The following is a 57671-nucleotide window of genomic DNA, read 5'->3' as shown; positions in this document are numbered from 1 at the left end:
TATTAGGGGTTAATTATATTAATGGCAAACCGATAATTAACTAAAATAAGAGCGTGAAATGCCTCAAACGAATGAAGCCATCTTTGTTACTGCCGAACTTAAGATTAAAACCAACATTGATCGTGAGGCTGCGATTGAAGCCATCGAACAGTTTTGCCTAGATATGCAGAGTGAGCCGGGCTGCTTACAAGCGATTGCAACTTATGATCAAAACCAAAGCGATCGTGTGATTTTGCTTGAGCAATACGCAAACCGTGAAGCAATCAATCAGCATTTTGTGATGCCGCATACTCAAGCGTTTATTGAGCGTGATATAACGGAATTAGTACAAGCATTTGAAACTCATAAGAAGGAGATCTAAGCCATGAAATGGGGAATCCTAGGAACCAGCTTTATCTCAGGCGTAATGGCGGATGCGATCAAAGGCGATGCACAAAGCGAGCTGTATGCCGTCGCAGGGCGCACAGAGAAAACACTGAACGAGTTTGTAGCCCAATACCAACCAACACTGATCTTCAACAACTATGAAGCCTTGATTGAAGACGAGTCAGTCGACATTATCTACATCGCGTTACCTAACCACGTTCACCACGAATACGTGATTAAAGCCGCTCAAAAAGGCAAAGCGATCTTGTGTGAAAAATCGTTATCGGTTGATATGGAAAAAACTGAGCAAGCTCTGCAAGCGGTGGAAGCATCTGGCGTGTTCTTCGCAGAAGGTTTGATGTATCTAAACCATCCACTTATCGCTAAGCTTCATCAAGAGTTGGCGACAGGTGAGATTGGCGAAGTGCGCTCGATCCAAGGTTCCTACGTTGCGGCGATTGACCAGTTCGTTAACCCTGCGAGCAAAGGCGCGTTGTACAACTTAGGTTGTTACCCAATGTCGCTGATTCATTCTGTTGCGCAGCAGCAATTTGGCGAGAGCGTGTTCGATGATGTGCAGATCTCAGCAATCGGTCGACGAGGCCAAGATGGCAATATCTGTGAATCATCGGCGATGATACGCTTCAACGACCACTTCACTGCTCAAATCCATACTGCAGAGGACCACGGCTTAAAGCATGGTTTTACGATTCTAGGTAGTAAAGGCTGTATCACTCTCGACACAAATCCATGGCTACCGACTGCAGAAAACACGTTTACGGTTGAGATCTATGAAACGTCGACCCGTGAAGTGAAAGTCGAAGCGCAAGGCGATGGCTTCCATTATCAAGTGCGTAATATTCGCCAAGCGGTTGAGCGAGGTGACACACAACTTGCTGCGCCAATGGCGACTCATCAAGACTCTCGGGTAATCATGAAGTTACTGACGGATTGGGAACAAGCGGCAAGCTGAGATCTTCGTAAATTCTATATTCGTCTCATGTTTGATTGCCTCATCAGTGATCAAGCATGAGGTGTTTCTCTAATCCCTCTAGCCCATGCTCCTCAATAAATACTTTGCATTTGAAACAGCCACAGTGTCCAATGTCGCTTAAGACAATATTGACCGAAAAACCTTATTTTTTAAGGTGTTAAATAGGAACTTTGCTTCATGCGCAAATCAGATAAGAAGATCGAAAATCAAATCAGAGACGTGTTAACGGACGTGTGTGAAGATACGTTGAAAAGCTACGATGGTTTTCTTTGGGTGACTCATACGGTCAATTTCTCTTCATTCCCGCAAAGTTTGAAAATCGTCTGCGTATTCGATACCAATCAGGATAGAACGAACTTCTTAGACGGAGGAGGTCAGCAGGAGGTCTCTGTTGCTATCCAAAAGGCGTTTAGTCAGGTTGGGATTACATTGAAGAATATCGATAAGCACGTCAGTTACGATACACAAGAAAATTGCGACCGCGACCATCAAGGGAAGTGGAACCATAGACTTTAAGAAGCTTTCGTAAGAGTCCTTATTGGTTCGTTAACTAAAGAACGAAAGCCTACGCGAGGCAGGCTTTGTTACTGAATTTTTTTTTGTTATTTAATTGCGGTGCAGAAGCTAACGTCTGAATGCTGAGTTTGTTGATCGTAGCTGTGGTAAAGCTCAAAGCAAGGTCGGTCTTCGGTTTCGATGCCGGACTCTATGACCTTACTCATCAGGTCGTCCCACGCTTTAGCGTATTGGCTTGGCTCGGTGATGGTTTGGCGCATCACTGCATATTGTCCGCCGGGAAAATCTTTCAATTCGATCCCATTTGGTACTTCAGTGTCGTCTGAAACCATCAAGCAGATGTCAGTACGGCATTTATCGTTCGGCGTGATTTCTGGATTGTCATGATAGATAAAGATGCAGCTGTTACCCGCTAACCCTTTCATTTCGGCCCATTGATAAAGACGACCACTTGGTTCTTCATAACCCTGTCCATAGGGGCCTGTCACTCGTACATACGCTAGTTTTGACGGTTCGAATTGTTGCGTTTTCATTGTCCTACTCCATGTTGTTGGTTCGGAGTCAGTATATGAATTGCCTGCGGTTGCTGCGTTTCCATTCTTGCGCAACGTGTGTCCAATCTTGCTACTTCGTGTCAACTCAGAAAACGCTTGGTAATCTTCACAATCACGAAATGCCGTAGGAGTTACTCCAAAGTGCTGTTTGAATGCTTTGGCCAAGCTTTGCGAGGACGAGAAACCATATTCCAGTGCGATATTCAGGACTGGTTGCTTGGATTTGAAAAGATCATCAGCTGCGGATTCAAGCCTCAGTCGCCTGATGAAATCAGCAAGCGTCTCGCCTTGAACGGCTTTAAAGGTGCGATGAAAATGGTAGGGTGAAAAGTTGGCTAACGCCGCGACTTCGATTAGGTTGAGTGGCTCGTTAAAGTGTTTCTCTAAATAGCGGACAACGGGAATCAGCCGCTTATGATAGTCAACGTACATTGCTTTATTTACCACTCTCTATCGTCATCGTTCCTATATAGCTTCCGAGACTAACCTATCCCAATTGAGTTTCAATAGAGTGGCATTGAAATTGAGATTAGATGCAGTAAATCCAGTTCCCGCGTTCCGTTTTCCTTCGACCAACAAGATTAACCTATCCCAAACTGAGTTGCCTTTTTGGTTATCGTGCGTTCACTGTTCGTTCGACTTAATTCTCATAATGAGAAAAAGTGAAGCAGAGAATCGTGACAATCGAATACTTGGCTTGTCAGCAAAATTAAGATTATAAGTTTTTAGCTTTCTTTCTAACATACTGACTTAAATCGGGTATTCCAAGTCGTTTTTGGATAGCAAGTTAACAAGACACCTTGACGCTTGATCAATACACATTTCTAACCGATACTTTTTTCGTATTTTGATTCCTAAATTGACACGTAAGTTGGCTGACTTTTCGTCTCGTATTTCGAGTAACGGCTGTATCGATTAGGACAATTTAATAATGAAAACCTACATTTTATGGTTACTAGCTCTCATTCCTTCATACCTAACCGCTAGTTACTCTTTTGCTGCTGGCACTGCGATTGTTTTACCTGGATTACATCAGCAGGCTGTTGATTTAGACAACTCTCCAATGTCTGAACGTGAAATTATTGATTGGGAAATTACCAATAACGACATCGTGTTTGGCTCTTATGCAGACAAATCTGACAATGAACGAGTTACTGCGATTGGTTACATGTACAACCAAAAGTTGGAACTCAACTCTGGTTGGCTAGAAGACGATCTTCGTAATAACGCAGCGCTAAATGGCGTTAATTTTGAAGATTTCTTCCTGCACTTCTCTGAAGATACTGTGATTGCTGAAGTCGACAAAACTCACGGTGAAAACACTCTCCTAAATCGCAAGCCCATGATCGTCGGTTATACCGCAAGTGAAGACCATGCGGGCTTTTGGCTCTATCAACAACCGCCTTGGGATGTTGATGTGTTTGAAAATTTCGAACAAGGCGGTGCGCTTTATGTGTATCACGCCGAGCAGTTCGACAGGTTGACGCTGAAGTTCTCTCAATTTGCCTCGGGTGGTCAGTTTTGGCTTGAGTATCCAACTGAAGTTGATGCCCATGGGCAGGTTTCACAATGGTCTGTGTTGGATTTAAAGAAAGACAAAACCATTAATATGACTAAGAACCAATCAGTGCTATGGGATCTTCCATCTGATTGGGTTAGGGCAACCACACACGATGGTAGCGGCGCCAGCTATGGCAGCGGTCAGTATTTTGGCTCGACTTTTGTACGCGATGGCGGACGTTTGTATGTGGTGAGAATCCGTTGGCAAGGTGATAACGCAGATGAGAGGCCGCACCTTAAAGATGTGAAGTTGAGAAACAGTTTTCCGGTGGTGAAGGTAACCAATGCACCGGAAGTCACACTAGATGGAAGTGCAATCAGCCAGTGGCGTAAGATCCGTGGTTTTGATGTCTCGGCCGACATTAATCAAGACAATTACTTGTCACAAAGTGAATATAAAAATCGCACCAATAAAAAAGCCACCGCTCGATTTCGTTGGGAGTCTCGTGTGGTGCCATTCGGGCGAATGTGGAGCCAGAACTCTTCATGGGCACTGACTAACGTTGCTAATCCTGACTACTTATCGGCGGTTCACGCTTACTATCAGCAAAGCTGGGCTGAGCAGGGGCTAAATGGCGCTTACAATGATGACACCAACAAGTTGCTTGGCGAAAACCAGTTCTATGTTCATTCGGGCGGCACTGTTCAAGAGCTTGGGTTGATTGCTGGCTCGCCAGAAGCGGATCAGCTTTATAAAACACAATTTGCTCACTTCCTAAAAAGCCTCGCTTCACTCAATAGTGATGCTCTCATTGCTTTGAATATTGGAACGGCCAATTTGTTTGGTCGTAATGGTCAATCTCATCTTGTTGAGGCTGGTTCCTTGTACCTCAGAGAGCATTATTTGTTCCCGTCTACAGGCTTTAGTGGCTATTCAGGTATCTCTAAATCTTGGGATAACTCCGCATTGGCGTATGCCGATCAAAGTGTGATTTTCCAAGCGACGACTCGTTTTGGTAGGGTTCAGTTCTTTGGAAGCAGTGAACAGAACTGGAAACAGGACCAATATTCAGCGTTGGCTATTTATTATCTTAATCATCACGCGCAACACAGCTATTTTAATCAATGGAACAATGGCTATGTCTATGGGAGTGACAACACGACTCAAGACAATTTCTGGAAGAGTGGGGTACCCAAAAACGTCGCCTATCAACCCAGTTCGTTATTGGCTGTCGATTTAGGTGAGCCTAACGCACGAATACCTGACGGTTTTAATGCCATTCCTTTGATGATGTCGACCAGTACACCAGAGTCTGCGGATTACACCATCGTTGGTGATTCGTCGATGAATGAAGTCGTGCACGCCGACCTACCCAATGGACTGACTCACCTGTCTCCCACGCACACCTATTTCTTGTATCAGTCTGCACGTTCAGTCGTGGCTGGTGGCCCTGAGGATATGGTATTGGCAAGAGAGTTTAGCAGTGGACGAGTGCTATATCGCACTGATTTCCACGGTAAGAATATGAGCTTTTATGAAACGCCAAAGCTGACGATTACATTGGATGTGCCAATGAAGCCCGTCGATGAAAATGGCAACATCGGTGAGTATGTGACTGAGATTCAAATTGGCGGTTATGAGGGGCTGTTTTTGCTCTATTAGAGTTTAGTTAGAGAGTATTAGAGAGTATTAGAGAGTATTAGAGAGTACTTGAGCTAGGGTGAATACGAATTAGCGTTATTTTGAACTCACGCTAATTCGAGCTTAAGTTCGTGAAATCAGCTTGTTGCTTTTACACTGTTTGAACTCTTTGGCGATCCAAGATTGTTCGTTTAAACCGTTGTCGATCAATGCAAATAAATAACCATCGACTTTGCTTGAGGCTGCCGGATATTCTTGAAAAACATGCTTTGGATAACCGGGGTAATCGGTCTCATATTTCTTGTCTAGTTGCTTGCCAAGTTTACGCCATTTGACGAACAACTCGGAAGAGGATGTCTCAACTTGGTATTGACCTAAAATGCGTTGGTGGTGAGTTAATGCCACCTTAGCGCAGTGGTTGGTTTGCACTACTTTTTGTATCAATTTAACCTGCGTGTCAGTCATGGTTTTCGCAAGCGCATTTTCTTGTCTGATACGTTCCATTCGCTTATTAAATGTTTCGGCCTGTGCAGGAAGCACAAAAGTAAGTGGTAAAGCCAATGGCAAAAGGTACTTGTAGAACATAACCAGACTCGCTGAAGGGATTTGTGACCATTATGCCGTCTGATGACAATATTATTAATGAATATAAACGCTTAATTGTAAGAATTATTTTTGTCGAGTGGATAAGGGAATGTTTCGGAGCGGGTAATCAAGTCTGGAACGCTTGATATCAAGTCTCTAGATACGAGATTACAAATGTTGAATATCAATGGAGTGATAAGGGAAGCCGATTGCTTTTGCCGCGTTCAACAACGCCTGTTGAGTCTTAAACACTCTAGGTTGCATCTTTCTGTCGGACTCGAGAAAACTGTTCACGCCCCATTTGTTACTCTTCACCATTAAGTAATAACCATTGGCTCCTGGTGAAACGACACCAATTGCGGCTTTAAGGTCGCCACGACTAAAGTGGCTTTTGAACTCACGCAAGACCATATCAATATCCTTATTCGATGATTAAAAAAGGGAGCGAATCGCTCCCTAGATAATGTTGATCTTAATGATTACAAGAATGCGCGGTATGGCAGTTCTGGGTCATTTTTAAAGATATCTGCAAAACCACGGAAGTGTTGGTAGTGCATGCGACCTTTATCTGTTGGGTAAGTGTATCGACCACCGACTTGCCAGAAGAAAGGTGCGAAGCCGTATTGCAGACGTTCTTTCTTCATGTTCCACAGCATTTCAATTTCACGTGGGTCATTTTGGAAGTTAGCCCAGATATCGTGGTGGAAAGGAACCACGACTTCACAATCCAACGATTCAGCGGCACGTAAAATGTCTGAAGATGTCATTTTGTCAGTCACGCCACGTGGGTTCTCACCGTAAGAAAGCAGTGCAACGTCGATCTTGTGGTCATTACCGTGCTTAGCGTAGTAGTTTGAGTAGTGAGAATCACCAGAGTGGTAAACTGAACCGCCTGTCGTTTCTACTAGGTAGTTCACTGCACGATCGTCCATGCCACCTAAGATATCAGTGTCTAAAGAAGAAGTGCCTTCAGGAAGTGTCACAAGTGCAGTACGGTCGAATGCATCAAGAACCTTAATATTGACGTCTTTGATCTTAATCTCGTCGCCAACTTTCGCGATAACACAACGATCTTCTGGCACACCCCATTTCATCCATAAATCAACACACGCTTTAGGACCAATGAATTTAACGTGCTCACCACAGTTTTGTAGAACGGCTGCAGCAACGTTGATGTCAATGTGGTCGCCGTGATCATGAGATGCCATAACCGCATCGATCTCTTTAATAGCGAAAGGGTCCAATGGGAAGATTGCAGTACGTAGGTTTGGCTGAAGTGCTTCAACACCGCCCATACGCATCATTTGGTGCTGGTTTTTCATTTTTTGAACAGCTTGTGTTTTTTTACCAGTACCACACCAGAAGTCCATTGATAGGTTTGCACCACCTTCCGATTTTAGCCAAATACCTGTACAGCCAAGCCACCACATAGAAAATGTATTCGGTTGCACGACAGTTTGCTCGATCTCTTCATTTAACCATGTGCCCCACTCAGGGAATGTATTTAGAATCCAAGACTCGCGAGTGATTTCGTTTACGTTGCTCATGATAATACCTTTTATTTCAATAATTTGATTAATTTTGGATGTAGGGAGCCGAGCGCCTTAATTTTGATTAAGGCACTGAGCTAAATTTATTATTATTGGTGGGCTAGTTAGCCCTTCGATTTAAACTAGGATGACTTGCGTCCCTTGAGCTTCAATCCGCTTAACGACTTCGGGGTTGGCATCTTTACCAGTGATGACGATGTCTATTTGCTTGGTGCTGCAAAAGAGCATTCCGGTACGTTGTCCAACCTTTGAACTGTCGACAACAACAACGAGTTTATCGACTTGTTCAAGCATTTGTTGCTCGGCGACTGCGGTTAACATGTCGGCTTTGTAGAGCCCTGCATCGGTTAAGCCTTTACCAGAGGTAAACATCCAGTTTCCGGCATAACCACCTAATGAATTCGGTGCTGGGTTTAAAAAGATGTTCTGTGCTTTGTTGTATTGACCGCCAATGATGATGACATCGTCATGATCTTCGTTGATCAAGTAGCTTGCGAGTGGGAAGTAGTTCGTTACGATCTGTACATCTTCCCCACATAACTGTTGTCCAAGTAGGAACGCAGTAGAACCACAGTTGATCACAACGGTATCTCCAGCCTCGCAAAGTCCAGCTGCTGCTTGCGCAATCTCAGCTTTCTCTTCATAAAACTCAGTGCTGTTAATATTGAGTGGTGACCACTTTCTCTTCTGATTCTCTATTCGTTCAGCGCCATTTCGAACTTTTCTAAGTCGGCCAACTTCATCTAATTTAGCGATGTCACGTCTTGCAGTAGCAGGTGAAACACTAAATTTATCAATAATATGTGAGACGTTTATTGTCTGCATATCTTCTAATAGCGACACGATGCCGTTATGTCTTTGTACTTCATTCATATTTATCACTCTTTATGTCGTTGTGACAATTTGATGATTACTTTTGATTTGTTTTGATTCTAATAATCACCATCATGATTGTCAAACCACATTGCTATAAAAACTAGATCTTAATCACAATGATTTATAAGTCATTGATTTTATTTGATTTGTTGTTTTTTGGTGTGATCCGAAGCTCAATTAGGCACATTCTGGGTGTGGTTAATTGATATAAATCAAAGTAATCACAAGTGAGCATTGAATGATTACTTTTGATTGGTAAAGTCTAGTTCGTGAGCAAAACTAGACATCATCACATCCTACATACCATTAAAATTAAAAATTAATCAGGGGTAAAGATATGGAATTCTTATATGATATTTTCTATATTTTTTACAGTCAGGTAATGACCAAAGCACCGTTGCTACTCGGTCTTGTTACTTGTCTGGGTTACATTCTACTCAAGCGTGACGCAACAACTATTATCTCCGGCTCTATTAAAACCATCGTTGGTTTCATGATAGTGCAGGTAGGTGCAGGAACATTGGTAGCGGGTTTTAAACCGGTTATCGAGAAAATGAGTGAAATACATGGATTGACAGGGTCGGTGATTGACCCGTACACATCCATGATGTCCACCATGGAAACTATGGGCGACAATTACTCTTGGGTTGGTTATGCCGTATTAATGGCACTTGGGCTCAACATTCTACTTGTTGCCTTCCGCCGTATTACTGGTATCAGAACCATCATGCTGACGGGACATATCATGTTCCAGCAAGCTGGCCTCATTGCTGTTTTCTACTTCGTGCTTGGCGCAGGTATGTGGGAAACCATCATCTATTCTGCAATATTGATGGCGTTGTACTGGGGTATCTCGTCAAACATCATGTTCAAGCCGACTCAAGAAGTGACTGGCGGAGCGGGGTTCTCTATAGGTCACCAACAACAGTTTGCATCTTGGATAGCAACCAAGGTTGCTCCTAAGCTTGGCGACAAGAATGACAGCGTCGACCACATTAAACTGCCTAAATGGCTACATATTTTCCACGATAGCATTGCAGCGACAACACTCGTAATGACGGCTTTCTTTGGCATCATTCTTCTTTCGTTTGGTCTTGATAACCTTCAAGACATGGCAGGTAAAACACACTGGTTTATCTACATTTTCGAAACGGGTTTGAAATTCGCAGTAGCGATTCAAGTTATCGTCACCGGCGTTCGTATGTTCGTAGCGGAATTGTCCGAGGCCTTTAACGGTATTTCTCAACGTCTTATTCCTAACGCTGTGTTAGCAATCGATTGTGCAGCTATCTATGCATACTCTCCAAACGCAATGGTGTTCGGCTTCATGTGGGGTGCGGTTGGTCAATTCACCGCTGTTCTTGCAATGTTAGCGTTTGACGCACCAATCATGATCATCCCTGGCTTTATTCCAATGTTCTTCTCGAACGCAACCATTGGCGTGTTTGCTAACCACTTTGGTGGCTGGAAAGCAGTAATGAAGATTTGTTTCGTGATGGGCATCATCGAAGTGGTTGGTTCTGCTTGGGCAATCCACATCTTTGCTCAATCTGGTACTGAGTTTAATGGCTGGATGGGTATGGCTGACTGGGCTCTGGTATTCCCACCTATCATGCAAGGTATCTCAAGCTCTAGCATGTTCTTCTTTGTGATTTTGGCTCTGGCTGGTGTCTACATGTTCTTCGCTTCTAAGCAACTACGAGCTGAAGAAGACGCAGAAGCTGCCGCTGAAACAATGACCGCAGTAACACCTGAAGGCATTGAGGTTGAAGTTGCGGTTCCACAACAATCGACAGCAACTGCTCAAGCTCCTTCAGCTTCTACAACGGCAGCTGATCAGAAACCGGTTCGTGTCTTAGTGTGCTGTGGTTCAGGGCAAGGTTCTTCAATGATGTGTTCTAAGAAAATCAAAGAGTACTTAGACAAGAAAGGCATCCCAAGCTCGACCTTTAACAGCGCTATCACCGATTACAAATCGCACCTTGGTTCATTCGACATCATCGTTACTTCGGTTGCTCTTGCAGCGAAGATCACGGGCCTGCCGGAAGGTAAGCAACAGTTAGCGGTTAAGAACATGATTATGGTGAAAACTTTCGGTGACGAGCTTGTTTCCATCATCGAGAACAACTTCCATAAATAATGATAAGCGGCTCAGTGGTATCGCACTGCTGAGCCAATAAAAACAATTATATAAGTGAGCAATAACATGAACTTAAAAGAATCTCTTATCAAGAATAACTCTATCCTACTGAACGCAAAAGCCACTGACTGGAAAGCGGCGATCAAGCTAGGTACTGACGCATTGGTTAAAGCCGGTGTTGCTGAAGAGCGTTACTACGACGCGATTACCAAAGCGATTGGTGAAGAAGGCCCTTATATCTGTATTCACGATGCGTTCGCTCTGCCTCATTGCCGCCCTGAAGATGGTGTGATTCGTACCGGGTTTGCGTTAACCGTGCTGGAAACCCCGATTACTTTTGAAGGTGTTGATGAGCCTGTTGACGTACTGATCACGCTAGCGGGTAAAGATTCAGAAGAGCACATCGAAGGTACGATGCAAGTGGCGAACCTAATTGAATTCGATGAAGACTTCTCAAAACTTCGCGCATGCAAAAGCCCAGAAGAAGTGGCGCGTTTAATTGATGCTGCGTTACTGCAAGCGGAAGCAGCGTAAGGAGACAACTATGTCTAAATATAGCCAACTGAAACAACGCGTCTTAGAAGCCAATTTGCAGCTTCCGAAGTATGGTTTGGTGACATTCACTTGGGGTAATGTTTCTGAGTTTGACCGTACTAATGGCGTGATAGCGATTAAGCCATCAGGTGTCGAATACTGCGATATGACAGCTGAAGATATGGTGGTCGTCGATCTAGAAGGCAACATTGTTGAAGGGAAACTTAATCCTTCAAGTGATACCGCAACTCATTTAGAGCTTTACAAAGCTTTCCCTGAGGTCAGTGGCATTGTTCACACGCATTCACGCAGTGCCACAATTTGGGCACAAGCCGGTATCGATATTCCAGCCTTGGGCACTACTCATGCGGACTATTTCTACGGTGACATCCCATGTACACGTCGATTGTCTCACTCTGAAATTGCTGAAGAGTACGAGAAAAATACTGGCTTGGTGATCATTGAAGAGTTCAAGCAGCGTCGAATCGATCCAATGGCTGTTCCCAGCGTGATTGTTGCAGGACATGCGCCTTTCTCTTGGGGCAAAGACGCCAACGATGCGGTTCACAACGCGGTGGTATTAGAAGAAGTGTCTGCAATGGCGTTGGCAACGCGCACCTTGAATAGCGGCATCAAAATTCAGCCAGAACTATCCGACAAACACTACTTACGTAAGCACGGTGAAAATGCTTATTACGGCCAACAGTAAATCGGCTTTTTGTTTAAATAAGCCGTTTAAGTAAGCCGCTTAACGAGCTTCGACTCTAAGTAGTTTCAATATTGATTAGGCCCGACTTCAGGGAATAAGTGAGAGGACTCTATGTATAAAGTGCTGGCGTTAGATCTCGATGGAACCGTGTTAAAGGATGATCACACGATTCATCCAGAACTGAAAAAGGCGATCCAAGAAGCCAAACAAAGTTGTCATGTCGTGATTGTGACTGGTCGACACCACACAGCAGCACGACCTTATTACTACGAATTGGGGTTAGATACGCCAATCATCTGCTGTAACGGCACTTATGTTTATGACTATCAAACTGAAACGGTACTGACTCAAAACGCGATAGATAAAGACAAAGCGCTGACCTTCATCGATATGGCAGACGAGTTTCAGCTCAAAATGGTCATGTACATCACGCATGCCATGACGTACTCACACTACAACCCATTTGCCTACATGTTGGCATTGGAAAGTTGGGCAGAAACGGCACCAGAGCAGCATCGCCCTCAAATTTACCAAGTGGGATCATTCATTGAAACGGCTCAGCAAGCCGAACACGTTTGGAAGTTTGTGGTGGAAGGTAGCCAAGACTCAGTAGACCGTTTAATGCAACACCCATGGATAGAAGAGAACTTCAACGGTGAGCGTTCTTGGTCAAATCGAATCGACTTTGCTGCAAAAGGTAACAGTAAGGGCCTACGCCTTGCTGAATACATCGCAGAACTCGGTTATCAAGCCGATGACGTCATTGCCGTCGGTGATAACCACAATGACATTTCCATGCTCAAGTACGCCGGGTTAGGCGTAGCGATGCTCAATGCTGATGACATCGTCAAGTCACACGTTCAATGCGTGTGCTCAACAGATAACAACCATGATGGCTTAGCCCGTCTAATACGTAAACAAATTAAAGGATAACAACATGACTAAACCAATGATTCAGATCGCCCTAGACCAAACAAATCTTCCTGCTGCCATTGAAGTGGCAAACAACGTTGAAAGCTTCGTTGATGTGATTGAAGTGGGCACTATTTTGGCTTTCGCAGAAGGCATGACGGCGGTTTCTACGCTTCGTAAAAACCACCCAGACCATATCCTTGTATGCGATATGAAAACCACCGATGGCGGTGCTATTTTGGCTCGTATGGCATTCGAAGCGGGCGCTGATTGGATTACCGTTTCTGCTGCTGCACACATCGCAACCATTGGTGCATGTAAGAAAGTCGCTGATGAATTTAACGGTGAAATCCAAATCGAAATTTATGGTAACTGGACAATGGATGACGCTCAATCTTGGGTCGACCTAGGTATCTCTCAAGCTATCTATCACCGTTCTCGTGACGCTGAATTGGCTGGTGTGGGCTGGACTGAAGAAGATCTCGTGAAGATGCGTGCATTGTCTGAAATGGGCATAGAGCTTTCTATCACAGGCGGCATCGTGCCTGAAGACCTATACCTATTTGAAGGCATTAAGGCGAAAACCTTTATCGCAGGTCGCGCACTTGCGGGTGACAAAGGTAAAGAGACAGCAGAAGCACTAAAAGCTCAGATCGATCGCTACTGGAACTAGGAGGCGTTATGTATCAAAACTTGTTACGCCACCGTGTTGGGCTTTATGAGAAGGCTCTACCTAACAAACTCAGCTGGGAAGATAAACTTAAGCAAACCAAAGAACTCGGCTTTGATTTTCTTGAGATATCGGTAGACGAATCAGACGAGCGTCGCAGTCGACTAGATTGGAATGACGAAGAAGTGTATGCCTTGCGTCACCTGTGTGAAAAGCATGGTGTACCGCTGCAATCCATGTGTTTAAGCGCGCATCGCAAGTTCCCATTTGGTTCAGCAGATCCTGCGATTCGAGAACAAGCTATCATCCATATGGAAAAAGCTATCTCACTCGCTTACAAATTGGGTATTCGTACCATCCAATTGGCTGGGTATGACGTTTACTACGAGCCAGCCGATAAAGTGACTCACCACAGGTTCATTGAAGGAATGAAGCTTTCGGCGCGGTTGGCTGAAAGGTCGGGCGTAATGCTTGCTGTGGAAATCATGGATACCGATTACTTGAACTCTTTGAGTAAGTTCGAAGTGCTGAGTCGCGAAGTCAATTCACCGTATTTCACGGCGTATCCGGATGTGGGCAATATCTCTGGTTGGAATTACGACATAGTGACTGAGCTAAAACTGAGTAAGCCTCATATCACTCAGATCCACCTCAAAGACACTTATAAAGTGACTGACGAGTACAAAGGGCAGTTTCGAGACTTAGTGATTGGTGATGGTGAAGTTGACTTCAATGCCATTTTTGAAACGTTGAAAGAGACTGAGTGCGTTGTACCACTCGTGATCGAGATGTGGGCTCAAGATGAACGTTGGAAAGAGAACATTCTCACGGCACAAAAACGTTTGAATGATGTTTGTGTGCAAACGGGTGTTCCGAGATTGTTTGACCACTAGCTCTACTTAGAATGATTAACGGGTTTCTCTTTGCGTTCTCGATGCTCCTAACGAAAAGAGAAAATGCAGCATATTGCCCCCAATATGCTGCATTTTTATATCAACATGTCGCTCAAAACTTTTGAAGCTGAGGTTCTGTCAATTTTCAAATAGTGGCTGTTCTTAAACAGCGATCGTCACATGATCACGACCCACTTCAGCCATCTGAATCAGGTAGTCTGTGTGATACTTCTTTTTGATGACGATTTGGCTACCGATTTCAGCAACAATCTTTACCACTTCCAACGCATCAGAAGGATGCAATGAAGAGTCTTTTGAAATTTCGATATTAACGCCTAAATTTGCCAATTTGATGATGTCACTAGAATGCATGATGATGTCCAAGATGTTTGATTTTCGTGGACTATACCATCTTCAATTTATGCAACTCTACTTGGTTTAAGTAAAAATGGGTGAGATGTGCTCAAAATATGATTTCAATAGTAAAACAACGGCTTTTATTGCATCAATTCGTTTAATTGTCGGATTGTTGAATAAGATCATATTAAGACGATCATGAATAGGTTTTATGTATGGTGATTAGTAGTATGAGTCTCAAAACAATATGAGAGATTGACGATGCCAAAGTTAGATAAATATAAAGGAATTATTTTTGATCTCGATGGGACTCTGGTCAATTCTATGGTGGCACACGCTCATGCATGGGAACAAACTTGTCAGAAGTTTGGTATTCCCTACGACAAAGAGTGGCTCGATCAACTTGGTGGGATGCCATCGCGAAAAGTGACTCAAGAGATCCTTAAGCGTTACGATCTAACTCTTGATGCTCAACAAATTACTTCGGACAAAATTGCCAACTTTGAAGCCATTGAGCACAAAGGGGATGTTATTCCAGAAACCTATGCACTCTTACAGCAACAGTATCAGTTGAAAAAGATAGGCATCGGCACTGGTGCTCAAGCCAAGCATGCAAGGGCGATTTTAAAGACAACCGATATCCCATCAATGATACGTACGATTGTGACTTCCGATGACGTAGAAAATCACAAACCTAACCCGGATACTTTTCTAAAAGTCGCTAGCCAGTTAGAGCTTGAACCGAGCGATTGTGTGGTGTTTGAAGATACGATTATAGGCCAGCAAGCAGCGACATCGGCAGGCATGGATTGCTACATGGTTGAAAACGGGCAGATAACTAAATTTGTTCCAGCGAGCTAAATAGAATTTAACGATACAAAAATAACTAGGAAAAAAATGAAACAATATCTTATCGCACCTTCGATTCTTTCTGCCGATTTGGCGCGTCTTGGTGAGGATGTAGAACGTGTTCTCGCGGCTGGAGCTGATGTTATTCATTTTGATGTTATGGATAACCACTATGTCCCTAACCTGACTTTTGGTGCGCCAGTATTAAAGGCATTACGAGGCTATGGAATTACAGCGCCAATCGATGTGCATTTAATGGCGAAGCCTGTGGATCAACTGGTACCAGAGTTCGCTAAAGCGGGTGCGACTATGATTACTTTTCATGTCGAAGCATCAGAGCACATCGATCGTACTTTGCAGCTAATTAAAGAGCACGGTTGCCAAGCTGGTGTGGTACTAAACCCTGCAACGCCATTGAGTTACCTTGACTACATCATGGATAAAGTTGACCTGATATTGGTTATGTCGGTTAACCCAGGTTTCGGTGGTCAATCTTTTATCCCTGCCACACTCGATAAGCTGCGGTCAATCAGATCGCGCATTAATGAATCAGGTCGAAATATTCGTTTAGAAGTCGACGGTGGTGTGAAAGTTAACAACATAAAAGAGATTGCTGAAGCGGGTGCCGATATGTTCGTTGCGGGCTCTGCTATTTTTGATAGTGAAGATTATCAACAAGCTATCGATTCAATGCGAGCGGAGTTAGCTCAATTGAATTAAGTAGTGTATCGACTGCTGCATAAAGGCTCGAAGTGTTCTGTGTATCAGGCTTCGGGCTTTTTTGTATCTAATAGATGTTGATTTAATGAAAAACCCCGTGGAGTAAGGGAGGTTGCGTTGTTGGAGTTCTCTTCAGTTATAGCTTTTTTATTGTGTAATAAAACTACAGTTATTATTGACTTTGGTCACATAACGGCGCAAAATTGACCTCAGATCACATAACGATGAGAACACAGTATGAACGCTACAGTAATCACGAATGAAAACAACGTATCACTAGCAAAACCTTCAGTAATGAATGAAGTTCTATTTTTTGCTAAGTCTACCGTTATCATGGGTGCAATTATCCTACTTGTTGCTTCTGCTTGGGTTTAATTTCTTAAATAACCCGCGTTAAGTGTGATCAGTGGTGGTGATTAGCCACTCACTGATTCAAACTAACGTCAGAAGCACCAAATTCATTTCCTTATCTTTCTCCAGTTCACTTTCTCTATCTTCTAGGCCAATCAGGCCGACTTTTTAGTCATCGACTTAGTTACTGAATCAAGTGATTGACTAAACCAAGTTACCTATCTAAACCAACGGTTTAAACACGATGCTTTAAACTAGACCAGTACAAAACCATCATTAATACATACGCTAGTGCGGGCGCAATATAACTCGTGCTCAACGAAAGCTCATCAATCAAACTCGCCTGTACGAATGGTAAAACAACACCTCCAATTGAACACATAATGAGAATTGCTGCTCCTTGTGAGTTTTGCTTACCTGATGCATGTAGCGCTTGTGCGTAAATGATAGGGTAGAGCGCAGAATTACATAACCCTACGACAAGCATCAAATAGCCAATCCAAACATAATTTTGATAGACCGAAACGGCACTAATCAAAGCGGCAATAACGCAAGACAGTGAGAAGAGATAGTGCTTGTTTACAGTGTTTCCAAACTTGGCGAATAACACTCTTCCAACAAACATTAATACCCAATAAAGAGCGATGATCTGTGTTGCGAAGACCAAACCAAGGTCGCCATATTGCTGGTCGGCAAGATACGCAATAGTAAAAGTACCAAAACTGACCTCTACACCGATGTACAGCAACAGTACCAACGCTAACTTCATAAACTGCTGATTTTTAATTAGAAGCCTTAACCCTCGCCAAAAGCCAGTCATCTGTTTTGGTTTGATATCTGGAAGCGTCATTTTGCTAAAAAATACCAGTAAGCCGAAAAAGAACAGGGCGATGAATAAGAACAGATACGAAACTTGATGGGCGGTGTTGTCGACGTTAAAACTTGCTGCCACAAGAATGACAGCGGTAAGCACTAGCGGGCCAAGCACAGTGCCAACGGAGTTAGATGCTGTTGCTACACTTTGACGTATAACACTCTTATCGGGTGTCGAGAGAAGTGAAACGTAAGGTGAACTCACTACTTGAATTGCTGACACACCTGAGGCCATCAATAAGATCCCGATGAGTGTTGGAACAAGCTCTTCTCCTCGTACTAAATATGCCATGGCTAGACAGCCCAGAAGGCACCATATCAAGCAGAACTTCAGCGTAGTTCTATAGCCAATTTTTGCCATGACAAATGACGTTGGAAGCGACACCGTAATTCGGGTGATAAAAAAGGCCATGGGAAATAGCATCGCCATTTTATAATCGAGAGAGAAAGCTTCTTTGTAATGTGGAATTAGCGAGTTACTTGAAACGGTAATTAAACCCCAGATAAAAAAGATCAGAGACAGTAAGACCAGTGGGGCATCTTTTAACGGGAATACTCTCATAGTGATTCCTTATTGATAGCGATAAAAAAAGCAGAAGATGATCTTCTGCTTTTCGATTGAGACTTTACGGTGTATTGCCTATTAAGCTGTTAATCACGAACAAAATTGATGTGATGAACATGAATGTTGTATTTCTCAATAATCACTTTGGTCGCATGCATACTTTTGATTCGTTGCTCAGAATCCAAAGCAGCAGCCATTGCTGACTCGTTCTCGTAACTGTGTTGCATCATAAGCAGTAGGTTTTTATGGCTTTCAGCTTCAATCGCTTCAGGCTTATTCAGCGTTAACCCTTGGTTATTCGGGAATGTGCGAATAATAGGCGCGACTTCATTTTCCATGTATTGGTAGAAATCTTGTTTTTGTTCTTCAGTTAAATCAGCTTCAAAAAAAGCGGTGCGAAAAATAGTCATGGTCGTTTCCTTACAGTTCAAAGCCAGATTGGTTTGCGATAGATTTCAATGTTGCTTTCGCTTGTTTGATATCGTCTAACCAGTTGTCATTTTGAGCCCACATTTCAATCACTAATGGTGCGCTGTAATCAATTTCAGCGAGTGTTTTGAAAATAGCAGGGAAGTCGACTTGGCCTTCACCAATCACCAGATCTCTGAACTGACCTTTACAGGTCTCTGAAACTCGTAGTGTGTCTTTAAGGTGAACTTGTACTAGGTGATCGCGGCTCAATTTTAGCTCGGTACACACGTCGTAGTTCCAACCAGAAATATTGCCTACGTCTGGGTAAGCCATGAAGTAAGGTGATGGGATCTCGCGCTTAAGCACTTCAAACTTACTTAATGAGTTTAGGTACGGAGTGTCCATGATCTCTACACCTAACATGATGCCTGCACGCTCCGCCATTTTGGTGGCTTGTTGCATGCCTTCAATGAAGCGAGCGTGAGTTTCAGCCGATTGCGGTTCGTAATACACATCGTAGCCCGCCATTTGAATACAGCGAATACCAAGCTTGTAAGCCAATGAAATCGCTTTTTCCATGATGATCAGCGATTCAGTGCGAATAGCATCATCCATTGAGCCAAACGGAAACTTACGGTGTGCGCTTAGGCACATTGATTGGAAAGGCATTTGGTGCTTTTCACATAGACGGCGAAGCTCATAAATTTCGTCGTCTGACCAATCTAAACGAGCGCGGCGCTCATCGGTTTCATCCACTGAAATTTCTACAAAGTCGAAGCCAGCTTCTTTGGCGTGAATCAAACGCTCTTCCCATGTAAGGGTGGTTGGCATCGCTTTTTCGTAAATACCTAATCTGAATTTGTTTTTAGAATCAAACATTCTTTTTCCTTAAAAGAGTTGTTGTTCTATACGCGTTGTTATGTCTTGAATTCTGTTAGCAATTTCTTCGTAGCCGAGAGCTTTCATTTTTGGCGTAAGCGAAGAGACGCTAACCGCGTATACAGGAGAATTGTTCTTGTCAAAAATAGGGACAGCAACACAAGAAATACCCGCTTCATTCTCTTCATCATCGAGCGCATAACCACGGCTCTTAATTTTATCGAGAACACCAAAAAACTGAGACTTGTCGAGAATCGTGTTTTCAGTTAACGGCTTCATTGTGCTGACATTGCGTTTCCAATAGGTTTCTCGAACGCTGTCAGAGCTAAATGCTAGGTAACATTTACCTGCCGCTGAGCAGTACATTGGAGAATGCAGCCCTACGTAGGTTCGAGTTCTAAAGGAAGAATTAACGGGTTCAAACTTGTCTTTAAAAATGATGTTGTCAGCATCAAAAGAGAGGAAGTTAACCGTTTCATTCACATCGTCGAGTAGCTCAGATAGGTATGGCTTAACGGTGCCAGTGACATCAGAGTTGATAGCAGCGTGTCCAAGCTGAACCAACTTCATTGTTAAGCGATATTCTTTACCTGAACACATTTGAGCAACATAACCAGAGGCTTCAAACGTTGCTAAAATACGGTGGACAGATGACTTGTTGAAGCCAGTCCCTTCAGACACTTTTTGTAGCGAAACGCCATTAGGATAATTCCCAAGGAATTCCAATACGGTCAGTGCTTTAGACAACGATTTAATTTGCTCACTCATATATGTGCTACCAGTGTTTACCTATTTCAGTATGGAAGTTTTCTGCGATGTCACGTCCATTGCTACCAGCTAACGCTCGGCCAGCAATAAACGATTTTGCAGACAGATTCTTAAACAAATGCAGATCGTCAGGAACAATACCACCAGTAATGGATAGTTCAATTCCAATATCCGATAATTTCTGCATTTTTATCAAATCTTCTTCGGTCCAGCTCACACCAGCAAGTTCCGCATCACGAGAACGGTGATAAATTGCTTGTTTAATGCCCATGTCGACCCAAGCTTGCGCATCTTCCATTGTCCAGTGCCCATACAGCTCAATTTGCACTTCGCCGTCGAATTCATCCGTTACTTTCTTCGCTGAACGAATAGTTTCGATGTGTGCTGCTGCACTGACTGTTACCCAGTTAGCGCCTGCGTCCATCGCCAGACGCGTTAAAATGGCGCTGGCATCGGTGATTTTCATGTCACAGACAATGATGTGATTTGGGTATTTCTCTCGCAGAATCCTTACGCTGTTTACGCCATGAGCGAAGGCTAAAATAGTCCCGATTTCAATCACATCTAACTTATCTGCAACATGCTCTATTGAGGCTAATGCTGTGTCGATATCAGTGGCATCAAGTGCCATTTGTAGCAACGGCTTCGGTGATTTGAACAGGGGCTTAGATGATTCTAATAAAGATTTAGATGTTTTTAATACGGTGCTAGGCATCCATTTCATCCTCAAATTGTTTAAACAACTGCACCAGTCTTTGATAGTGCTTATATTTCTTTTGGTATATGTCGTAGTGTTCAGGATTCGGCTCGACACGTGACGTAGAATTAGTGATGGCTTGAGTACATTCTTCTAATGAAGCGAACTCACCTGCGCCGACCATTGCCATCATTGCGGCACCTAATGAGCCGGTTTCATCCACGTCTGATATTTCAACGGTCATGCCGGTAAGGTCAGCCAGCATTTGCATCCATACAGGGCTAGATGCAGGGCCGCCTGTCACTTTTAGTATGTTGGCTTTTGGAAAACGCTGACGCATACGTTCTAGGTGAATGTTGTGACAGAATAAAATGCCTTCCCAAATGGCTTGAATTAGGTGCCCTTTAGTATGGTGCGATTGCAGACCATAGAAGCCTGACTTTAGACCAAGCCCTTGGTTTGAACCGTAAAGGAATGGCACAAAGTAGATACTGCTTGATGCCGGATCTAATGCTTCGACTAACGCTTGATTTTGCTGGTGGTTAATCTGGCCATTTTCACCAAGGTAGTCGGCGAACCATTCATAATTGCCAGCAGAAGTTGGGCTCGCTTCATGAATGATGTATTCGTTATCGACGGCGTAATGGCCGTAAACAAAGTTGTGTGATTCTTGAGTCACTTGCTTTGAGATACCAGACGTGACCGCCCATGTGCCCATTACGTAATTCAGGGTATCTTCTGAAGAGTTGATTCCAGAACAGATCGCGGTAGACACAACATCAAACAAACCGCCGAACACCGGCGTACCTATTGCTAGTCCGGTTTCATTAGCAACGGCCGCAGTGATTTTCCCTGCTTGTTGCTGAGGTTTTACAACGGGTGGTAGCGCATCCCAAATTTCTTCGATGCCAAAGGTTTCCAAAAGTGCTTTGTCATACTCACCAGTGATGGAGTTGAAAAAATTACTTTCTGAAATATTGGTCAGTTCTGCTGCGACTTCGCCCGTTAAGCGATATCGAAGGTAGTCGTGAGACATCATCACTGCGCCAATGTTGTTGTATCGTTTGGCATCGTTTTCTTTGATCCAGCGAATAATCGATACAGGGTGACCTGTCCACAGTGTTTGCAGTGTGGTTGGATAGATCTCTTTTGCTTTACCCTGTTCTAGCCACTCTTTAACGATAGGCAGTGAACGCGAGTCAGAAGACATAATGCCGTGGCCGAGGTTTTGTCCCTCTTTATCAAGAAGGTAAACGCCTTTGCCTTGGGCTGAAATGCTCAAGCCTTTGATAGAGGTCGGTTCTACTTTTGTGGTCTCTAAAAGCTGCTTAATGACATCGACAGCGTTACCCCATAGTGCGTTTAGGTCGCGTTCTACCCAACCTTGTTTTTCGTTGATGACGCTCGCCGATACGCGGGCAAGACCTTGTTGTTCACCTTTTACGTTAAACAACGCGGCTTTCATAAAAGTCCCGCCAGAATCAATTCCAATGTAGTAATTCATTATTTGGCTTCCAGTAAATCGTTGTGAATCTTCACCACCAGTTTTCTTACCGGTTGACTGTCATCATTTTCAATATTGGTGATGTGCACGATATTTGGCGTGAATAAATAAAATTGATTGCGTTTTGCATGAATGAAGCTGAGTTCAATCCCAGGGTATTCGTAAAACTGAAGGTCACGTTCTTGGTTATAAGGTTGTGCGTTGCTGTGTTCGCCAGTGTCTATAGCCCATGCCATCACTTCAGAACCTTCGAGAATGATCTGCAAGTCAGAATGGTATTTATGGACTTCAGGTTGGAAGTTTCCTAGAGGCTCTTTGTCATATTCCAATACAACAAACCATGCCTGTTTTGAATCAAACCCAGGGAGTTCATGGCGACCTAATGCGAGTTTTTCTTGGTCGAGACTGTTCAAGTACTCAAGCACGTTTTGAATAACGACAGGGTACGACTTACTGATCTGCGTAGGTTGAGTATTTCCGACTAACATAAAAAATTCTCTTTAAATATAAACAGCTTAATAAAGCCGATGCTTTAAATTAATGGGCACTAAATAGGTCTTGTAAAAGCGTCGCTAACCCAGTCTTATCGTCATTGTTTTTAGGCGTGATCAGGTTGGCTGAGCTTTTTACGGTGTTATCTGCATTTTGCATTGCGATGCCAAGTCCTGCTGCTTTAAGCATCGAAATGTCATTGTGGTTATCACCAATCGCGACACACTGCTCTAGGCTGATACCGAGCGGCTCAATGTAGCGAGTCAAGGCATTACCTTTGCTATTACCTGTTGCTGCGAAATCGACACGATCAATCCAAGATCGTTCGCCGTTGAAGTTCTCTTTCACAAAAGGAATCTCTGCGAATGTGTTTACTTCACCTTCAACGACAAACTTCCACACATACTCTGAAATTTGTGCTTCATGTTGGAAGTCGTCGACCTTTTGAATGTTTGGTCGCTGGCTTTCTGGAAAGGTTTGAGACCACGTCAGTAGCGCTTCCATGTATTCAATAGGGCGTGCTCTCGAGTAGAGCATTGCATCACGCACATACATCACCATCTTCAGATCATGAGCTTGAGATAGAGTGATAAACTCAGCCGCAATTTCTTTGTCGATGGCGTTTTCTTGAATGACCGTATCGTTCTGGTAATCAAAGATGTAAGTGCCATTGCAACAAATTATTGGAGTCGATAAACCAAGCAGATCGTAATAAGGTTTTGCCGCGACATGATGGCGACCCGTAACGATCACCACATGAGTGTGTTGAGCGACTTGCTTGATGGCTTCGACTAACTCTTGGCTAATCGTGTGCTGCGAGTTGAGCACCGTCCCATCGAGATCTAATGCCAATAGCTTGTGCTTATCCAATGTATGTTTATAGGACTTATGCGGTGATGACTTATGCATGTGCGAGGCCTTACTTCTGTCCGTAGTATGAGTTCTTGCCGTGTTTACGGTTGTAGTGTTTATCTAGCAGCTCAGGTTGAATCGCTACTTCTGGACTGATAGCGCGAGTGGCTGTTGCCATGGCTGCAATCTCTTCCATTACCACTGCATTGTGCACGGCATCTGAACCATCCTTGCCCCATGTAAATGGGGCGTGGCCTGCGATGATGACGCCTGGCATTGCTTGCGGGTCGATATCACGTTGGTTGAATTCTTCGATGATCACTAAGCCTGTGTTTTTCTCATAATCCGACTCAATCTCAGCTTTTGTTAGCAGGCGAGTACAAGGTACATCACCGTAGAAGTAATCGGCGTGTGTGGTTCCAAGTGCTGGAATGTCTCGGCCGGCTTGTGCCCATATTGTTGCGTTACGAGAGTGTGTGTGAACAATGCCACCGATGGTTGGGAAGGCTTTATAAAGCTCAATGTGCGTAGCCGTGTCGCTTGAAGGGTTCAACTTGCCCTCAATGCGGTTGCCTTCTAAATCGAGAACAACGATGTCATCTGCCGTCATTACATCGTATTCAACACCTGACGGTTTTATTGCAATCACGCCACGTTCGCGGTCGATTTCAGAGACATTGCCCCAAGTGAAAGTCACTAAGCCATATTTAGGAAGTTGCAAGTTTGCTGCGAACACGCGTTCTTTTAATTCTTGGTATGTTTTTTGTTCTTGAGACATTGTGTTTGCCCATGTTGTATTTAGTGAATGACGAGCGGATTGCCTAGCTAAATTCCCTAATTAAAAGAGGGCTAGGCAATCGCACTCAATCGCGTTACTTAGCTGCTAGCTTGATCTTGTTGATCATCACATCGCCATTTTTCTCGATGTATGCGCTCCAAACAGGCTGGATAGCTTGTTGGAAAGCAGCACCATCAACGTCACGGTTTACTTGCATGCCGTTCGCTTCTAGTTGAGCAATCATCTTGTCTTCTTTTTCAATGCTTAGCTCACGTTGCATTGCAACCGCTTCAGCAGAGACTTCTTCAATGATTTTTTGCTCGTCTTCCGTTAGCTTGTCGAACTTACGTAGGTTCATTGTTAGAACGAGTGGTGAGTAAGCGTGTTGTGTAAGGCTTAGGTATTTTTGTACTTCGTCAAACTTGAAAGATAGCGTTACAGAAATTGGGTGGTCTTGAGAGTCAACAACGCCGGTTTCAAGTGCTGTGTAGAGTTCTGATACAGGAAGTTGTTGCGGGTTAGCACCTAGCTCGTTGAACATGTCGTTTAGAGCTTTAGAACCATTCACACGCATTTGTAGGCCTTCAACATCAGAAGGAATACGAATAGGTTTTTCGTTGTTGGTCATGTTGCGGTAACCATTTTCTGGGAACCCAAGACCTTTAAGACCGAATTTTTCAAAGTTCGCTAGCACTTCTTTACCCGGTTCGCCGTCAAGTACTTTGTATGCTGTTTGACGGTCTGGGAACATGAACGGCAGAGTAAAGGCTGCTGATTCAGGCATTAGGCCGTTGTAGTTGTTCAAGCCAACCATCGCTATATCAACGATGCCAGCACGTGAACCATCAATCATCTGTTTATCACTGCCCAATTGACCTTGTGGGTAGACGTTTACTTTGATTTCGCCGTTTGAACGAGCTTCTACTTCTTTCTTAAAGAACAAAGATAGGTCTTGTTGCAAATCCGACTCTGGTGCAGCGTGCGCCAGTTTTAGAGTCGTCGCGGCAAAAGCGCTAGAGCTCATTGCGATAGTCGAAGCGAGTAAAGTAAGTTTTAGTAGGGTTTTCATTATTATTTTCTCCGTCGAGGATTAACCAATGACAAACGACATTGGCACAGTGATAATGCTTGGGAAGATGACAAACAGTGTGAGCAGAGCCATGTAAGCAGCGATGAAGGGCAATACACCTTTCACTGCGGTCGACATTGGTACTCTCGCTACACCACACACTACGTTTAGTACGGTGCCTACAGGAGGCGTAATCAAGCCAATTGAACAGTTAATAACGAACAGTAGGCCGAAGTACGTTGGGTCAATTCCAGCCATCTTGATGACAGGCATTAAAAGGGGTACAAGGATTAGAATCGTTGGGCTCAAGTCCATAACCATGCCGACACAAAGTACGAGCAACATAATTACTGCCATTAATAGGCGTGGGCTATCCACCAGTGGACCTAACATTTCTGCGAGTTGTTGAGGAAGCTGAGCAACAGTAATTAGCCACGCTGCAACCATTGCACAACCCACCAAGAACATAACCATTGCGGTCGAGCGACCAGCGTTCAGTACGATGTGGTAGAACTTCTTAATCGAGAGCTCTTTGTACACAAACGTAGAGATGAAGATTGCGTAAGTTGCGGCTACTACAGCGGCTTCTGTTGGTGTAAAGATGCCGAAGCGAATACCAACAATGATGATGACTGGCAGCATTAAGGCCCATACACCATCTTTAAGTGCTGCGCGTTTTTCTGCTTTTGTCGCTTTTTCTGATGTCGCTAGGTTTTCTTTGCGAACTGTCCAGCGCCACACAAACATCAATGTCATACCCATTAACAGGCCAGGAACGATGCCGCCTAGGAATAGGTTTTTGATCGAGATACCGCCAGCAACACCTACAAGGATCAGAGGGATTGAAGGTGGAATAACGGGTGCGATGATACCGCCTGAAGCAAGTAAGCCCATTGAAGGTGCTTCTGGGTATTTCGCTGCTTTCATCATTGGGTAAAGAATACTGACCAAGGCTGCTGCATCTGCTACAGCTGAACCAGAAAGGCCAGCAAGCAGTACCGAAGTCATGATAGCAACGTAACCTAAGCCACCTTGACGGTGTCCCACGTAAGTGGTTGCTAGGCGAACAATACGCTGTGACAAACCACCCGATGCCATTACTTCACCCGCAATGAGGAAGAATGGAATGGCAAGCAGAGTGAAGCTGTCGACACCATTAATTAAAGACTGCGCAAGAATGTCTGCACTAAAGAAGTCCATGTGAAGCATCAGCGCCATTGAAGACAATAACAGTGCAAACGCAACAGGAAGACCAAGTAAGATTGAGACAATCAATACCGATAAGAAAATGGCTAACGTCATTATTCTTTCTCCTCATCTAAGCTATCTAGCTGCCAGTCGGGCTTGAAGATTCGAACAAAGGCAATCACGCCCATTAACAAACCTGACACCACACCGGCTAAGTAAAATAATGCTGAAGGAAGCCCTGTAAGCTGAGAAATATCTGACCAATTAGACATCATTTGACGGTATGAACCGACGTAAAGCATGCCGACAGAAATCAGTACTATTACCCAGCAGATACGTCTTAATACGGGTACTGCTTTTGGGAAGAGTCGTTCAGAAAACTCCGCAACAGCGAGGTGTTCACCTCGGCGCAGCACAACGGCGGCACCGAGCATGACAACCCATACAAGACCAAGGCGAGATAGTTCTACAGAGGGACGAAGACCAGAAGAAAAGCCATAACGTAAAACTACGTTAGTAAATACGAGCGCAACCATACAGGTCAGAATGACCGCCATGATGACATCGATACTTTTCCAAATACTCTTTAATACACTTTGCATAACGCTTTCCCTACCTTTGGCTAATTACAGAGACGTAATTTGTTCCCAAATCCCATCGTTGATTTCAATGCCGCCAGCTGCTTCGTGTTTCTTGATGAAGTTTTCAATTTCAGAACCAGCAATCATCACTGAGCCACTTTCTGCAGGCTCTGACTCAAGCACGTAATCACGGATGCGCTTCATCTCTTGTGCGTAAGTGCTTTGATCCATTGTTTTGCTTAGGTCGATAGCGATAAGGAATTGAGATACACCAAACTCACCACCCATATCTTCAGTCAGCGCTGGTACTGAGTGGCCGCCAGTGATTGCCGTAAGCATCATGTCTAGTACGATGGCCATTGATGAACCTTTCCAGAAACCCATTGGAAGCAGGCGTTTGTTTTCCCAAAGTACATGCGGGTCTTTAGTGAGTTCACCTTCGTTGTCAAAGCCACCAACAACAGGGAGTTCTTTGTCAGCAAGCACGAAGTTTTGTAGCTGGCCGTAAGAAAATTGGCTCATTGAACAGTCAACAACCACCGGTGGATCGCCCGCAACCGCCATGATGAGAGGGTTTGAACCAACACGGTGATCTTTACCACCCCATGCTGGCATCACTGCGATTGAGTTGGTTGATGCAATTCCTGCAAAACCTTCGCGAGCCATTTTCAATACGTAAGCACCGCCACGCATCCAGTGGTTAGAATTACGCATACCGACCATGCCAATGCCGTAGTCACGAGCCAATTCCATGGCACGCTCTGCACAGATAAGACCGTTAAGAACGCCAGGGCCGTAGTTACAATCCCATTGCTCTAGTGCACCCATACTGTTAACGCATTCTGGTTCAGCATTTAATTTGATTTGACCTTTGTCTACTTGGTCAATGAACACTGGAAAACGGTTGATGCCATGCGAGTAAGTACCTTCGTTTGCCATCTCAACAAAACCAGCCGCAAGCTTGGTTGCCATTTCTGGTTTCATGTCGCGAGCCAAAAGGATTCGTTCGTATTCTTGTTGTAGTTTTTCAGTTGATACTAAAGGCATCTGTGTTCTCCGATAAGTTTAATTCCATAATACGGAATGAATTATTGTTTTTATTCCGAAAATATTCTGTGAGCAAAGTTACGAAATATTTCCTTATTAAGTTTTTCTCTAATAACTGTTAACTGGTTAAAAATTGAAACAAAAAGACTGGTAAATTCCGCAATGTGGAACAGGTGGTGTGATCCATATTGGATTTCAATCAAATATCTGTGGTCAATTGATTGTTGTTTCGTCCCAACTTTGCAAAATGTGGAGATATTAAGGAACAGTAACTTTACGGATCTTGCTTTTACCGTCGTCAAAACTAAAAGGGACGTCACAACAAATGGCAGCTTTGGGGCGCACTAATTAGGGAGCTTTTATACTAATTGGTGTCATTTCTCTTTTTTAAGCTCGTCTACAACTCTCAACGGAACGGCATTATGAAAATTGTTATTGCACCAGACTCGTTTAAAGAATCTTTATCTGCTGTATCGGTGGCGACGTGCATTGAAAAGGGCTTTCGTGAAATCTTCCCAGACGCTGACTATGTGACCTTACCTCTGGCTGATGGCGGTGAAGGTACGGTCGATGTGTTACTGCAAGGTTTAGCCGGACAAAAGCGAACACATCAAGTTGAAGGGCCATTGGGTGAGTTGGTTAGTGCAGAATGGGCGATGTTAGAACCGTCAGTTCAGAGCTCCAAGAGAACGGCTTTGATAGAGATAGCTGCCGCGTCTGGTTTGGACTTGCTGACACCAGAACAGCGCGATCCTTTGGTTGCTTCGTCTTTTGGGACAGGACAGCTGATATTAGAAGCGATAGAGCAGGGTGCTCAAACCATCATTCTTGGATTGGGTGGCAGTGCGACCAACGACGGTGGAGCGGGCATTGTGCAAGCGTTAGGTGGAGCACTATTAGATAGCACAGGGCAAGAGCTCAGCCGAGGTGGCGCTGCGTTAGCGCAATTAGCATCTATTGACCTAACAGCTCTAGATCCACGCTGTGCTGATATAGAGTTAATCGTCGCGTGTGATGTTGATAATCCATTGTGTGGTGATAACGGCGCCAGCCATATATTCGGCCCACAAAAAGGGGCGACGCCTGAACAAGTCTTACTGCTTGATAAGGCGCTAGCGAATTTTGCTCAAATTGCTGAATCGCAAGGTTGCGTTGGTGGTGATGATCCTGTTCACAGCCGCGTGGGTTATGGCGCGGCTGGTGGCACACCGATGGGGCTTGGTTTGCTATTTAACATGCAAATCAAACCCGGTATCGAGATGGTACTGGATGTCTTACAAGCTGATGACGTGTTGAAAGGTGCCGACCTTGTGATTACTGGCGAAGGGCAAATGGACAACCAAACTCTGCAAGGCAAAACACCTTACGGAATTGCTAAGCGAGCAAGTCTCCAAGGTATTCCAACCATAGGCATTGCTGGCTCATTGGGAACTGAGGTAGAAGCACTTTATGGAGAAATGAGCAGCTTGTTCGGGACGGTACGTTCTCCTCAGTCACTTGACCAAGTTCTGCAGGAGGCGGAAAACAATCTGACAAGAACGGCTAGGAATATTGCAGCGACGCTTAAACTAGGAAGGAAAATACTCGATTAGTCAGTGCCTTAGAATATGATTCCTAAATCAGTCGTTTAATAGGTTTTATAGATTATAACGATAAATAGAAACGATTATATTTTATGCCATTAGAGGTCTATTCTATATCCATAGTATTTCAGGGGCTTTTGAAAGGAAGCCAGTATAAATATCAAGGTGCACTCACTATTGCTGCACCTTTGGACCTTAAGGAATAGATCATGAGTAAAAAACTAACTACAGCTGCGGGTTGTCCTGTTGCTCATAACCAGAATGTTCAAACTGCGGGTAAGCGCGGTCCTCAACTTCTTCAAGATGTTTGGTTTTTAGAAAAGATGGCGCATTTTGACCGCGAAGTCATTCCAGAGCGTCGTATGCACGCGAAAGGTTCAGGCGCTTACGGTACATTTACTGTTACGCATGACATTACCAAATACACCAAGGCAAAACTGTTTTCTGAAATAGGCAAAAAGACCGACCTGTTTGCACGTTTTACAACGGTTGCCGGTGAGCGTGGCGCCGCTGATGCTGAGCGTGATATCCGTGGCTTTGCATTGAAGTTTTATACTGAAGAAGGTAACTGGGATATGGTGGGTAATAACACCCCAGTATTCTTCCTTCGTGATCCTCTTAAGTTCCCAGATCTAAACCATGCGGTTAAGCGTGACCCGCGCACCAATATGCGCAGTGCGAAGAACAACTGGGATTTCTGGACTTCTCTACCTGAAGCGCTTCACCAAATTACCATCGTGATGAGTGACCGTGGTATTCCTGCTACGTATCGTCACATGCACGGTTTTGGTAGCCACACGTTCAGCTTTATTAACGCAGACAACGAACGTTTCTGGGTGAAATTCCACTTCAAATCTCAGCAAGGTATTAAGAACTTGTCTGATGCAGAAGCGGCACAAGTGATCGGTGATGACCGTGAAAGTCATCAACGTGATCTGCTAGATAGCATTGATAACCAAGACTTCCCTAAATGGACACTGAAAGTACAAGTGATGCCAGAAGCGGACGCGGCGAAAGTGTCTTACAATCCGTTCGATTTGACTAAGATCTGGCCACATGCCGATTACCCATTGATTGAAGTGGGTGAGTTTGAATTGAACCGTAACCCGCAAAACTTCTTCGCAGAAGTTGAGCAGTCGGCATTCAACCCGGCGAACGTAGTTCCAGGTATCAGCTTCTCGCCAGACAAGATGCTGCAAGGTCGCTTGTTTGCTTACGGTGATGCGCAACGCTACCGCTTGGGTGTTAACCATCAGCATATCCCAGTAAACGCACCTCGTTGCCCTGTACACAGCTACCACCGTGATGGTGCGATGCGTGTTGATGGTAACTTTGGTAGCACACTTGGCTATGAGCCAAACAACGAAGGCCAATGGGCAGAGCAACCAGACTTTGCAGAACCAGCATTGAACCTAGATGGCGCTGCAGCGCATTGGGATCACCGCGAAGATGAAGATTACTTCTCGCAACCGGGTGACTTGTTCCGCCTGATGACGCCAGAGAAACAAGCGATTCTGTTTGATAACACAGCGCGTAACATAGGTGGCGTGCCTAAAGAGATTCAACTGCGTCACTTAAGACACTGTTACAAAGCCGATCCAGCTTACGGTGAAGGCATTGGTAAACTGCTTGAAATCGATGTAAGCGAATTTAAGTCGTAATCAGTAAGTTTGATTAGTTAAATGAAAGGCCGTTGAGTTAATCACTCAGCGGCCTTTTTTATCATTATATGTATTAGGTGAGTCATGTAAGTAGTACCAATTACTTGAAAATTAGCACCATTTCTATTGATAGTTTTTGCCTATCGAATTGATAAACACATCCCATTATCTTTATAAAATGGACGGGATTATCCTACAGCTATCAGTTTATAAAGTAATAGAGTTTGAGATGAGTAAAAGCGCATTAATCGTTGAAGGTGGGGCTATGAGAGGCATCTTCGCTGCCGGAGTTTTGGACGCCTTTATGCAAGACGATTTCCGTCCCTATGATTTTGCCATTGGCGTGTCTGCAGGTGTGTCCAATCTGGTTGGCTACTTATCTCAAGCGCCTAAACGCAGCTATAACGTGATCACTACTATGGCGACCGATAAGACGTTCTTTAACCCTGCTCGCTTTGCTAAAGGTGGCAATTTGGTCGACGTGAAGTGGTTGTGGGATGAATCTAACCAACGTTACCCACTCGATTGCGGCCAGCTGTTCTCAAGTGTTCCTTTAATTGCTGCTGTAACTAACGTCGATACTGGCAGTGCCGATTACTATCATATCAAGCCTGAAAACCTTTCTAACGTGGTTGAAGCAACAACGGCTCTACCTATCGCTTACCGTGAAACACCGTGCTTCTCTGGTGGTTGCTATACCGATGGTGGTGTAGCCGATTCAATTCCAGTTCGTGAAGCTTATCGCCGTGGTGCGCGAGACATTACCGTGATTCTTTCTCACCCACTTAGCTACCGAATGAAACCGCAGAAGTATCAGTGGATGCTGAAAAAGCTGCTAAAGAAATTCCCAAACATTGCAGAGTCGATGGCGGTGCGAGCTGAAAACTATAACCAGTCTTTGGAGTTTATTCGTAATCCACCCAAAGATGCGACCATCAAGGTGATTGCGCCACCGGAAGCGTTCGCGGTTAAGCGACTCACTATGGATCAAACTGTTCTGGACGCAGGCTATCATATGGGCGTGAAGGCAGGTGCAGAGCATCTGGCCATTCGCAAAGGCGTTTATGGTTTGGATAACGAGGATTGTCACTTCTGCGTCTAGTATTTCTTTTCGATAATCGCATAAACGAAAAGCCACGCTGTTCATTAAGAATTAGCGTGGCTTTCTATTTTTAGATTGAGTCTATTACTAACTCAGTCTGCTATTAACTCAAGTTGTTGTTAAACCAGTTCGTTGCCGCTGGTGTTGCCTGTAAAGAAGGCATCAACACTGGTGAGCGTTGTATTGGCAATGTTGAACAGAGCATCTTTTGTTAAGAAAGCTTGGTGACCAGTGAACAATACGTTGTGACAAGCAGATAGGCGACGGAATACGTCATCGACAATCACATCGTTAGATTTGTCTTGGAAGAACAGCTCTTTTTCGTTGTCGTAGACATCAAGGCCAAGCGCGCCGATCTTGCTCTGTTTCAACGCTTCAATTGCAGCGGTTGAATCCAGCAGTTCACCACGACTGGTGTTGACGATCATCACGCCATCTTTCATTTTGCCAAATGCCGTTGCATCTAATAGGTGGTAGTTCTCTTTGCTCATTGGGCAGTGTAGAGAAATCACGTCAGACTCTTTATAAAGCTCGTCGAGCTCAACGTATTTAGCGCCCAGTTCTTTTGCCAATGGATTCGGGTATGGGTCGTAGCACAAGATGTTCATGCCTAAACCTTTCAGAATTCGCATAGTCGCTAGGCCAATTTTGCCAGAGCCGATCACACCAACAGTTTTACCGTGGAAGTTAAAGCCAACCAAACCCTCAAGAGAGAAGTTCGCATCACGAGTGCGTTGGTATGCTTTGTGTAGTTTACGGTTTAAACACATCATCATGCCGACCGTGTGTTCTGCTACCGATTCTGGTGAATAAGCCGGAACGCGAACCACTTGCAGGCCAAACTCTTTGGCTGCATCTAAATCGACTTTATCAAAACCGGCACAGCGCATCGCAATCAGCTTAGTGCCGCCTTTCGCTAGAATCTCTAGCACATCTCGAGATAGGTCGTCGTTTACAAACGCACAAACCGCTTCGTTGTCGTGCGCCATTTTTGCTGTTGTTGTAGTGAGTCGAAAATCGTGAAAATGGAACTCGGCGTTGAGTTCGCCTTTTGCAAGTTCAAATGATTTTTCGTCGTATGATTTTGAGCTAAAAAAAGCAATGTTGAGCATGGCTTCCTCTCTTACCTAAAATATAAATAACCCGTCTGTTTTATTAATCTAAAATCGGGCTAAAACTAATAACTCTCTTCAGTGTGCTAGAGTTTTTTTCTCTTGTCTATCACCATTAGTCATTGTAATTAATATGGTTATTTGATCTTCTATCATCACTTTTTGAACATTAAAAATCACATTACGAAGTAGCTTGCTTATAAGTTCATCAATATTGAATGGATCTTACTTTCGGGTGTTGAACATCTTCTTGGTCTCTTTTTCTGACCAGAAGTTAATGTTGAATTGCGCGTCGTCACTCAGTTCCACTCGATGCCAATATTGAGGTGGGCTTGTGGCAAATTGCCCAGCTTGGATCGTGATAACATTTTCTGGTTCCGTTGCGTCGGCATCCGCAAAGCCATAGAAGGTGACCGTCCCCTCCATTACGCAGATCTGGCCGAATACGCCTTCTGCGGTGTTGTGGTGATTAAGCAATGCAGCCGGTATGTTGTCTTTGGTGAAAAATGGTGTGGAACGTTGAATTTTCCAGTGTGACGGAATACGTAAATGACTCATATAAAACCTCTTTTCGAACTGTGTTTTTACTCATGTATTGAAACTAGCAGTCAGGATTACCAATAGTTCTCGCTACTAAATTGACCTGGCTTCTTGCGTAAGTGTTTTTGCAATCCCAACGATATTAGTGCTTCGCTCGTGTCTCGAACCATTTGGGGATTACCGCAAAGATAGAAGAAACTATGTCTTTGGTTGATAGTGATAGACGAGGCTCGTTCAAGGTCGCCTCCAAGTAACAAGCTTGGGATTCGTCCGCGCAAAGTTCCGGTGACTGATTCTCTAGAAATAATTGGCACATACTTAAGTTTCCCCTGAAAGTGTTCAACGAGTTGATTGATTCGATCTTGATACGTGAGGTCTTGCTCTGTTCTTACAGCGTGAACCAGCACAAGGTTGTTGAACGACGTTGTTTTTTTGAAATCTACTTTGCCTTGTTGTTCTATCAACAGGCTTTCGAGCATAGAGATAAAAGGGCCTACGGCCGTTCCGGTTGAAAGCATCCATAGATCATCTGCGATCTCTGGGATCTCCTCTAATGTCATGAACCCACTTGGGTCTTTACCGACAAAGATGTCGTCGCCTACCTTCAATTGATGAAGTTGAGGAGAGAGCTGACCGTTTTGATCCTTAACAATTAAAAACTCAAGCGACTGATGACCGTGTTCGTGCTCTGGCGAATTCACCATTGAGTAAGCACGTCTAACAAACTCGCCTTCACTGTTACGTAGTCCCAGCTTAGTGAATTGCCCTGCTTGGTAGGGCGAGACTGGTGCACTGACTTGAAGAGAGAACAGTTGCTCCGTCCATTCGGTCTTGTGTACGACTTTTCCGGTTACTAAGCCATGAGGAATATCTGTCATATCATCACCTTTATTTAGAGAAGTTATCTCATTAAGGATACTCAACTATCTTACTTTTTGGAGTTGCATGTACCATGCCAATAATGAGAATGCTTATCAATACTGTATTTGCAAAGGGAATTACTTTCAATAGAGTCAAAAGTACTTGTATAGATGAGTGTCTCAATGACTCTTAGTGGTCTTTTTGTTTTCATTTAAAGGTTGGGTCGTGGTGACTTGGTTATGGCTAGTTTTGAACTGAGCTTGATCAAACTCAATGAGTGGTTTGACCCTTGAACGATTCCACCAATAACTGAAGAGAATAATTTACAGATGAGTATAATGGCGGCTTTCGATCTCAATATAGCCTTGTTTTATGCTTGATAATCTTCGTATGGTCTTGAACGTTTTGTTCGTGACAATCAATACTGCCATGACGGCTTTTACCGTCAGTTTCTTTGGCCTCATCAAACTGATTCTCCCGATACATCCGGTTCAAAAAGTGTGTACTCGTTTAGCCAATTTTACGTTCTGGTGCTGGGCTTCTCTTAACTTATGGATGCTTAACGTTAATAACGATATCGAGTGGCAAGTTGAAGGTGGGGAAGATATCTCGACCAAGCAGTGGTATTTGATGATGTCGAATCATCTAAGCTGGGCGGATATTGTGATTTTGTCTTCTATTTTGAAAGACAAGATGCCGATGACTAAGTTCTTCCTTAAACACGAACTGTTGTATGTTCCTTTTGTCGGTCTGGCCTGCTGGGGCTTAGACATGCCTTTCATGAAACGCCATTCACGTGAGTTTTTATTGCGCAACCCAGAACGTCGTAATGATGATTTTGATGCGATTAATAAGGCGTGTACCAAGTTCAAACTTGCTCCGACAACATTGGTCAATTTTGTCGAAGGAACGCGTGCTAACCACGAGAAGCTATCGACAGTGAAGACACCTTATCGACACCTACTAAAACCGAAAACCGGCGGTGTGGCGTTTGCTCTGTCTGCAATGGGCCCAATATTAGATGGTATTGTCGACGTTACTTTAGCTTACCCAGAGAATCAGACTTCTCCGTTTGAAGACATGCTGAAAGGTAAGATGAAAAAGGTGGTCGTGCGTATTAAATTGCACCCAATGGATGAGAACGTCAACGGTAACTATTTTGAAGATAAAGCGTTTAAACGCCGTTTCCACAGTTGGTTGAATAACACGTGGAAAGAGAAAGACGACTATCTTGATACGGTTTATGGGGTTGATACGCCCTGTGAGGTTGAAACGACTGATGAGCCTGATGCGGTTCACAAGAAACAAGAGCAGTAAGCTCAAACCAAATTGATAGCAATAAAAAAGCCGATAGTTCATTGAACTATCGGCTTTTTTATTGAATTGGGTGTATTAGAGGTAAGCGATAAAGTTAGTACTTACTATAATCTAGTGGCATTGGAATCAATGCTATATGCAGAACGTGTGAGGGCTAAATCGCTTGGTAAGCATCAATGATGTGCTTCACTTCGCTAGGCTTACCTTGCTGCTCTTGTCCTTGATGGATACGTAAGTAGTGCTGCAATGTTTTGGCTTTGTATTGCTGTGATACCTTCATTTTCTCATCACTACTTGGTGTCCAGATCTTGTCACCGACGTTTGATATTTCGCTAACGTTTTGGCTTTTTTCTGCATCACCTTGGTTGTTACTCACCAATAAAATCTCGTAGTAACGACGGTTTTCTTCAATCAACACTTCATCAATAAGGCCGAACTTGAGCGCTTTTAAATGGCTTCTTAGTTCGAATTGTTGATGCACAGGGCAAAGCAAAAAATCGATATCTTTGTCTGGATGCTGGCGATGAATGTCGTCGACGAGCTTTTGAGTCAGATCGCCCCCCACACCAGCAATAATAACGAGATGTCTGCCAGTGTGCTTATCCAGCGGAATGGCTGCGACATCTAAACAATAGACTTTCCACTGACTCTGCTTGTGTTGCTCAACGTTGTTATCTTGAGGAAAATAACGCGTTAACTTGCCTTGAAGCTCGTTCATCAGAGACGGGACAATATCAACAAAGTGAATCAGAGGCGCTTTGTTGTCTGACAACAGTTGAACCCCCAAAAAACCGTGATCACAGCAACAATCCCAAATGTGTTGGTAGTCATTGCTGACAAGAGAGTGGAGAGTTTGCAGTCGGTTGCTGAGCTTCATAAGATTCGTGTCGTTAGAAAGTGATAGGTCGTTGTCGTATCGAAGGCGCATTGTAATGACTTTATACAAAAACACCTAGAGGTTAAATTCTAGGTGCTTTATGTGTACACGTGAATCTGCGGCGGATTATGAAGCTTGCGCGACGGCTCTAATATGGCCTTCCACTCGGTTCTTTCCCAGCTGTTGTGCAATCAATTTAGATTGTTCAGCCAAGGCTAAGGCGGTATCGACGGCCCCTTCAACCTGCGAAAACCCAATGCTCGCACTGAGTGAGAGTGTTATTTCAGGCGCTTCAATAGTTTTGGTAGCGATGCTTAATCGACACTGATCAAGCTGATGTTTCGCGTCTTGCGCACTATTGGCCTTGAATACGATCCCAAACTCTTTTTCGTTTAAGCGAGATAGACAGATCCCTTTGGGCTTCGGGAAATGGGAACGTAAGATTTCTGCGGTTAGCTTGATCATTTTATCGCCAATCGACTCACTATAAGCTCGATTTATGTGGTCGAAATTATCGATATCTAACAGAGCAACGTAGGTATCGGGTTCAGACGAATGTACCCGTAAAGCTTCATCAAAATGCGCTTTATTGTCGAGTTGGGTCATCAAGTCTTTACAGCTAACTTGTAGGTGGATCAGTAAATTAGATAACGATACTTCGGCGTAACTACGGATCATACGCAGAATAGATTTATTGATCGGAAATCGACTGTTGATATAAATCACCGCGATAAGCTGCTTACGAGCATGAAGTGGGATGCAATAGTGGCGTTGGTGGATCTTGAGTTTTCGCGCCAATACATCGGCGTACTTGCCATTTTGATAGGTTAACTGCTCTGGAAAGAAGCTGTCTGCAAATGCTTGGTCTATGTGAACAATTGACTTATTACCGTGATAATCAATAGTGCAGAACGAGTGGCACTCGGCTTGATACAGACAAAATTGAATACCGTTGTGATAGGTGAAACTATTGATTATCGATTTTAATTGATCTTTAAAACTCACCAGATCGTTCACTCGATTAAGCGAGGATAGTGCAGAATTAAGTCGGTGAATCAGATAGCTGGCTACAACCCAAAGCAGCAAAAGCGATCCGATAACAATACCGGTCAGCGTAAACTGGTGTGAGCTGGTGAGAATGTCTTTTCTATCCGTACCGGCAATGAATACCCAATTGAGGCTGTTGTCAGCGTCAAACACCGAGACTTTGAAATTATCCTGATAGTAGTACTCATGATTACCCTTTAGTTGACCTAAAGATAATAAGTGACTGATCCCTGCATGATAGCTGATCGATTTGGAGCCCACGCGTTTCGGATCTGGGTGGAATACGAGTCGTTCTGTGGTTCTATCAACAACAAACACGTAGCCGTTATCGAGTGTTTTTAAGTCTCTTAAGCCTTGTGTGGTATGCAGCAAATCAAATTCTATCCATATTTCTTCATTGAGCTTAGCCACGGTATGTTTGACTGCGAACACCCAGCGGTCATCAGGCTTTTGGTAAATAGAAGATATATAGAAATCATCGACGACGGTATCTAAAGGTTGCCATTCAATAGCTGAAATTTGGCTTGCCGAGAGTGGGGTGTCCCGAGTCGAGATGTAATGCTTAGATTGAGGTTGGTAACGAATAATATCGGCAAAATTAGGTGTTCTTTTTAGAATGTTTTCACTTAATTCAACAAATTTATCGCTGTTTACTGCCCCTGTTTTTATGTCACCAAGGCTAGTTTCTAAGAAATACAATTTGCCGAAGGTCGCTTCGATATTGGACTTGATAATTGAGGTGGCAATGCGGATGTTTGAAGATGATTGAGATTCTGCTGAGTTCTCTGCTTGGCTCAATTGCGTTGCTGCGAGATAGAGCATTCCTCCGGTTAATAAGAGTACGTAAGGTTTGAAAAGCCGAATAAGTGTTTTAGGTAAAGCCATGATATCCAAAGACGTTATAGATTCATTTTTATAGTACGGCCATACTAAACAGTTTTCGTAATCACATCAATGCAAATGATTCCATATAAAAGGATGATTTCTGTGATATTCAGCTAACAAAAAAGCCAGCTATAAATATAACTGGCTCCTATGGTTTTTGATGTTTTATTAAGCTGACTGAGCTTTTAACCTAAATCAAATCAAATCAAATCAAATCAAATCAAATCAAATCAAATCAAATTAGTCTTGGCTGGTGAATAGTGCAAAATAGCCATTGAAGTCGGCGATAGCAACATTTCACCTTCTGCATGACCCGGTTTTACGTTTCTTAAGTTGGTATCACAGATGGTCACCCAGTTTTGGTCACGATCACTTGGTAACGTAAAGCGAGCTGGTGCATTGGTTTGGTTGATCAAGTAAATCAACTCATCGCCATCTTTACCGATACCTAAATGCAACGCCACCGAGCTCAAACGGTTCCAATCATCATGTTCCATGAGTGTGCCATCAACACGGCTCCAGAAGATGCGGTTAGAGTTACGCTTTTCGCCACTGAATGCTTTAATAAATGGCACCATGTACTGTTGACGTGCCGCAATCATTTCCGACAACCAACTCTTGAAGTAGGTTTTACGCTCTGAGTCTTCCCAGTTTAACCAACTGGTTACACCATCTTGGCAGTAAGCGTTGTTGTTGCCTTTCTGAGAGTGAGACAGTACATCTGCGGTCAGAATATGTGGAATACCAAAGGCGAATAACAAGCTCGCCATAAAGTTGCGCTTTTGTTTTTCACGAGTCGCAATCACTAATAGGTTTTCAGTTTCCCCTTCAACGCCATAGTTGTCTGAGCGGTTGTCACCATGTCCATCACGATTGTTCTCACCATTCTCTTCATTATGCTTGTGCTTGTAAGAGACAAGGTCTTGCATGGTGAAGCCATCATGATACGTGATGTAGTTGACGGTGAGTTTGTACGGCCAATGCGCGGCGCTGTAGATGTCGCGAGATCCCATCAAGCGAGTTGCAAACTCTTTCAGGTAGCCTTGATCACCGCGCCAGAAGCTGCGAGTGATGTCTCTGAGCTTGTCGTTACACTCATTCCAACCGAGTGGGAAATTACCCACCTGATAGCCGTTCGGGCCGATATCCCATGGTTCTGCGATGAGCTTGGTTTCTTTGAGCACTGGATCTTGAGCAACGGCTTTGAAGAAAGCAGCTTCAGGGTTGTAGTTATCACCTTCGCGCCCCAGCGTTGCTGCCAGATCAAAGCGGAAGCCGTCTATTTGGAATTCGCTGACCCAGTAACGAAGGGTATCCATAACCAAGTTCAGTGCTGGCTGGTGAGTAAGGTCGACCGTATTACCGCAACCAGTGAAGTTAGCGTAATGACAACCATGCTTAATGTAGTAGCGGCTATCGAGCGCTTTTAGGTTGAAGGTAGTACCACCTTCGCCGCCTTCAGCCGTGTGGTTGTAGACCACGTCAAGAATGACTTCAATACCATTGCGGTGTAGCTCACGAACTGCTGTCTTTAGCTCGGTCACAGCATCTTTCTCGGCATAACGAGGATCTGGCACCATGAACAAGTATGGGTTGTAACCCCAGTAGTTCACTTTCCCCATGTCTAGAAGATGAGGTTCATGCATACACGCAGCAATAGGTAAAAGTTGTAGAGAGTTGATGTTTTGTTGTTTGTAGAACGCTAGCATTTCAGGGCTAACTAGGCCCATGTAACGACCTTTGGTATTGGTCGCTACCTCTGGGTGAAGTTGAGAGAGGCCTTTTACATGGGTTTCAAAAAGAACAGTATCTTCTCGGCTGATACGTGGCTTTTCTACGTCTTGCCAATCAAAGGTGTCATCAACAACAAGGCATTTTGCCATCGAAAAGCTCTTTTCATTGCTATATGGCGTGACGTAATCGAGTGGTTCGCTGATTGCTTTAGCGTAAGGGTCTGAAAGCAGGATCGGGCCTTCATCAGTTTCAGCAAGGAAACCGTATTTTTGTCCTGCTTTTATGCCTTCAACAAACACATATCTAATATCAGCGTATTCGTTATCTAGTTTATAAGTAACAAATTCGTCATTCTCATCGAATAATGCGAGGGAGAGGGATTTACAGTCAGGAGAATAAATAGAGAAGTTACAGCCAGTGTTACCTAGCGTTGCGCCTAGCGGATAAGGGCGAGCGAGCGTTCTAGTCATTGCTTGATTTCTTGTTCGTTTATCAACATCAGTGAACTATTAGTAAAAAGCTTTGTCACAGTAAGGTCAAGCAACTTCACATAATAATTACGATGAAAAAAATAATTCATCGATGAAGTTCAAATTATATATTTGAAGTAGATCTCACTTATGCTGAATAATTAGATCTGAGTGCTGCCTACTCCTCCTAGATTAAGTGATCTACCTCTTTAAAACACCATTCTGTATATTTTCTACTCCCCTCTAGTCCCCCTTAATTAAGTGAGGGGTGGAGGAAGTCAAACTTGTCATCCCCTCTTAATATTGACTCCGTTGAAACGAATCAGGGGAAACCCTAAACCTCTCTATCTTACGTCCGCCATTACTGCCTTTGGTTGCCGCAAGAGAGCAAAAATATAAAAACCTAAAATAAATCGTCCTTAATGGAGTTAAGAATGAAAAAAGTAAGTTTGATTGCTGCTGCAGTGGCAACTACATTAGCTGCTGGCTCTGCGTTCGCTGTAGATTTTAATGGCTACATGCGTGCTGGTACTGGTATTAGCGGAAATGATGGTGGTGACGTTTCATTCATGAAGAATGGTATTGGCCGTCTAGGTAATGAAAACGACAACTATTCTGAGTTTGGTCTGGCTGAAGAACTGAAAACTGGTGAGCAAACTTGGCGTTTAGAGTCAATGATTGCTTCTGGTGCTGATGGCGCAAATGGTTGGGAAGACGGTGACTTTAACGTTGCTCAGTTCGCTGTTAAAGCAACAGGTGTTTTATCTTTTGATGAAGAAGCGACTCTTTGGGCTGGTAAAACATACTACCAACGTAAAGACATCCACATCACTGACTTCTACTACCTAAATACATCTGGTACTGGTGGTGGTATTGAAAATATTTCAGTTGGTAACCAAAAACTTTCTTTAGCAATTATTCAAGATGGCGAAGATGAGAACGGTGCTGGTTACATGGCTGATGCTCGCCTAGCGAATATCGGTTTATGGGAAGATGCTAGTTTAGAGCTTGGTGTTGTTTACAACTTCGGTACTGAAAACAAGAATGGCAAATACGATGGTGATGATGGTCTACTTGCTACAGGTATTATCCACCAAAACATGAGCAACGGTTTTAACCAAACAGTTGTTCAGCTAGGTACTGCTGGTTACGGCGTTCAAATGGCTAACTTCTGGGGTTCTGGTGCTTACTATGATCGCTCTGGTGCTCAAGATGATGGTTTTGGTTACCGTATTCTTAACTGGGGTGTAATGAACCTAGGCGAATCTTGGGAAATGGGTCACCAACTTGCATACCTAGCAGGTTCAGACCTAGGTGTTGATAAGCATGATTCAAGCCAATACTCTATCGTGGCTCGTCCAATGTATAAGTGGAACGACACAATGCGTACTATCTTCGAAGCTGGCTATAACGCTGGTGAAGTAGACAACGTTGACTTTGGTGGCGCTAAATTTACTGTTGCTCAAGCATGGGCAATGGGTGACAGCTTCTGGGCTCGTCCTGAAATCCGCGTATACGGTAGCTACCTAATGGATCTAGAAGGTGATTCATTCGGCGAAGTGAAAGATGCGAGCGGAGATGTAACAGCTAAAGGTGCTGACAACGACTTCGTTGTTGGTATCCAAGTTGAAGCTTGGTGGTAAGCCACTTAGCTTAAAATCCTAAACTGTCCTAATTCATAGCCGGCTTGCGTCGGCTATTTTTTTAAGGAATGTACGATTAGTAAAAAGGTTTCCTAGGTTAATTATTTTCGTTATGGTAATTAACTAAGTAAATTTCTTAAAAAAATAAAAATAAGGAAGAACTATGTATTTTCGCGCTCTAATGTTGAGTGGTTGTGTTGCGTTAGCTGGTTGCCAATCTGCGCAAGTAGTCGAGCAAGTTCAAGTGGCACAAGCAGAACAAGTGAATTCTATTGCTGGTCTTCAATTTGCCCCAATGAAGCTGCCAAGCTCGGCAATTTTTGATGTGACGCCAAATAGCCAAGTATTAAATTACCAAGGAATAAACAGCCCTGTAGTAGCGGTTGAACTGCCTGCAGATCGCGGTGAGTACTCGATTAATATCACGAGCATTATCGGTGACACAGCGTTTGTACCAAATGCGGTCATCTATGACGAAAACGGTCGAGAGCTAGAGCGTTATGGTAAAGAGAGCTTCGAATACGCAAAACCAAGGCTACACTTGGGAAACCGCCTCGTTGCTGAGAACGATTTTTACCCACCGACAACAGCAAAATCAGTTTATTTAGTTATCTATACAGATCAAGCTGATCTTGGTGGTTTTACTGATGTGATTCATCCAGCTCGCTTGGACGCGGAAGGCCGTGGTAACTATTTACCTGAAGTGAAAGATATCCCGATTCCAAATGCTAACGTTGGTAAGATAGAAGTAACAATCGATAAAGCGAGCTTCTTCTCAATTGGTTCATCAAACAGTGAATCTAATGCTAAACCAGCGGCTGCTAAGATCGATACCATTCAACCAGAGACGCAAACTTACTACCATAATGCAATTCAAACAGCAGTAAGTGAAGACAATATTCCAAAAGCTCTGAGTCTATTAGATGAAGCAAAAGCACTAGGTATTGAAGGCGCGCAAGAAGTATTTGTAAAAGCCGTTAATAAAAAGTAGTCGACGAGTTTGTTAATACCGATTGATATAAAGAGAAGGGCTCCTAACTAGGGGCCTTTTTTATTGCCTGCAATAAGTAAAAAATAACATTTACATTCACTGAGTACTTGGGGTTTAAATAACCGCTGACGTACACATAATAATCAAGGGATAATATAAATGGACGTTCTTGGCTATTTATGGTCTTGATTTGCTCACTGCTAATTCAAACACTCTCGTCTATTTTAATCCTCTCAAAAATCTGAATACGAACTCTATTGACGAATCGCCATTTCATTTACCAACCTAAATCTAAACTCGGCTTCCTAAATTTCACACACACTTAAATTAGACGCTCACTCGAAGTCGTTATGCTTTCTACTAAGAACTAAGGTGGCTCGTCTATCACTTAACACTGAGTATTTTCGATGAGAAGCAAAGCAACGGTGTGGTGCATTGGGATTGGAGTTTATTGAGGATAAAAAAAGGGAGACTGACGTCTCCCAAAAGGCTAGCTTTCGCTGGTTTTATTATCTGTTTATTAGAATCATAAGGCTTAATTCTTGATTACTGAAACGACCGCTTTTTCTACATTGTCATCTAACTCATGAATCGCATTCAGAGTGAATGTGTAGCTGCCAGCTTCAGTGACGCTAAGCTTACAGTTCCCATCATCTGTGGTCTCGAGGGCTATAGATCCAGAAGCCAGTTCAAGAGAGTTGCAGCCAAGGTTAGGTGTTCCCCAATCTGCATCCGAAAACTTGAAGCCATAGTTATTAGCCTCTAAGTTGCCTGTTACAGAATAAACACCATTAGCAACAAAGCTCATCGCCCAATCATCAGTTGCGCCCCATTTATTCATGTCACCACGAACGTAAACAGTCGTTTGGCCGTAAGGCGGAATGCTAGATACATCTTTACCTGAGTTATCAACCGGTAGACCTGCTCCTTGTACGACGCCATTTTGGGCTTGTACGAACACTGCGGTTGTTAACGCAGGTACAGTGAAAGTTTCAGCGGCAAAGCTTGCGCCTTTCACTGTGTCATCAGCTGAACTTTTTTGAACTGTGTGCAGTGTGAAACCTGTCGCTCCTGTGATTTTGAACGATTGAGATTCATTGGTAGAGTTTACAATCGCGACAATCGCATCGTTGGCTGAGTCAAGGCTTTTGCCTGCGGACACACCATCATCGATAGACATCACGATTAGGCCTTCGACTTGATCTTCGCCAACGTTACGGAAGTCGACACGCTTCATGACTTCGTCTGCTGTGTCTAAGCGGAACAGTTCACTTGAGCTGCGGATTTTCAATAGCTCTAGGAATTGCTGTTTAGTTAGTTCAATGTCGTCTGCGTCTGGTTTAGCCGTACTGTCAGCAATGATAGTTTTGATCAAATCCCAGTTAGCACCATCTTTGTCTTCACGTGGTAAGCCAACATTCCAGTTGTTGTTAGTACCATCAAACATGACGCGGTTGTACCAATCACCAGAGTCGTAAGAATCGCGCTGCATAGACTTAGAACGTAGCAGTTCAGAACCCATATGGATGAATGGTATACCTTGGCCTAACACCCACGGTAGAAAGCGATACAGACTGCATGCGAGCACGCTCTGCAGAACTAGTACCTGCAGCGATCTTGTAAGCGTTGTTATCCCAAAGCGTTTGGTTATCGTGTTTTGAAACGTAAGAGATGTTCTCTGAAGGCATTTTTGTGTAACCAGCGGGCGCGCCGTTGTAGTCGACGTTTTTACCCAGTTTGGTGTCGCCTTTGTAATCAATTAGCACGTATTCTGCGAGGTTACCTGCCATACCTAAACGAACAAGGTCTTGGTTGTGTAAGCGACCGTTGATTGAGTCTTGATCTGTCTTGGTTTCTTCATTGGCATTCGCAGCATTACCGAAGCCTTGGTTAAAGCGAAGCGGGTGATTCCCTTCTGAGTCGACACCACCGTCGAACGGGCTACCGCCACGAACGGCGTCACGTAATCGATCAGAGAATGTACCTATCTCTGTGCCTGCCATATTGATTTGGTTCGCTTGGTCGAAGCGTGCGTTATCGGCTACTTCGCCAAAGTCCCAACCTTCACCGTAGAACAGTGTGTTCTCGTCGATTTTACGAACTTCAGCAAGAGCTTCTACCATCACGTCTTTTGGCTGGTGGCCCATTAAGTCAAAACGGAAACCATCCACTTTATAGTCGTCAGCCCACACCTTAAGTGAATCGACCATTAACTTACCCATCATTAGGTTTTCAGTCGCAGTGTTGTCACAACAAGTCGAGTTTTCGACGCCACCTGTGTTTACGTTAAGGCGGTGATAATACCCAGGGACAATCTTATCCAGTACTGATTTATCGTTCACACCAGACGCATTGGTATGGTTGTATACCACGTCCATGATCAGCTTGAGATTCATGTCGTGCGTGGCTTTCACCATTTGACGGAATTCGAGAATACGCTGAGAACCGTTAGGATCTGTCGCGTAGCTTCCCTCTGGTACTGTGTAATGGAATGGGTCGTAACCCCAGTTGAAACTGTCGAGCATGCGCAGGTCGTTCATTAGCGCTTGCGCATCGCCTGTTGAAGGATCATAACCATCGAGTACTTCTTCGATGACTTTGTTTTCGTCTTCGTTTCCACATAACGTGGCAGTCGGTTTTACATCACATAGCTTACCAACGGTGTCAGTAATATCGACACGGCTCGCTTCATCTTCATCGACGGTAGCGATATCAAATGCCGGTAAGATATGCAGCGTCGTTAAACCTGCATCTTTCAAAGCTTGTAGGTGCTTGACCGACTCACGGTCTGCTTCTGTGAGAGCTAGGTATTTGCCGTTCCATTCTTTTTTTCCTAGGGTATCGCTGAAGCTAAAGTCACGCAGGTGTGATTCGTAGAGTACGTGGTCTTCGTCTTTCTCTACCGTTGGGCGCTTATATCCAACCCAACCTTCAGGCATTAATGCAGCATCATTAAGGTCGATAACTTGAGAGTATGCAGAGTTTTTTGACAAACTGAGTGAGTAAGGGTCGGTTACTAGGCGAGTTTCAATGTTACCTGTGGTTGGATGGTAGACCTTCACTTGGTAACGGTAGTAACTGTTGACTGCATTAGACACAGCATCAGTCGCCCAAATACCTGTCTCAGTGCTCTCCGTCATTGGGAACACTTGTGAATTTTGCAGATCTTCGCTGTATAGGACGAGTTCTACATCTTGCGCTGTTGGTGCCCAAAGTTTGAAGGTAGCCGCACTGCCTTCAACAATCGCACCTAATTCTTCACCCATTGCATTACCAGTATCTTCGCTAGCAAATACCGCATCAAGCACACCTGGCTTTTGAACCTCAGTTGAAGAGATAACATCGCCATTGGCATTGTAGGCAACAAAAATTATCTGAGATTTTAAGATGGTGCGTAATGTGTTGTCGTCAACGTCGATAGCAAGGGCCGGTAAGCTTGCAAGGTGGCGGAAACGCTCTTTCAATTCAGAAGACAATTCCCCATCTTTGCTTAGTTCAATTGCAGTGCCACCCACGATCTCTTTGTCGTCGTTCATAGTGATGCTGTTATCGAGTGCGTAGAACAGTTTCACCGAATCGGCGTTACCAGCGGCTTCCCAAGCGATGGTCTCTGCGTCCAACCAATGCGCTTTTTGGCCATCGATATTGACGGGACGCTCTGAAATTGGGTCGTAATACAACTCGCTGCTGCCATGGAACCCGAATACGCCCTGTGAATCGCCAAGCTTGGTTAGCTCAATTTTAGAATTGGCACTACCAAACGCTTTTTCGTCGCCATTGTGTAAGATGAAATTCATGCATTTATGTGGGTCAGAAGCATCTGGATCGACTTTCAACACATAGTAAGCGCCATAGGTATCACTGATACCATCAAATTCGTAAGGTGCTTCCCAGTTAGTGCCCGTTTCGCTTAACCCCATGGCTACTAAGTCTGTGCTAGTGCAGCCTTCGCCATTCCATAGGTGAAGCCCCCAGCCGTCGTAAGTAGACCCCGAAGTGCTTGCAGCTGCAACATCACGTTTGTAATACACAACGACTTCGTTTTCGCCTGCTTTGTATAAGCCACTGTTGCCAGCATCCGTGTCGCTGTCGTTATCGCTACCACAGCCTGCGATAAGGGTGGCGGTGAAGAGAGGTAGAATCGCTTTGGCTAGCGTTGACCGTCTGAAGCTTCTCTTTTTTGTAATGTCGAAGGTGCGTTGTAGAGTGATGTTCTTATTAATATTTATGTTGTTCACGTTTGATATCCATATTTCACTTTTTATGAAGATGAATATCCTAGTCCGAATGATGGCCAACTATTTGTGATGGCTATATGTAAAGTTATTTTTAATACGTAAAAATAGGAAACCTAGTGTCAGTATCACGCTTTGTATTTGGTTTAAGTGAAATTAATTGGATCAATAGCTCATATGTTCGATATTAATAACCTAAGGCGTAGAAGCTAGGAGTAGATAATAAGGATGAGAGCTCATCCTTATTAATGTGAGGAAGGTATCGAATTGAGAGGTTGTTAATTTAACGTGGGAATTAAGTTAATTATCAATTAGTAGGGTAATAGTTGTTCGGTAACTAATATTGATCGATAGGGTCTTCATCTAACGATAATACCCAAACCAAAGATGCGAGCGGTTTTAATTCGATACTAAATTTTCCGATGCTATTTTCAATGTTGAATACTTGTTGGTGAACGCCCTCAATATGTTCATCTAGCAAGTAATTGCCATCCGTTATTTTAAGCTTTTGGATGACATCATTTGGGACCTTCAAGTGAATACTTTCGGTGGTATGTTGACTGAAATTAGCAGCAACGATGGTGAGTTCTTGGTGGTCATAGCGCAGGAATGCGTAGACTGAATCACTCAAGTTATTGCTCTGATGTAAGTCTCGGTATTCACCTGTCATTGAAGAGTGCTCAAGCGAAAAGTTCATTACCTTTTGATAGAAGTGACGTAGTTGCTTTTCGTTTTCGTCTAATAATCCGCCATCGAAGGCACCGTGATTCATCCATTTTTGATGTTGTGGGACTCCGATGTAATCGAATATAGAAGTGCGTGAGGGCTGTCCAAACCCTGCATTCTCTGCACCGGGTTCTCCGACTTCTTGTCCAAAGTAGATCATGGTTGGAGAACTGCTCAATAACGTGCTGACGAGCATTGCTGGTTTGGCGATATTCGGGTCACCTACAAACTTAGGAGAAGCGATACGCTGTTCATCATGGTTATCCAAGAAGTGCAGCATGTGATGTTCAATATCCATCATTTGATGTTGGATCTCAGGGATGATTGCCGTTGAAGCCTTACCTTGCATTATGGCTTTGAGGCCGTCGTACAGGTCAACCTTGTCATAGAGGTAGTCCATCTTGCCGAGATGAATGTAGTCGCGGTATAAGTCCGGTTGATATACTTCAGCCATTAAAAAGGCATCTTGGTTTTTCATCTTTATCGATGAATTGAGGTAGCTCCAGAATTCGACTGGAACCATCTCAGCCATATCGTAGCGAAACCCATCAACGCCTTTGTCTAACCAGAACAAGGCGATGTCTCGGAATTTAACCCAAGAGCTAGGCACAGCGACCGATTCCCAGAAATGATGATGCTCTCGGTAATCTCGTTGAGCATAGTCATTCGGTAGTTCAGGGAAGTCTTTTGAACCGTCTGGTCGCACGCCATAATTGATTTTCACCGTCTCATACCAATCATCGAAACTAGGCTTGGCTAAACGTGAGCCGTTACCCGTCCATTTGGCGGGCTTTTCGATAAATGGAGAACTTAGATTTGGGTGCTGCTCACCACCAAGTGGGGTAAAGGCGGGCTCGATATCTGGCAGTTCAAAGGTGCTGTTGGGGATGTAGTAAAAGTTATTGTCTCTGTGGTATTCCAGCGTTGTGTCATCGTGAGCACCAAAGTCACAGACGCCTTGTGGGTTGTTTAAGCCTTTATAGTGACGCGCAACGTGATTCGGTACGATATCGATGATCACTTTTAAACCGTTGTCGTGGCTTCTTTTAATTAACGCTTCAAACTCTTCTAACCGATGTTCAGGATTGTTGGCGAGGTCAGGATTGACTGAGTAGTAATCTTTGACCGCATAAGGCGAGCCTGCGCGTCCCTTAACTACACTTGGGTGATCGTCTGAAATCCCGATGTGCTTGTAATCATTGATGACGGCGTGATGTGGCACCCCGGTATACCAAATATGAGTCATACCGAGTTTGCGGATTTCTGACAGCGCTTTGTCGGTAAAATCACTGAACTTACCGACGCTATTTTGCTCGATTGTGCCCCATGGAACATGTTGGGTGTTTTTATTGCCAAATAAACGCGTAAAAACTTGGTAGATGGCGTACTTTTGGTTGTACATATTTATAATTCCTTTAACTTCCATCATGTTATGTAGGGATGAAAGGGCTGTTTATTTTTTGCAGGCTAACCGAATTACAATATGCCTTACTCATCCTTATCAAAATCTACAGGGCGTAATTGCTACAGTATGTGAGCTGTTACCCAAAAGGAGTTGATGTTGTCTTCATCTATTCAAATCGCCATCACTTATCTGGTGTTGGTGGCCGTGTCTGTGTTGTTTGCAGAAAGTTCTAAAGCGCTGTTGGTGTGGCATCTGGCTATCGGATTGGTGACGTTTTTTGTATACGCGAAGGACAAGCGAGCTGCGATCAATGGCAATTGGCGCGTGCCAGAGAAAACTTTGCATATTTTTTCTGTTGCTGGTGGCTGGTTAGGGGCGTTGATCGCTCAAGATAAGCTACGCCACAAAACGCAAAAGCAGCCGTTTAGGGCGATTTATTGGCTGACTGTGGTAATCAATGTAGCAGCATTTTTATGGACGCTAACCCCGAGCGGGCAGGCGATATTTGGACGTTGGCTTAGCGAGATTATTGGATACTTGTAATGAAATTGATGGCCAGTAATCACTTACTAACCATCATAGGGAAACTATCTGGTTACAACATCGGAATCGTTGAGGCTAGAAGTAAGCCTGCCATACCGTAGTTGAAGCTCTTGATGCGTACTGGTGTTGTTAACCAGTGTTGCAGTTGTTTGCCTGCTGCCGTCCAGAATGTCACTGATGGCAAGTTAGCTAGCGTAAAAATTGCTGCGATGATTGCAAGCTCCCACCATGAACTGCCACTGCTATAAACGGATATCGCAGTCAGAGCCATCGACCAACCTTTAGGGTTCACCCATTGAAAACTGGCAGCGCCGATGAAGGTCATTGGTTTAAAAGCCTCAGTACTTTTCGCTTTGCCGCTCAATGCTATCTTAATCGCAAGGTACACGAGGTAAGCAAGGCTCAGGTATTTTAAGATTTGGTGAGAGACCGGATAGGCGTTAAAAATCCCCATTAAGCCGAAGCCAACCAGTAGCAACATGGCTGCAAACCCCAGAGCAATGCCCAGCATGTGCGGAATAGTACGGGCAAAGCCAACATTGGCTCCTGATGTCATGAGCATGATGTTATTTGGACCTGGTGTGAAGGTCGAGACAAACGCAAACAAGGCAAGTGCGCTAAGTTGTTCTAAAGGCATTGTGATTCTCCAGCAGTAAAATGAACGAAGTGACTGACCGGTCATGACTTTCACGTGTTGAGAAACATAGTAGGTGGAAAGTGAGGCAATTATGTGCTTTTATTTCCTCAATTATCACTTAATGCACAATAATAAGTACTTATGGATAGATTTGACGAAAGGATATTGCAAGAGCTTAAATTGGACGGCAGAATCTCCAATATTGAGCTTTCTGAACGAATTGGTTTGTCGGCTTCAGCGACCTTAAGGCGAGTACAAGATCTCGAGCGTAAAGGGATCATTCAAGGTTACCGTGCAGTTCTGGATAATGGCCTGATGGGCGTTGGCTTTATTGCTTACGTTTCGATTGGTTTATCGAGCCACAGCAAAGCGGCTCAACTAGAGTTTGAACAGCATGTCAGTATGGAAAAAGAGGTGGTGGAGTGCCACAACATTACTGGTGCCAATGAATACTTGCTAAGGGTAGAAACCAAAGATCTACCGGGCTATAAGAAGTTTCATGCCGATGTGCTTGGGGAGTGTGCTCAGGTTCAATCCATTACGACCATGGTTGTTATGGATACACCCAAAGATGAACGTTAGTCGAGTTTTATTTCAGGAGAGGCGCAGTGCCAAATACTAATCAGTTGTTATTGTTCTTAGATGTGGTTCAACAAGGGTCGTTTACCAAAGCGGCAACCTTGCATGATATGGACAACTCATCACTCTCTAAACAGATAAAAAAACTCGAGCAAGATTTAGGTGTTCAGTTGCTCAACCGTTCTACGCGTTCGTTCTCGTTGACGTCGGCGGGTGAGGATATTCTCGCACAAACCTATGTACTGAAAGATACTATCAATCAGATCCAAGGCATTGCCGACTCGTACCAATCTGAACCCAAAGGTGTGCTACGAATTACGTCGCCGATCTATTTTGGTCAACAATACTTGCAACCTATCATTACTCAGTTCATGAGAAAGTACCCTGATGTTCAGATTGTGCTGTCATTGGACGACAAGATCGCCAACATCATTGCTGGGCAGTTTGATATCGCGTTTCGCTTCAGTAAGCTTGTTGAATCGAATTTGATTGCGAAGAAGATTGCCGACAGTAACTTCATGTTGGTCGCATCGAATGATTTTGTGAAGCAGCATGGTGAGCCGAAGACGCCACAAGATCTACTCGCGTTACCTGCCGTGATTTATACCAATGGTGATATGACGGTCGATCATCTGCGTATCAGTGAAGAGCCGCACGGTAATACCTTCCAAAGCCTAACGATTCGTGGCAACTATAAGGTGAGTGATGTTCGTACTATGGTGTCTTGTGTGAAAGATGGTCTAGGTTATGGCTTCCTTGATCAATCAAACCTGTATGCCTCAATGAAAGAACTTGGCTTGGTCACTTTACTGCCGGATTATCCGATCTCTACGATTGATACCGCAATCTACGCTGTGTATCCGCACCGTAAGCAGACCAAACTGGTCAAAGAGTTCATTACTACGGTTCAAGACTATATTGGCTCTCCGACCATTTGGGAAAAGATGCAGCAAGGTTAGTTGTCTTTCTAAAAGTTTAAACACAAAAAAGGAGCTAGATCGTCACATGACCTGGCTCCTTTTTATTTTTCCTGCAGTCACTAATTTACAATGTAAAGCTTAGCTATAGCTGGCCTGAGCAGCTCTTACTCTCGGGAATAGAGGCTCATGACTCGAGATCAGTGCTCGTGAATCGCTTCCTTGCCACTTGGGTACGCTTTAGAACCCAGTACATCACCGTCGACTTCTTTACCATAGTAACCTTGGTGGTTGTGGTAACGCTTAGCATTGCCTGCAACATCACCCTTGTATCTAGGATCTTGTGGGCGTTCATGACTGTTCACAAAAGCGGCCACATCCCATGCATCTTGAATCGAAAGCTGCTTACTCTTTCCAAGCGGCATGTTTTCGTAGATGAAGTAGGCAGCGGTGTTCACGCGGTGCATACCTGCGCCCCAGTTGAACGAGTTTTCGCCCCAAAGTGGTGGCAGGTATGAGCGACCATCCGCCCCTTTAATGCCTTCGCCATTTTGACCATGACACGTTTGGCAGCTGGTTTGATAAACCTTTTCACCACGCGCTATCGACGGCTCTTGTTCAGGGTTAGCAATCTTAGGGTAGCCACGACCTGCCAGCTTGCTGCGATCATCAATTGGGTATTTGCTTAACAGTTCTTCTGGAAGAGGGAAGCTCTCCGCTTTTCCTCCAACTTGTAAATCCGCATCGCTGATCTCAGGGACGGGCGTGTCTTGCATGCCGTTCTTATCTAAGATGCCACCCATCGCCAACCAGTATGAGTAGGCCGTAAGCGCGACCATCTCTTTTGAGCCTACTGCTGGTGGTAAGCCATTCATTGAATAGGTAAAACAACCTTGGATACGTTCTGCGTAGCTGTTTACCTTGTCGTTTTTCTTACGGTAAGCAGGGTAAGCCATGTACGCTCCCCAAAGAGGTGCAGCATTTGCCTTCATGCCCGCTTGCATGTGGCAGTTTACACAGTTTTGTTCATTGCCTACGAACGTCCCACGCATCTGCTGAGAATCGACAAACAGCGAGTAGCCCAGTTTGACTTTGTCGCCAAATTCCCCATCAGGAATATCTACCAAGTCACGTGGCACCAGATATTTATTATCTTGTGGTTTTTCAACGGCGGGCAGTTCGGTTTGGCGATCGGGCAACTCAGCTTCGGCATAAGTGATTCCAGAGGCAAGGGTTGCGGTAATTAGAAGTAATGTTTTCATGCGAGCCCTTTAGTATCGGAAAGATGCGAAGTAGTAAGACAGGTTTTTGATTTCATCGTCAGTTAACTTACCGGCGATATTGCCCATCATGTTCAAATCATCACCCTTTCGAGTGCCGTTTTTCCAAGCATTGAGCTGAGTTTGAATGTAGTCGGCGTGCTGGCTCGCTAGGCGTGGGAATTTGTCTACGCCCATACCACTTGGGCCGTGGCAGGTTGCACAAGCAGGAATGTTTCTGTCCCAATCGCCTTGGAATACAAGCTTACGGTAGGGGTTATCAATATCCGCTTGTGAGCCGCGCTGTTCTAAATCGCTAAATTCGTATGAAGGTAGTGAAGCAAAGTACTCTGCTACTTCACGACGAATAGCAGGATCTGATACACCATCCGCCATGCCCTTCATGATCGCGCTTTGACGCTCACCACTAGAGAATAGAACCAGTTGATGTTCAAGGTAGTCAGCATTGAGCCCTGCTAGCATAGGGGCAATGTTGGGCAAGCCTTTACCGTCAGCTTGGTGGCAGCCACTACAGGTTTCTGCAGCTTCTGGCATTGGATTAGGCGCTGCTTGTGCAAAACCAGATAAAGAAAGGCTTCCCAGAGCTGCGATACAAAGCGTTAATGTTTGAGTTTTAATTTTCAGCTTAGTCATGAGGCGTCGCTATTGGTTGTAGTGCACGCATTTTCGACATAATTGATTGTTCGCGCTATTGTGGATTTCCACATTAATTCACTTTGAATTTGAGGTGGGTCTCACATTAATAACCTCAACCACCATAATGGTATTGATGTGAATTCCGTTAGGCCAATCCAATCGCTGTTTACGAAATGCAAGGGAACTGCCATGTTCGCCTCGGTGTAACTGCTTGTTAAGGCTCTTTTATGGCACCGATTTTATAAGCATAGCCGCTTTATGGATACTGACTAAAAAAGTTGTGGTGAACAGAAGAAAAGAGAAGTGATGAATCTTTGGTTGTCGCGACTGGATTGGTTGTTGCGGGGTGGATTGGTTGTCGCGGATTGAATGCTGTCGATGTATTGACTGCTAAAAACAGAGCAACCTCGAATGGCGAAGTTGCTCGGTTGTATCCCTATTCAGGAATGACTAGGGATATATGCTGGATCACTGATTAGACTTTGTAGATCTTAGCCGGAAGTGCTTGTCTTGCTGCTGAACCCACAACCCAATCTAACATGACGCCTTTGCCTTCTCTCGTCGGGTCAATCAAGCCTATATCATTGATGTTAACGCCATCGTTCGACTTCATCTTCACTGGTTGTTGTGTGTCACCAATCCAGTGTGCACGTTCACCGAGCTCTTTGTGTCCAAAGCCGTGTTCAAAGCCTAATGTGCCTTGTTTGATACCATCAATCACCATCGCCAACGCGTGTGTAGTTGAACTCGGTGTTTCAATGGCAAATACGTCGCCTGTTTTGATGCCAGCAGAAGAGGCGTCTTGCGGGTGAATGTAAACTGGGTTCACGCCTTTGATCGACTCCAAACGTGGTGACAAGTTAGACACCGCACTGTGAATGTTGGATTTAAAGTTGGTCAGAGTAAATGGCCATTCTTTGGTCGGGAACTGCTCTGCTAAAGGTGTGCCGTCTGCCAGCTTCTGTGGATACCATGTCGGGCAACCCATGTACTGCTCGCCGCTGATGGTGTTGCGAGAGGTACCCAGCTTTTCATTCCAGATAGCCAAAGGTTTGGTCCATTTGTATTTCATGGTTTCATTGGTGTAGGCATTGGTTGCGTCTTCAAAACGACCGCCACGCGCAAAGATATACGCCACTTTGAGCATCTCTTCTGGCTTGAGCGTTTTGTTCATCACAGGCACTAGGCGCTCTAGACCAGACCAAACGATATCTTCGGCATCTACATTCGGCACTCCGCCTTTAACGAACGCTAGATTAGCCGCAGAGCGTAGGTAGAAATCTTCCGCACTATGGATGCCGTGCCAGTTACCTTGGTTGTCTTTGATTACGTTATCGCCAAAGCCACCTAAGCCAAGTGTTTTCGCCACATCAATAAAGAAGTTCTCTAGGTTGATGGCGCGCCCATCTTGAGTGCGTGAGGTTTTAGGCTCAACAATCGGCCAGCGAGCAGTGATCGCTTTGGTCGCAACACCATGCCACGGTGTTGCCATGCCCCAGCTTTCGTAGGTAACCGTGTCTGGTACGAGGTAATCCGATAATGCTGTTGTTTCATTGATGAAGGCATCGATAGAGACGATCAAGCCAAGCTGTTTTGGATCTTTGAGCTTCTCACCTAGCAAGTTATCTAACCCCGGAACGCCATAAAGTGGATTTGCCATGTGGTTGATCCACGCTTTTGCGCGGTAAGGATAGCCATCAATGGCTGCTGATAAATGCTCGGTTAACAGCGGTGCTGAGATTGGGTACCAAGGCGCGCGCGTTGGGTAAGGTGATTCACCTGCAGCAACGCGACGCTTGTATTCGCTGGTCTTGTGATACGGGAATTTGCTGCGAGACAAGAATACGCCTTGAGGCTTAGTTTTGCCTTTGAACTTGGTAAAGTCATAACGTGGGCCTGCAACAGAAGTTGGGTAGCCACCCGCTTTCGCCATCGCACCGCCTTTTGCATTGATGTTACCGATCAGCGCGTTCAGCATCAGAATAGAGAACGAGTTGTAGAAGCCGTTGGTGTGCATGTTGCCACCGTGAGTATCAACAACTGCTTTTGTCCCGTAGCTGGTGAAGCGTTTCGCTAGTGCAATAATTTGGTCTTGCGGGATTTCACACTGCTCACTGTAATAAGCAAGGTCGTATTTGAAGGCTTCTTCCTTCAATCTTTGTAGAGAAGACTTAACACGAACGGTTTGACCATCGATTTCTACGTCTTGATCGACGAACAGAGCCGCTTCATTCACCTGAATATGCGATGATAACAGTGACGTTGTCACATCTAGTGCGATAAATCCATCATCGTCAGACATAGGTTCGCCTGTTTCTAGCAAACCCATATCCGATGCGCGAAGCATACGCCCGTTTTGTGGGTGTGCTTCGTCACTGATCACAAGATGTGAAGCATTACACCAATGCGTGGTGCCTGCTTTTTGCATCGCTTGTGCGCTTGGGCGAGACAAGAAGTCGTGATTGTAG

General features: G+C 44.3%; 52 protein-coding genes and 1 pseudogene (1 of these 53 only partly in view). 22 read left to right on the top strand and 31 right to left on the bottom strand.

Annotated elements, in window-relative coordinates; all coding sequences use genetic code 11:
* The first annotated feature begins 58 nt into the window (after positions 1-58).
* From QWZ07_RS04530 to QWZ07_RS04520, 3 genes are all read left to right on the top strand, one after another.
* Positions 59-361 carry a putative quinol monooxygenase gene (locus tag QWZ07_RS04530; protein ID WP_102559074.1) on the top strand — a complete coding sequence of 101 codons (303 nt, stop codon included), beginning with the start codon at positions 59-61 and terminating at the stop codon, positions 359-361.
* Between the two features lie 3 nt (positions 362-364).
* Complete coding sequence (locus QWZ07_RS04525) at positions 365-1339, top strand: Gfo/Idh/MocA family protein (RefSeq protein ID WP_192853639.1); 975 nt, start codon at positions 365-367, stop codon at positions 1337-1339.
* A 198-nt stretch (positions 1340-1537) separates the two neighbouring features.
* Entirely contained in the window at positions 1538-1876 is a 339-nt protein-coding gene (locus QWZ07_RS04520; RefSeq protein WP_102541992.1) for a Fis family transcriptional regulator, read from the top strand.
* A gap of 86 nt (positions 1877-1962) precedes the next feature.
* Here the strand turns inward: QWZ07_RS04520 and QWZ07_RS04515 are convergent, their stop codons facing one another.
* Positions 1963-2862 carry an AraC family transcriptional regulator gene (locus QWZ07_RS04515; protein WP_192853640.1) on the bottom strand — a complete coding sequence of 300 codons (900 nt, stop codon included), beginning with the start codon at positions 2860-2862 and terminating at the stop codon, positions 1963-1965.
* 499 nt (positions 2863-3361) lie between these two features.
* Here QWZ07_RS04515 and QWZ07_RS04510 point away from each other — a divergent pair, with 499 nt between their 5' ends.
* On the top strand, positions 3362-5593 hold the full coding sequence (locus QWZ07_RS04510; RefSeq protein ID WP_192853641.1) for a hypothetical protein: 2232 nt from the start codon (positions 3362-3364) through the stop codon (positions 5591-5593).
* A gap of 102 nt (positions 5594-5695) precedes the next feature.
* Here the strand turns inward: QWZ07_RS04510 and QWZ07_RS04505 are convergent, their stop codons facing one another.
* The 4 genes from QWZ07_RS04505 to ulaR all read right to left on the bottom strand — a co-directional run bounded on the left by QWZ07_RS04505 (position 5696) and on the right by ulaR (position 8580).
* On the bottom strand, positions 5696-6157 hold the full coding sequence (locus tag QWZ07_RS04505) for a hypothetical protein (protein WP_017108894.1): 462 nt from the start codon (positions 6155-6157) through the stop codon (positions 5696-5698).
* Between the two features lie 168 nt (positions 6158-6325).
* Positions 6326-6568: a hypothetical protein gene (locus tag QWZ07_RS04500; protein WP_192853642.1), complete on the bottom strand. Its 243-nt coding sequence runs from the start codon at positions 6566-6568 to the stop codon at positions 6326-6328.
* Positions 6569-6636: 68 nt separating this feature from the next.
* Positions 6637-7704 (bottom strand): L-ascorbate 6-phosphate lactonase, encoded by a 1068-nt coding sequence (ulaG, locus tag QWZ07_RS04495; protein WP_017089479.1) that lies wholly within the window; start codon positions 7702-7704, stop codon positions 6637-6639.
* Between the two features lie 120 nt (positions 7705-7824).
* A complete protein-coding gene (gene ulaR / locus QWZ07_RS04490; protein WP_052879211.1) occupies positions 7825-8580 on the bottom strand; it encodes an HTH-type transcriptional regulator UlaR in 756 nt (251 codons plus the stop codon).
* A 340-nt stretch (positions 8581-8920) separates the two neighbouring features.
* Between ulaR and QWZ07_RS04485 the strand changes: the two genes are divergently transcribed.
* The 6 genes from QWZ07_RS04485 (at position 8921) to QWZ07_RS04460 (ending at position 14441) form a co-directional block, all read left to right on the top strand.
* Positions 8921-10723, top strand: a complete 1803-nt coding sequence (locus tag QWZ07_RS04485) for a PTS ascorbate-specific subunit IIBC (RefSeq protein ID WP_192853643.1) — start codon at positions 8921-8923, stop codon at positions 10721-10723.
* Between the two features lie 66 nt (positions 10724-10789).
* Positions 10790-11257, top strand: a complete 468-nt coding sequence (locus tag QWZ07_RS04480) for a PTS sugar transporter subunit IIA (RefSeq protein ID WP_017092749.1) — start codon at positions 10790-10792, stop codon at positions 11255-11257.
* A gap of 10 nt (positions 11258-11267) precedes the next feature.
* Complete coding sequence (locus tag QWZ07_RS04475; protein ID WP_016787381.1) at positions 11268-11966, top strand: L-ribulose-5-phosphate 4-epimerase; 699 nt, start codon at positions 11268-11270, stop codon at positions 11964-11966.
* A 111-nt stretch (positions 11967-12077) separates the two neighbouring features.
* The gene (locus QWZ07_RS04470) at positions 12078-12899 is read left to right on the top strand and encodes a pyridoxal phosphatase (protein WP_192853644.1); all 822 of its coding nucleotides are present in this window, start codon (positions 12078-12080) and stop codon (positions 12897-12899) included.
* Positions 12900-12903: 4 nt separating this feature from the next.
* Positions 12904-13551 carry a 3-keto-L-gulonate-6-phosphate decarboxylase UlaD gene (locus QWZ07_RS04465; protein ID WP_009845897.1) on the top strand — a complete coding sequence of 216 codons (648 nt, stop codon included), beginning with the start codon at positions 12904-12906 and terminating at the stop codon, positions 13549-13551.
* Between the two features lie 8 nt (positions 13552-13559).
* Complete coding sequence (locus QWZ07_RS04460) at positions 13560-14441, top strand: L-ribulose-5-phosphate 3-epimerase (RefSeq protein ID WP_192853645.1); 882 nt, start codon at positions 13560-13562, stop codon at positions 14439-14441.
* 162 nt (positions 14442-14603) lie between these two features.
* Here the strand turns inward: QWZ07_RS04460 and QWZ07_RS04455 are convergent, their stop codons facing one another.
* Positions 14604-14813: a hypothetical protein gene (locus tag QWZ07_RS04455; RefSeq protein WP_009845895.1), complete on the bottom strand. Its 210-nt coding sequence runs from the start codon at positions 14811-14813 to the stop codon at positions 14604-14606.
* 246 nt (positions 14814-15059) lie between these two features.
* On the opposite strand from QWZ07_RS04455, the gene QWZ07_RS04450 reads away from it, so the two are divergent.
* The 3 genes from QWZ07_RS04450 to QWZ07_RS04440 all read left to right on the top strand — a co-directional run bounded on the left by QWZ07_RS04450 (position 15060) and on the right by QWZ07_RS04440 (position 16742).
* Positions 15060-15659: an HAD family hydrolase gene (locus QWZ07_RS04450; RefSeq protein ID WP_192853646.1), complete on the top strand. Its 600-nt coding sequence runs from the start codon at positions 15060-15062 to the stop codon at positions 15657-15659.
* A gap of 36 nt (positions 15660-15695) precedes the next feature.
* Positions 15696-16367 carry a ribulose-phosphate 3-epimerase gene (rpe, locus tag QWZ07_RS04445; RefSeq protein WP_192853647.1) on the top strand — a complete coding sequence of 224 codons (672 nt, stop codon included), beginning with the start codon at positions 15696-15698 and terminating at the stop codon, positions 16365-16367.
* A gap of 237 nt (positions 16368-16604) precedes the next feature.
* A complete protein-coding gene (locus QWZ07_RS04440; protein WP_012600138.1) occupies positions 16605-16742 on the top strand; it encodes a hypothetical protein in 138 nt (45 codons plus the stop codon).
* 211 nt (positions 16743-16953) lie between these two features.
* Here the strand turns inward: QWZ07_RS04440 and QWZ07_RS04435 are convergent, their stop codons facing one another.
* The 13 genes from QWZ07_RS04435 to yiaK form a co-directional block, all read right to left on the bottom strand.
* Positions 16954-18153 carry an MFS transporter gene (locus tag QWZ07_RS04435; protein ID WP_192853648.1) on the bottom strand — a complete coding sequence of 400 codons (1200 nt, stop codon included), beginning with the start codon at positions 18151-18153 and terminating at the stop codon, positions 16954-16956.
* A gap of 89 nt (positions 18154-18242) precedes the next feature.
* Positions 18243-18566 (bottom strand): hypothetical protein, encoded by a 324-nt coding sequence (locus QWZ07_RS04430; RefSeq protein WP_009845890.1) that lies wholly within the window; start codon positions 18564-18566, stop codon positions 18243-18245.
* Between the two features lie 10 nt (positions 18567-18576).
* Positions 18577-19446: an L-ribulose-5-phosphate 3-epimerase gene (locus QWZ07_RS04425; RefSeq protein WP_017092757.1), complete on the bottom strand. Its 870-nt coding sequence runs from the start codon at positions 19444-19446 to the stop codon at positions 18577-18579.
* A 9-nt stretch (positions 19447-19455) separates the two neighbouring features.
* Positions 19456-20214 (bottom strand): IclR family transcriptional regulator, encoded by a 759-nt coding sequence (locus QWZ07_RS04420; RefSeq protein ID WP_017092758.1) that lies wholly within the window; start codon positions 20212-20214, stop codon positions 19456-19458.
* Between the two features lie 7 nt (positions 20215-20221).
* Positions 20222-20929 (bottom strand): 3-keto-L-gulonate-6-phosphate decarboxylase UlaD, encoded by a 708-nt coding sequence (locus tag QWZ07_RS04415; RefSeq protein WP_264158529.1) that lies wholly within the window; start codon positions 20927-20929, stop codon positions 20222-20224.
* Positions 20922-22415: an FGGY-family carbohydrate kinase gene (locus QWZ07_RS04410; protein ID WP_192853649.1), complete on the bottom strand. Its 1494-nt coding sequence runs from the start codon at positions 22413-22415 to the stop codon at positions 20922-20924. Before QWZ07_RS04410 ends, QWZ07_RS04415 begins: the two co-directional genes overlap by 8 nt.
* Positions 22415-22903, bottom strand: a complete 489-nt coding sequence (locus tag QWZ07_RS04405) for a NanQ anomerase/TabA/YiaL family protein (protein WP_009845885.1) — start codon at positions 22901-22903, stop codon at positions 22415-22417. Before QWZ07_RS04405 ends, QWZ07_RS04410 begins: the two co-directional genes overlap by 1 nt.
* Before the next feature lie 49 nt (positions 22904-22952).
* On the bottom strand, positions 22953-23816 hold the full coding sequence (locus QWZ07_RS04400) for a Cof-type HAD-IIB family hydrolase (RefSeq protein ID WP_192853650.1): 864 nt from the start codon (positions 23814-23816) through the stop codon (positions 22953-22955).
* 10 nt (positions 23817-23826) lie between these two features.
* Positions 23827-24537: an L-ribulose-5-phosphate 4-epimerase gene (locus QWZ07_RS04395; protein ID WP_017108909.1), complete on the bottom strand. Its 711-nt coding sequence runs from the start codon at positions 24535-24537 to the stop codon at positions 23827-23829.
* A gap of 94 nt (positions 24538-24631) precedes the next feature.
* On the bottom strand, positions 24632-25606 hold the full coding sequence (locus QWZ07_RS04390) for a DctP family TRAP transporter solute-binding subunit (protein ID WP_192853651.1): 975 nt from the start codon (positions 25604-25606) through the stop codon (positions 24632-24634).
* 21 nt (positions 25607-25627) lie between these two features.
* On the bottom strand, positions 25628-26908 hold the full coding sequence (locus QWZ07_RS04385) for a TRAP transporter large permease subunit (protein ID WP_017108910.1): 1281 nt from the start codon (positions 26906-26908) through the stop codon (positions 25628-25630).
* Positions 26908-27396, bottom strand: a complete 489-nt coding sequence (locus QWZ07_RS04380) for a TRAP transporter small permease (protein ID WP_102299233.1) — start codon at positions 27394-27396, stop codon at positions 26908-26910. Before QWZ07_RS04380 ends, QWZ07_RS04385 begins: the two co-directional genes overlap by 1 nt.
* Positions 27397-27420: 24 nt before the next feature.
* Positions 27421-28422 carry a 3-dehydro-L-gulonate 2-dehydrogenase gene (yiaK, locus tag QWZ07_RS04375; protein WP_017108911.1) on the bottom strand — a complete coding sequence of 334 codons (1002 nt, stop codon included), beginning with the start codon at positions 28420-28422 and terminating at the stop codon, positions 27421-27423.
* 422 nt (positions 28423-28844) lie between these two features.
* On the opposite strand from yiaK, the gene QWZ07_RS04370 reads away from it, so the two are divergent.
* The 3 genes from QWZ07_RS04370 to QWZ07_RS04360 all read left to right on the top strand — a co-directional run bounded on the left by QWZ07_RS04370 (position 28845) and on the right by QWZ07_RS04360 (position 32768).
* Positions 28845-30014 (top strand): glycerate kinase, encoded by a 1170-nt coding sequence (locus tag QWZ07_RS04370; protein WP_192853652.1) that lies wholly within the window; start codon positions 28845-28847, stop codon positions 30012-30014.
* Between the two features lie 200 nt (positions 30015-30214).
* Positions 30215-31666 (top strand): catalase KatE2, encoded by a 1452-nt coding sequence (gene katE2 / locus QWZ07_RS04365; protein WP_192853653.1) that lies wholly within the window; start codon positions 30215-30217, stop codon positions 31664-31666.
* 229 nt (positions 31667-31895) lie between these two features.
* Complete coding sequence (locus tag QWZ07_RS04360; protein WP_065111522.1) at positions 31896-32768, top strand: patatin-like phospholipase family protein; 873 nt, start codon at positions 31896-31898, stop codon at positions 32766-32768.
* A 119-nt stretch (positions 32769-32887) separates the two neighbouring features.
* Here QWZ07_RS04360 and QWZ07_RS04355 read toward each other — a convergent pair whose 3' ends face one another.
* The 3 genes from QWZ07_RS04355 to QWZ07_RS04345 form a co-directional block, all read right to left on the bottom strand.
* A complete protein-coding gene (locus tag QWZ07_RS04355; RefSeq protein WP_192853654.1) occupies positions 32888-33880 on the bottom strand; it encodes a 2-hydroxyacid dehydrogenase in 993 nt (330 codons plus the stop codon).
* 225 nt (positions 33881-34105) lie between these two features.
* Positions 34106-34438, bottom strand: a complete 333-nt coding sequence (locus QWZ07_RS04350; RefSeq protein WP_065111520.1) for a TehB family protein — start codon at positions 34436-34438, stop codon at positions 34106-34108.
* Between the two features lie 56 nt (positions 34439-34494).
* Positions 34495-35298 carry a ferredoxin--NADP reductase gene (locus QWZ07_RS04345; protein ID WP_099167029.1) on the bottom strand — a complete coding sequence of 268 codons (804 nt, stop codon included), beginning with the start codon at positions 35296-35298 and terminating at the stop codon, positions 34495-34497.
* 355 nt (positions 35299-35653) lie between these two features.
* Here QWZ07_RS04345 and yihG point away from each other — a divergent pair, with 355 nt between their 5' ends.
* On the top strand, positions 35654-36598 hold the full coding sequence (gene yihG / locus QWZ07_RS04340) for a 1-acylglycerol-3-phosphate O-acyltransferase, YihG family (RefSeq protein ID WP_017108917.1): 945 nt from the start codon (positions 35654-35656) through the stop codon (positions 36596-36598).
* Between the two features lie 154 nt (positions 36599-36752).
* Here the strand turns inward: yihG and QWZ07_RS04335 are convergent, their stop codons facing one another.
* The 3 genes from QWZ07_RS04335 to glgX all read right to left on the bottom strand — a co-directional run bounded on the left by QWZ07_RS04335 (position 36753) and on the right by glgX (position 41611).
* Positions 36753-37475 (bottom strand): tRNA (adenine(22)-N(1))-methyltransferase, encoded by a 723-nt coding sequence (locus QWZ07_RS04335; protein WP_192853667.1) that lies wholly within the window; start codon positions 37473-37475, stop codon positions 36753-36755.
* Between the two features lie 126 nt (positions 37476-37601).
* Complete coding sequence (locus QWZ07_RS04330) at positions 37602-39344, bottom strand: diguanylate cyclase domain-containing protein (protein WP_192853655.1); 1743 nt, start codon at positions 39342-39344, stop codon at positions 37602-37604.
* A gap of 293 nt (positions 39345-39637) precedes the next feature.
* A complete protein-coding gene (glgX, locus tag QWZ07_RS04325) occupies positions 39638-41611 on the bottom strand; it encodes a glycogen debranching protein GlgX (RefSeq protein ID WP_137003450.1) in 1974 nt (657 codons plus the stop codon).
* A gap of 434 nt (positions 41612-42045) precedes the next feature.
* On the opposite strand from glgX, the gene lamB reads away from it, so the two are divergent.
* Both lamB and QWZ07_RS04315 read left to right on the top strand, forming a co-directional pair.
* Positions 42046-43254 (top strand): maltoporin LamB, encoded by a 1209-nt coding sequence (lamB, locus tag QWZ07_RS04320; RefSeq protein ID WP_017108921.1) that lies wholly within the window; start codon positions 42046-42048, stop codon positions 43252-43254.
* 163 nt (positions 43255-43417) lie between these two features.
* Complete coding sequence (locus QWZ07_RS04315) at positions 43418-44245, top strand: MalM family protein (protein ID WP_192853656.1); 828 nt, start codon at positions 43418-43420, stop codon at positions 44243-44245.
* Between the two features lie 535 nt (positions 44246-44780).
* Here QWZ07_RS04315 and pulA read toward each other — a convergent pair.
* Together pulA and QWZ07_RS04305 are read right to left on the bottom strand one after the other, a co-directional pair.
* Positions 44781-48432, bottom strand: a pseudogene (pulA, locus tag QWZ07_RS04310) (pullulanase-type alpha-1,6-glucosidase).
* 385 nt (positions 48433-48817) lie between these two features.
* A complete protein-coding gene (locus QWZ07_RS04305; RefSeq protein ID WP_192853657.1) occupies positions 48818-50608 on the bottom strand; it encodes an alpha-amylase family protein in 1791 nt (596 codons plus the stop codon).
* A gap of 156 nt (positions 50609-50764) precedes the next feature.
* Here QWZ07_RS04305 and QWZ07_RS04300 point away from each other — a divergent pair, with 156 nt between their 5' ends.
* The gene (locus tag QWZ07_RS04300; RefSeq protein WP_192853658.1) at positions 50765-51154 is read left to right on the top strand and encodes a DUF1294 domain-containing protein; all 390 of its coding nucleotides are present in this window, start codon (positions 50765-50767) and stop codon (positions 51152-51154) included.
* A 52-nt stretch (positions 51155-51206) separates the two neighbouring features.
* Here QWZ07_RS04300 and QWZ07_RS04295 read toward each other — a convergent pair whose 3' ends face one another.
* Complete coding sequence (locus QWZ07_RS04295) at positions 51207-51791, bottom strand: LysE family translocator (protein WP_029222567.1); 585 nt, start codon at positions 51789-51791, stop codon at positions 51207-51209.
* 141 nt (positions 51792-51932) lie between these two features.
* Here QWZ07_RS04295 and QWZ07_RS04290 point away from each other — a divergent pair, with 141 nt between their 5' ends.
* On the top strand, positions 51933-52373 hold the full coding sequence (locus tag QWZ07_RS04290; protein WP_009845852.1) for an Lrp/AsnC family transcriptional regulator: 441 nt from the start codon (positions 51933-51935) through the stop codon (positions 52371-52373).
* A gap of 26 nt (positions 52374-52399) precedes the next feature.
* Complete coding sequence (locus tag QWZ07_RS04285) at positions 52400-53329, top strand: LysR family transcriptional regulator (RefSeq protein ID WP_004732134.1); 930 nt, start codon at positions 52400-52402, stop codon at positions 53327-53329.
* A 158-nt stretch (positions 53330-53487) separates the two neighbouring features.
* On the opposite strand, the gene QWZ07_RS04280 is transcribed toward QWZ07_RS04285, so the two are convergent.
* The 3 genes from QWZ07_RS04280 to QWZ07_RS04270 form a co-directional block, all read right to left on the bottom strand.
* Positions 53488-54549, bottom strand: a complete 1062-nt coding sequence (locus QWZ07_RS04280) for a c-type cytochrome (RefSeq protein WP_192853659.1) — start codon at positions 54547-54549, stop codon at positions 53488-53490.
* 9 nt (positions 54550-54558) lie between these two features.
* Positions 54559-55200: a c-type cytochrome gene (locus QWZ07_RS04275; RefSeq protein ID WP_192853660.1), complete on the bottom strand. Its 642-nt coding sequence runs from the start codon at positions 55198-55200 to the stop codon at positions 54559-54561.
* A gap of 478 nt (positions 55201-55678) precedes the next feature.
* Positions 55679-57671: the 3' portion of a tetrathionate reductase subunit A gene (locus QWZ07_RS04270; RefSeq protein ID WP_192853661.1), read on the bottom strand. 1100 nt of this gene lie beyond the right edge of the window; only the last 1993 of its 3093 coding nucleotides appear in the window; its start codon lies beyond the right edge, outside the window; its stop codon occupies positions 55679-55681.

The organism is Vibrio lentus, assembly GCF_030409755.1.
GTDB lineage: Bacteria > Pseudomonadota > Gammaproteobacteria > Enterobacterales > Vibrionaceae > Vibrio > Vibrio lentus.
The sequence above is the reverse complement of the archived record's forward strand: the minus strand, read 5'-3'. Positions and strand labels throughout refer to the sequence as shown.

Excerpts from the sequence above, each read along its gene's own strand:
- QWZ07_RS04530 (WP_102559074.1), top strand. The coding sequence starts at position 59 with ATGCCTCAAACGAATGAAGCCATCTTTGTTACTGCCGAACTTAAGATT.
- QWZ07_RS04525 (WP_192853639.1), top strand. The coding sequence starts at position 365 with ATGAAATGGGGAATCCTAGGAACCAGCTTTATCTCAGGCGTAATGGCG.
- QWZ07_RS04520 (WP_102541992.1), top strand. The coding sequence starts at position 1,538 with ATGCGCAAATCAGATAAGAAGATCGAAAATCAAATCAGAGACGTGTTA.
- QWZ07_RS04515 (WP_192853640.1), bottom strand. The coding sequence starts at position 2,862 with ATGTACGTTGACTATCATAAGCGGCTGATTCCCGTTGTCCGCTATTTA.
- QWZ07_RS04510 (WP_192853641.1), top strand. The coding sequence starts at position 3,362 with ATGAAAACCTACATTTTATGGTTACTAGCTCTCATTCCTTCATACCTA.
- QWZ07_RS04505 (WP_017108894.1), bottom strand. The coding sequence starts at position 6,157 with ATGTTCTACAAGTACCTTTTGCCATTGGCTTTACCACTTACTTTTGTG.
- QWZ07_RS04500 (WP_192853642.1), bottom strand. The coding sequence starts at position 6,568 with ATGGTCTTGCGTGAGTTCAAAAGCCACTTTAGTCGTGGCGACCTTAAA.
- ulaG (WP_017089479.1), bottom strand. The coding sequence starts at position 7,704 with ATGAGCAACGTAAACGAAATCACTCGCGAGTCTTGGATTCTAAATACA.
- ulaR (WP_052879211.1), bottom strand. The coding sequence starts at position 8,580 with ATGAATGAAGTACAAAGACATAACGGCATCGTGTCGCTATTAGAAGAT.
- QWZ07_RS04485 (WP_192853643.1), top strand. The coding sequence starts at position 8,921 with ATGGAATTCTTATATGATATTTTCTATATTTTTTACAGTCAGGTAATG.
- QWZ07_RS04480 (WP_017092749.1), top strand. The coding sequence starts at position 10,790 with ATGAACTTAAAAGAATCTCTTATCAAGAATAACTCTATCCTACTGAAC.
- QWZ07_RS04475 (WP_016787381.1), top strand. The coding sequence starts at position 11,268 with ATGTCTAAATATAGCCAACTGAAACAACGCGTCTTAGAAGCCAATTTG.
- QWZ07_RS04470 (WP_192853644.1), top strand. The coding sequence starts at position 12,078 with ATGTATAAAGTGCTGGCGTTAGATCTCGATGGAACCGTGTTAAAGGAT.
- QWZ07_RS04465 (WP_009845897.1), top strand. The coding sequence starts at position 12,904 with ATGACTAAACCAATGATTCAGATCGCCCTAGACCAAACAAATCTTCCT.
- QWZ07_RS04460 (WP_192853645.1), top strand. The coding sequence starts at position 13,560 with ATGTATCAAAACTTGTTACGCCACCGTGTTGGGCTTTATGAGAAGGCT.
- QWZ07_RS04455 (WP_009845895.1), bottom strand. The coding sequence starts at position 14,813 with ATGCATTCTAGTGACATCATCAAATTGGCAAATTTAGGCGTTAATATC.
- QWZ07_RS04450 (WP_192853646.1), top strand. The coding sequence starts at position 15,060 with ATGCCAAAGTTAGATAAATATAAAGGAATTATTTTTGATCTCGATGGG.
- rpe (WP_192853647.1), top strand. The coding sequence starts at position 15,696 with ATGAAACAATATCTTATCGCACCTTCGATTCTTTCTGCCGATTTGGCG.
- QWZ07_RS04440 (WP_012600138.1), top strand. The coding sequence starts at position 16,605 with ATGAACGCTACAGTAATCACGAATGAAAACAACGTATCACTAGCAAAA.
- QWZ07_RS04435 (WP_192853648.1), bottom strand. The coding sequence starts at position 18,153 with ATGAGAGTATTCCCGTTAAAAGATGCCCCACTGGTCTTACTGTCTCTG.
- QWZ07_RS04430 (WP_009845890.1), bottom strand. The coding sequence starts at position 18,566 with ATGACTATTTTTCGCACCGCTTTTTTTGAAGCTGATTTAACTGAAGAA.
- QWZ07_RS04425 (WP_017092757.1), bottom strand. The coding sequence starts at position 19,446 with ATGTTTGATTCTAAAAACAAATTCAGATTAGGTATTTACGAAAAAGCG.
- QWZ07_RS04420 (WP_017092758.1), bottom strand. The coding sequence starts at position 20,214 with ATGAGTGAGCAAATTAAATCGTTGTCTAAAGCACTGACCGTATTGGAA.
- QWZ07_RS04415 (WP_264158529.1), bottom strand. The coding sequence starts at position 20,929 with ATGCCTAGCACCGTATTAAAAACATCTAAATCTTTATTAGAATCATCT.
- QWZ07_RS04410 (WP_192853649.1), bottom strand. The coding sequence starts at position 22,415 with ATGAATTACTACATTGGAATTGATTCTGGCGGGACTTTTATGAAAGCC.
- QWZ07_RS04405 (WP_009845885.1), bottom strand. The coding sequence starts at position 22,903 with ATGTTAGTCGGAAATACTCAACCTACGCAGATCAGTAAGTCGTACCCT.
- QWZ07_RS04400 (WP_192853650.1), bottom strand. The coding sequence starts at position 23,816 with ATGCATAAGTCATCACCGCATAAGTCCTATAAACATACATTGGATAAG.
- QWZ07_RS04395 (WP_017108909.1), bottom strand. The coding sequence starts at position 24,537 with ATGTCTCAAGAACAAAAAACATACCAAGAATTAAAAGAACGCGTGTTC.
- QWZ07_RS04390 (WP_192853651.1), bottom strand. The coding sequence starts at position 25,606 with ATGAAAACCCTACTAAAACTTACTTTACTCGCTTCGACTATCGCAATG.
- QWZ07_RS04385 (WP_017108910.1), bottom strand. The coding sequence starts at position 26,908 with ATGACGTTAGCCATTTTCTTATCGGTATTGATTGTCTCAATCTTACTT.
- QWZ07_RS04380 (WP_102299233.1), bottom strand. The coding sequence starts at position 27,396 with ATGCAAAGTGTATTAAAGAGTATTTGGAAAAGTATCGATGTCATCATG.
- yiaK (WP_017108911.1), bottom strand. The coding sequence starts at position 28,422 with ATGCCTTTAGTATCAACTGAAAAACTACAACAAGAATACGAACGAATC.
- QWZ07_RS04370 (WP_192853652.1), top strand. The coding sequence starts at position 28,845 with ATGAAAATTGTTATTGCACCAGACTCGTTTAAAGAATCTTTATCTGCT.
- katE2 (WP_192853653.1), top strand. The coding sequence starts at position 30,215 with ATGAGTAAAAAACTAACTACAGCTGCGGGTTGTCCTGTTGCTCATAAC.
- QWZ07_RS04360 (WP_065111522.1), top strand. The coding sequence starts at position 31,896 with ATGAGTAAAAGCGCATTAATCGTTGAAGGTGGGGCTATGAGAGGCATC.
- QWZ07_RS04355 (WP_192853654.1), bottom strand. The coding sequence starts at position 33,880 with ATGCTCAACATTGCTTTTTTTAGCTCAAAATCATACGACGAAAAATCA.
- QWZ07_RS04350 (WP_065111520.1), bottom strand. The coding sequence starts at position 34,438 with ATGAGTCATTTACGTATTCCGTCACACTGGAAAATTCAACGTTCCACA.
- QWZ07_RS04345 (WP_099167029.1), bottom strand. The coding sequence starts at position 35,298 with ATGACAGATATTCCTCATGGCTTAGTAACCGGAAAAGTCGTACACAAG.
- yihG (WP_017108917.1), top strand. The coding sequence starts at position 35,654 with ATGCTTGATAATCTTCGTATGGTCTTGAACGTTTTGTTCGTGACAATC.
- QWZ07_RS04335 (WP_192853667.1), bottom strand. The coding sequence starts at position 37,475 with ATGAAGCTCAGCAACCGACTGCAAACTCTCCACTCTCTTGTCAGCAAT.
- QWZ07_RS04330 (WP_192853655.1), bottom strand. The coding sequence starts at position 39,344 with ATGCTCTATCTCGCAGCAACGCAATTGAGCCAAGCAGAGAACTCAGCA.
- glgX (WP_137003450.1), bottom strand. The coding sequence starts at position 41,611 with ATGACTAGAACGCTCGCTCGCCCTTATCCGCTAGGCGCAACGCTAGGT.
- lamB (WP_017108921.1), top strand. The coding sequence starts at position 42,046 with ATGAAAAAAGTAAGTTTGATTGCTGCTGCAGTGGCAACTACATTAGCT.
- QWZ07_RS04315 (WP_192853656.1), top strand. The coding sequence starts at position 43,418 with ATGTATTTTCGCGCTCTAATGTTGAGTGGTTGTGTTGCGTTAGCTGGT.
- QWZ07_RS04305 (WP_192853657.1), bottom strand. The coding sequence starts at position 50,608 with ATGTACAACCAAAAGTACGCCATCTACCAAGTTTTTACGCGTTTATTT.
- QWZ07_RS04300 (WP_192853658.1), top strand. The coding sequence starts at position 50,765 with ATGTTGTCTTCATCTATTCAAATCGCCATCACTTATCTGGTGTTGGTG.
- QWZ07_RS04295 (WP_029222567.1), bottom strand. The coding sequence starts at position 51,791 with ATGCCTTTAGAACAACTTAGCGCACTTGCCTTGTTTGCGTTTGTCTCG.
- QWZ07_RS04290 (WP_009845852.1), top strand. The coding sequence starts at position 51,933 with ATGGATAGATTTGACGAAAGGATATTGCAAGAGCTTAAATTGGACGGC.
- QWZ07_RS04280 (WP_192853659.1), bottom strand. The coding sequence starts at position 54,549 with ATGAAAACATTACTTCTAATTACCGCAACCCTTGCCTCTGGAATCACT.
- QWZ07_RS04275 (WP_192853660.1), bottom strand. The coding sequence starts at position 55,200 with ATGACTAAGCTGAAAATTAAAACTCAAACATTAACGCTTTGTATCGCA.